Here is a 57,671-nt window from a genome sequence, read left to right on the forward strand (position 1 = left end):
GAGAGAGGTCAGTGTATCCATGAGCTTTGAACACTTGCAGAAGCTTTTCATCGTTCAAGTTCGTTTTTGAGAATAGACCATCCTCAGAAGTTTGAGCTCGCCTTGATGGACAAGACGAGCTGTTTGAAAATGCGTTATCAGATACCACTTGGCAGTGAGAATCCAGAAAAGAAACCGGGAACAAACGGATTCGACTGACCTTGAGTTTTTATGGTCAGCTTCACTTTGCTGTCACCGTAAACAAACTCAACTTGAGTATCTTGAGTGGATGTAAAATTCACGTTTGGCTCAAACAAGCGGAACCAACTCCATGTCCCTTTTACGGTGTTTTGGCCAATTGTAGAATCCTGAGCATTAAGTTGAATGCCTAATTTCTCGATAAACTTCGCGTCACCTTGCCATGATTGTTGACTCCATAGTGTTGGGCCATGACGATAAGTAAAGATAGGCTTATCCGAAATGATCGAAAACTCCGTGATGTTTGGTGTCATATCGACGGCTTTCAGTTGGAAGTTGATTAGAATGTTTGATGGATCAGCTAAGAATAGGGCATTCTTTATGTCAGCGGCCTTATCAATCATTGTCCAAACTTCTGGCGTAATGGATAACCCTGTACCTGGTAGCAATCCCGGTAAGTAGGGTGCTTCGTCATTGTTCTTGATGAATCCATTAAGACGAGTTTGAGAGAATTTATCAACGATGCCATTAGTCACGAAGAAGGCTTTAACATCCGCAACACTCACGTCCGATTTGGATTTTCGGTTGAACGGATAAAACGAAGCTAATCGTTGTTGGTAAGGTTGATAAATTTCGTTCGACCACGCTTTATTCAGGTAATCGTGAGCTAATGACATCACCGTTTCATTGCTATGATGTACTACCTTATTAATCAGCTCTTCAGCGACCGCTAAATGATTGTTGGAAAGGCTTGATAGTGACGCAATCGGATTACCAGCTTGCAACGTCACAGACAGTGTTTCAAAGGCGACCTTTTGTGGCTCTTTGGTCTCGTAAAACTTGTCTCCCCACTTTTTCGCGTTGATGAATGCTGCCAGTAGGTTGTCGATGGGCTTCTTACCTTGGTCATTGGCAGAAACCTGTTTTTTGTATGCTTGGAAACTAAGAGATATCTGACGAGCGGATTCCTTTTTATCAGGATCTTGAATCGGCATGCTTGCAGGATCTTGTTGCTTGTCATCCTTGGCTGGTATTTCTAGTTCTACATAGGTGTACTTGGCGATCGTCGAGTACAAACTGACTAGTGGATTATTACTGGCTTGCGACAGGCTCGTTAACGTGTTTTTTAGTTGTGTCGGGTCGGCTACTTCTTTGACTTCGACATTACGAACTAAATCACGCCAATAGTTAATGTAATCATTCTGATAGGTTTGTTTTAACTCTCTACTGATTCGGTGAAGCTCGAGTGCGCTAGGGTAAGCACCGGCAACGCCTTCATAAGACTGTAAAGCAGATTTAAGAGTCGGGGAATTGACCGATAAATCGAGCTCGTTAAACCCTGTCGGTGTGTAGATATAAGGAACTAAGTAGCCAGCGTAACTTGGCGAGAATTGAAGCACTGAGCCAAAATTATCACCTAACTCTCCACGAATATCGACCCGCTTTGCGTAGGCCGTAGAACTTTGGATATGTTCGTACAACAGCGTTTCAATACCTGTCTGGGTAATCACTTTCTTGGCTAGGCTCTCTAAATCATGGTTTGATTTTATTGGCGTCAAGTTACGTGCAAAGATGTCATTTAACAGTACTTCTAGCTGAGCAATGTTGACGCTATCCGCTTCTCCTTGATCTTGCAGCGTACGAATGTAGTAGTTTTTAAGCTCTTGAACATTGGCTCTGTCTTTGCTGAAAAGTAAACGGTAGTTATTGAGCAGAGACAGCGTTTGAGATTGATCTTCTAGGTTTACGTACACAAACAGGTCTTTCTCGATCGTATTTTCCATCGAAGGGATAAGCACCTGTTGTAGCTCTGTGAAATAGGCCTCTTCCACTTCTTCCTTGATGCTAGGGTTCGGCATAAACGGCAAGCTATACCAAGGCTCAGGCTGATTGTAGAGGTTATAGATTCGCTGTAGTGAAAACAGGTTCGGAATGTTATCTGCCATATTCTCGATGTCATAAGGTGAGGCAGATATCGCTTCTTTATAGCGCTCAAGCATCACATCAGCTCTGGTCTCGCGTTGGTTCTGGAAGTCAAAGTCGAATTTAATTACCAACAACACAGCCGCGAGTAAGCCAACCCAAGAGAGCGTGAATAGTACTTGGTTAACCAACAAAGTGTTCTCTTTGCGCTTGTTTACGCCGACCAACTCGCGTTCAGATAAGATCACGTGTGTCATGAGGTATTGGGCAAACAAGGTCTGATTAACAGGGATTTGCTCATTCTGTTGATAGTGTTCGTGACCTACAGAAAAAGATACTGCACTCGCTAGTAAATCGGATTGCGGAGAGCTTTGGCCATCATGAGTGAAATAGAAGCCTCTGAACTGCAGGGCATCACTGAGTTGTTCACCTCGGTACAATCGATTGAGGAACAGCCAAAGGTTTTGTTTCAATAGTCCAAACTGGAAAGGCGCACTAGCAATAGAGTTTCGATAATCTTGATTCAGCTGGCCAGCCAATGCATTGCTCATGTTAGCGATCAACTCACTGATTAAATGATCGTATTCATCATTATACCAGTTCGCATCGATACCACCGTGTGCAGAGTAAGGGGCTGTGGCACCGAATACTTCATCCCTTTTTGATTCGTCAAAAGCAGAGAAGAACTGACAAAAATCGCTGATGCTGCCCATATTAGAGATGACGTTATAAATCGGTAGGCTGACACCGAATGCTTGATTAAATGTCTTGATAGTCGATTTTATCTCATCAGCTTGCTGCGTTATTTTTTCATTGTTTTCCAGCAGCGACGATACATCAGTGGTGAGTAACAGACCATTTGCAGCTTGTCTCGGGCGCCATTCGGTGAGTGATTGAGTGAGGGTCTTTAGATATTCAGGATGTTGGTCTTCGCCCATACTTACCGACACTAAAATAGAATGCTCGCTAACCCAAAACAGAACAGGGAATTCAATGTCATTGCCGAAGTCATCAAGCTTGTAGGCTTCGTAACCCATTTGAGTGATGATGCTTTTGTCTTTGTTTGGGTTTTGACTCAATAGTAAATAAATCGGTTGATCGTAACGGCTGGTTAAGCGAGTTTTGCGTTTTTGCCCGTTGATCATGCGCTTGAAATGGTTTGCTAATTGCTTTTTTCTTTTCTGGATCAGTTCTTTGTCGAAAGACTCTTGTTGCGATTTTGCGCTGCGCTTGATGAGCACCCAATAGCAAATGAAGCCGAGAAGCGTAGAGATAATGGCGATAGTGGTCAGTGCCCACACCAAATAAGCATTGAGTGGTGTTAGCAGAATAACGCTAGAGGCGACGGTAAAAAAGGCGACAGAGGCTAGGGCAGAAATGCCTACTGTTTTCTTAACGTTGCCTGACTTGTTTGATTTGGCATCCGGCATAATCAGTTAGACTCTTCCTTGTTTAAGTCATGCGCAGAAGTGCGAACAATAATGGCATTTATTTGGTCGTTTTCTACGTACCAAGCTTTGGTTGTTCTCGCTTCTTCTGAGGTGTTAGCTCTTAATATCACTCGATAGTATTTCTTGTAAGGTGAGATTATTGGCTCATAAGCTGACGGAGATAGATTTTTGATGAAAGCTTGGGCATTTTTCTTACTTGAGAACGTCGCGAGTTGAACCAACCAATTGGCTGAGCTTGGCGTGAAGTTAGTCGTTTTTGCTGCTTCTACCGCGTCAGCTTTACTCGCGTGACGAGGAGGATTTTCCAAATCGTTATCTTGGCTGATGAAGACAATGTCTTTGATTTCTCCAGATAGAACGTAGCGTTGGCTAAAGTTCGGCAAAAAGGTGAAATCACGCGATCGCTGTGCGTGGGTTTTGTTGTACCAGAACTCTGTTAAACCAATACTGGTTGCTATCAAACAAAAGAAAAACAAGCTGGTAATGAAGTAACGCTTACGTCTTGTCGGTTTTCTTACGTCAGGTAGCTTTACCTTCGTGCGGCAGTGAACGCCACTGGCGGTACGATATTGACTGATGGTTTGTTCTAATTGATGAACGAACGCCTTTAACTGTTCAGCGCCGCCTTCGCGATATTGGCCTTTGAACCCAATATTGATGAAGAGGTAGATGATCTCCAGAAGATCGATCAGTTTGTGTGGCTGTCTTGCGGCTTTTTCAGCAACAGAAAAGAACAGCTCACCACCATTACGCATGCCAAACAGCTCGCTAAGCAGTGTTTTGTTTTCCCAGCCGCGTTTCTCTCCCCACTCGGTGTAGATGATGAATTCATCGATGACTACGGCATACAAAAAGCAAAGTTTATCGATAACGGCAATAGGGTAGGTAAGCTCAGTGGCTTGAGCTTTTATATCGTTAATGCCCTGAATAAACTGCTCTCGGAAAACGGTTAAATCTTCGGGTTCAGACAGCGTTGATATCTTGAGTGTTTTGGTCAGTAAATCACTACTGATGTTGATCAGTTGATTCTCTGCCTTATCAAAGTGACGCAGAAACTCTTCTTGGGTGCTGGTGGAGTGCACCGCAACTAATTTAGAAAAAGCTTGGTCAGACTCTGTATTTTCAGAGCCTTTTGATGCTTTATCTATGACCAGTGTTTCTTCGTCTAAATAATCCATGGCCATTATCTCAACGCGTATAGAACGACTTCGAGAGCGGGTATGCGAGCATCGACGTGCAGCGCAATCGCATCACGCGTATCGAGCATATCAAGCCAGTTTCTGTCTTTTGTATCGACCTCAAAATAAGCGACACCTTGCATCGGTTTCAGCTCACTTGGTGCAATAGGCAGTGGCGTTAACGAGATACCAGACAGCGAGCTACGAACGAGTTCCACAATCTTATTGTTACTGCTGAGCTTAGCGGAAATAGGGAACAGCTCATTTAGCTCTGTACTGCTGATGTCGGATTTAACACTCAGAACGAAACGGCGGTTATAAACGCTGCTTGGATCTTTGATTAGCGTGCGAAGTAAACGGCGCTTCTCAAACAGTGAAATATCCCACTTGAACTCAATAACCGAATCTTGCTGAACCAGCGTGAGTAAGTTTCTCAGGCTCGAAAATAGCGGGTTAAAATTGTCGTAGAGCTTGTCATATTTTAAAGGCTGGCACTCATCTGGAATCGCCGGTGTCAACGCCATGACTTGAGCTTCAAACTGTTTTAACTTTGAATACAGTTCGTGCGTTGGGTATTTGGTGTTACTGATGGTTAATTCAAACCACGGTAGCCAAGTGTTGAGCGTTTGAAGCCACAGGAAATCTTGCATCATAGACTGAGGACTTTTTTGCCCTTGGCCAGCCTCGATGCGTTTAAGAAGGTTCTGAGCTCGGTTACTGACCAGTGCATGAATCTCTTTGACTCGTTCGCTAAGCAGCGTTGAAGCGCCGTAATGTAAGCAGGCAGGGATAAAGGCTCTATCAAGCATCACTTCATCGGAATCACTGATTTCTAAGATCTTAGCGACGGGAATCAGGGTGAATCCAGACGTGTCTTCTCCAGCAAACTTGAGACCGATATTAAGCTGTGCGACATCAACTTCAACACTGGCATTTTCAGAGGTAGATGTGTCGAAGACGTTGATTGAGCGGGTGATGTAGCGGCTCTGTTCTTGACCGTCTTCACTGTAGTCATTGTTGCCTTGCAAAGAGATTGGCAGAGCAAGGTAAACGATGGTTTCAATGGTGCCTTTAGGTATGTCGACGACGATCTCTTGCTTGAGATTGAATTGGGTTCCATCGGGGAACACGCCAGAACAGCTTGGAATAGACAACTTACCGATCTTCAATAGATCGTGGTTCAGCACTAATTCGGTGATGCCAAAGAAAGGGGCAAAACCAGCTAGTGTTTCGATGTTCTGACGAATGTAGTTTTGCACGTAGCGGTCTTGCTGCTGAAAGTGCTGAGGCGCAATAAACATCCCTTCTTGCCAAACTACTTTTTTGAAAGCGTCCACGTAAAATCCTTTTCTATTATTTTTATATATTGGCTTTTTTATTAAAAGATTTGCCACCAACTGGAGTCAGGCTGTATCACGGCTAACTCTGCTTTCTTCCCTGTAATCGTTAACTCTAAGGTTTGCTCTGGGTCGGAAGGCATCATCAAAACGGTCTTGGTTGTGCCATTTTGGTAATCAGCGAATTCGACCAGTGCTGCAATGTATTGAGTGTTCTTATTGATGTCTAACGTCAGTTTTTGTTCTGAGCTAGGCAGTACAATCGGCAGCACTTGTTTTGAAACTAGGTTGGCCGCCAATAACTGTAGGTCATTGTTGTATAAATCAATAAACGGTAATTGTTTAAACAGTTGTTGATCCGTCAATTGGTAAAGCCTAACCACAACAGGGTTGGCTTGGTCGTCATTGTATTGGTTGACTGTCGCATCCGCTTTAACGGTCAATGAGTATTGAGTGACAACAGGAGCAGGATCTGATGAAGAACATGCTGAGATCAATAAACAAAGCGATAAGAGTATGAGACGTTTCATTCTCTCTCCTCACTTTGCTTTTGCATGTTCTCCATAAACAGCGCTTTGAACTGACGTCTGAAATCTCCGTTGTCTTGGCGGTGTTGGAAGTGTTTTCTATAGATCTTCCAATATTTCTTATCTTTGTTGGTAAAAATACCGCTACTTACGTATTCACTAAACTGGTTCTCAAGCTGCTTTGGTGCAAACTCATTCAAGAACTGATCAACCGTCTGCTCTAATGCGTCGAAAAGCGCTTTTTGTTGTAGCTGTGGGTTTTGTAAGTACTGCTGATTCTTCTCAGTTAACGTAATGAGTTTGTCGATCGACTCTTCAATACGGGTATTGTTCTCAACATTAACGGGTAAGTACTCTAATTCAGTAGAGGAGATAGAGTTGCTATCGCGATGACCGATTTCGTCCACTTCAATGTTGGGCACGACTTTGTCGTCATCTAAGTCTTCAAAAGGATCAGACGAGAAGGGGTCGTCACTCAATACATTCTTCGAAGAGAAGTTTGAGGTTTTCTTAACTGTCGCGACTTGTGGTGCGTCATCTAAAAAGTCTGTGTCGCTGTCATCGAGTTTTAAGTTGAAAGGTTCTATAAAAGTTTCATCCTGTGTGGTGTTATTGGTCGCGCTCATTTTCGGGTCACTCAATAGACTCACCAGGAGTGTGTAGCCACCCAGTTTGATGATGTCACCATCGCTAATGACGTACTCTTTCTCTTTTGCCAGCGGCTTGTCGTTTAACGACACTCCATTGTTACTGATGTCTTTAATCACGTAACCGCGGTCTGTTGGGTAAAGCTGGCAGTGAGTTCTTGAGATCCATTTCGTTTGATCGGGTAGCGCAATATCACATGATGGAGAACGACCTAAGCTTCCGCCACTTTCGGGCAGATACGTCACTCTAGAGGATACAACCTCTTCAGCAGGTACAGAAATCATGTGGACACTGATGGACAATGGCTACTCCTTGCACTTGGATATGGCTGAGTTAAAACTGTCTAAGAAACCTGAATAGGTTTTAAGGAATCGATTCGAGAAGTAGACCCCCATATCCTTGGTATCTAAGTTCGTCGAATTGAAGTAATCGAGTGGTAAAGAGGCTTTATCCAGTTCTCTTTTAAAGACCAACTCATCCTCTAAAACAACATCAATTTCCCTTTGTTTTAAAAGTCTTAGTAATACTTTAGCATCTCGTGGCTGCTTAACGACGTTAAATCCATTACGTTTTAGCCAAAACCATTTGTTTGAGCCAAATTTGGCAGAAAAGTTAAGGTTTAACTTTGACAATTCATCAACCTTCGGCTCCACTCCTGGGCCAAAATACCAATTCAAGGTTTGTTTTGCGATAGGTGCCGACAGCGTTGCGTATTCATCACGTTCTGAGGTTTGGGTTGCCACGAAGAAACCGTGTTGACTGCCACTGTGAACACGCAATTGAGCATCAGACCAAGTGGTCATCGTAAGTTGATAAGGCTGTCCCATCATGCCTAAGGCGCATTTAACTTTGTCTAATGCGATTCCTTGCATTGAGGCGTTTTCATAGGTTTGGTACGGCGGCCAATCTTGTGTGGTAAGCATTAGGCGAGATGGCCCAGTTTTTACCTGAGCAGAAGCACTCATCGACCAAAACGTCGAGATGAGTAGGGTGAGTAACGATAATCTGATGGTTGAGGCTCTAGTTAACATCATTAGAGTGTCCTATCACTTCAGATATTTTCAATATTGACACTGGCGGGTAATAGTCGAGCTTATGAGCGGCTTCGATATTAACAATATAGGAATATTGGCTAAGTGACTCTATAGGAATGTCTGAAGCTTTTTGAGTTCCTTTTAATATGTTCTTCGCTTTGTATCCAGCAAATTGACCAACATTGTAGTAGCGGCTAACAATACCAAATAAGGCCTTATGGTTTCTTATTGGGCTTTCGGTTGCCGAAAATGTGGGGATACCTTTCGAATGTAGCCCTGATACGACTTCCCCTCCTTGGGTGATGATGTATGAATCAGGTGGTAAATAAGCCATATCGACACCATCACGTTTCATATTGTTTATCGTGAGGTTAATTAAGTCGCTGTTTGACTTACTTTTATCAATGTTTAGTGGGTACAACATAACACGCTTGTTATAAATTTCCGATAACTCCATCATTTTATTTGCGGTGATAATCGAATTATTTTCGTCAGCGTTATATATAACCCCAAGGCTTGAAATGTTATTGAGTTTTTCTATCGCTTTAAATTGTATTTCATGGGGTACGATGTGCGATACACCGGTAAAATTTCTATCGTTTGAAGATAAATCAGCAATCAACTTAGAACCCACGGGGTCGGTCACAATACTGAACACAACAGGCGTCGAGTTGTTCATTCTAAATTCGCTGGGTTCTGTATAAGTCCCTAGTAAATTCAAGGTGATAGTCGTACCAAAGGAATAAATGAGATCGGCATCTCTATATTCTAGATCTTGAATGTGTTGTTTGAGCTGTGCTTTATCCCTATTCGCATCGAGAATGGTAAACCGCACATCAACATGCTGCGATAAATAATCCATGAAGCCTTGCTCGGCATCGGTTACCCCTCGCCATAATAAAAGAATGACATGTTTTTCGTCACTTTTAGCGAACGAGAGTGGAGTTATTAAAATAAAGCTAAGGACGAACACTATAAATCTCATGATTGAACCCCTAGCTTCTGTTTATCGGACTTCAAAAATATGGAGAAAAAGACAATTAAGCTAAAGGAACTTGCGAGTAGTGATGCGCCAAATATAAGAATGGTTTGGTCGTAACCGAAGATACTTAAACATACCCCAGCTAGCATTGGCCCTGCGATATTACCAATACGCTCTGTAAGCCTGAAGATACCGATGATTTTGCCTTTCTCGATCCCTTGCCCAGAAAGTAGGTCGATGACTAAAGGTATTTGAGGAGAAACACAGATGCCGTGTGCGATACCAATTATAATAACAATAAGTAGCAACCCTAATGTGCCTTGGAAAAAATAGAAGTTGAGCAAGGCAAGGGACGAAAGTAATCCGCCAATAAAAATAAAGGCCATTTTGTTTTTAAGCTTATCGACTAAAATGGCACTCAATGGTGAAATTAGAATGATCGCGAGGCCATAAGCCATAATCACACGCCCAGAAACAGAGCTACTTTCACCAAGGAATTGCAGATAAACAGGGCAGATGTAGTAAAGGAAACCGGTGAGTACGATCTTCGCAGGTATAGCACTGAATATCGTGATCAAGGCAAAGTACTTGTTACTTAACAGCAGCTTGAAATCTTTTAGTTTGACGGGTTTGCTTGAGTTTCCGGTATTTGATTTTTCAAAAAACACATACACCAGTAACACACTGAGTGTTGCCAATAACCCTGCAAGCATAAACGTTTCTGAGTACCCAAGTTTCTCCGCTAAGATTCCTCCGATAGCGGCTCCACATAAAGAACCTGAAAAGAACGAAGACAAGAAAGTCGCCATGCCTTTAGTGCGATTAGAATCATTGGTGGTATCTGAGACATAGCCTTGCGCCGAAATGAACACGATACCGTAGCCGACAGCCGTGAAAGCGCGCGCTATAAGCAAGAACTCTAAAGATTGAATGAAAGCCGTCGCGACTAAGCCAATACAAGTGATTAGCCCCCCAGTCATTAACGAATGTCTTCTACCTACTTTGTCTGACCAATAACCAGCAAACGGCAGCGAGATGGCCCAGCAAAGCATGAATAGGGAGATGGGTAAGCTAGTGACTAGGTTTTCAGGTATCCAACCGGTTGTGTTTTCTAATGAAGAGACGAATCTAGGGAAAAAGGCCAACGAAGACGCTTCTGAGAACACCAATAAGAATAGGGGTAAGCGAATGAATCGAAAGTCTTGTTTGTCGATATCTTGAGATGGCTGATTTGGGTTTAGCTTAGTAATGGCTTGGTTGGTGAGGTTAAGTAGTTTGCCAATTTCATCGCGCGTAGAGATCTTCGCCAAGTGATTAACGATGTCGCGGTTCACCAACATGAACACTTTCTTTACTTGGTTCCAAGGCGAAATGATCATGAAATTGCACATGAACAGAATGATTTCGGCTACCACAAGACAAGAGGCGACCAAGACAGTAATCATGTCCATGACGCTTTCTTTGAGTAGGTTGATGATCAAATTATTATCTGTGGTGACGTTCAATTGAATCGTATGGCTGTTGTTGAGTGAGAACGTCGATTCTCGGATAGAAGGGTGCACAACTTGTTCTTCAGGGTAGCGATAGGAAGAGCCTGACTGTCCTTCAAAGTTAATCGACAGAATTTCGCTATGGTGATCAACGAAGAAAGCAAATTCATCTTCTAAGCCATGCAGTTTGTCGTCAGGAACGCCTTTGTCGAGTAACCCTTTAATCATCTGATTTAACGAGTCGCCAATCAGGTTGGACTTTTGTTCGAGCTTAACCTCGTAAATCTGTGAAAACTTGTCTAGCGATTGATACGAAACCCCAAGGTTGGCAATGATGGTCAGCAGGATAGCAAGAGAGATGATAAACACCGGAAAGTGCTTATTTTTTAACTTCTCAAACTTAGACAATGAGTTTGGGGATTGCAGCGCCTTGTGAGCTTGGGTAATCGTTGGTAGCAATTCATCCGAATCGGTAGCGGATTCAAATATTGCAGTTGCGCCTTTTACTCGGCCTACAATACCTTTCAATAGGTACTTCAAGGCGATAAAGGCAATCAAGCAAGAGAGTAGTATCCAAATTGCCGAATAGAGAAACTGGAGCTTGAGCAAGAAGGTTTTCTGTTGCTCTAACAGCGTTGTGGAATAGTAGAGCTTTACTTGGCCTTCGACTAAACCAAAGGAGTTAGTGATGTCGAGCGATAGCTGACGGTCATTTTCTTGATTTCCCTCTCCAGTACTAAATAGTCGTTCGCCAGAACTAGAAACGACCACCAAGGCGGTAATACCGTCAACGATTTTTAAACGACGGTCTAGCATACTTTGGATGTTGGATATCGCTGAGAGAGGTAAGCCCAAACTGATGGCTTGGTTGATATCGTTATGTGTTTCTTCCAACACAATCTCATAGATAGAATCTGAGGTTTCAGTGAGTCTTTTCTCGAAATTGAAATAGTTTAACGTAGCATTTAAGGTGATGGAAAACAGCAAAACCGCCATGATGGCCAACATCAATTTAACCCGAAGAGACAGGTTAAGTAATGAAGGTTTGGTCAAGGTTTGGCTGGCTTTGCTGTTCATTAGTTAAGACCTACTTAATCGATAAATCGAAGTCGGCACTATTGTTGGTTGCGCTAACAGTAACTTGAGTTATCGGTTCGCTACGACTTAGACGTCCAATACACTCTTCAGCCAATCTAGGCATCAATGAGCTGTTAATGATTTGTTCAACAGCACGGCCACCTGTCGTTGGGTCGGTATTACGGTCAACCACGAACTGAATGAAATCCGCATCCCAAGTGAACGAAGCCTGATATTGCTCCGCAAGTTTCTTCTTGATTCGATTGAGCGAGATCTCTGTGATCTTCGCGAGCTCTTCGTCATTAAGTGGGTAGTAAGGAACAATAGTGGTTCGGCCTAAGAAAGCTGGCTTAAAGTATTGCTGCAGATCTGGACGAATTGCTTCAAGTAACTCATCGTTGTCGATACGGTCTGTGGTTTTAGCGCATACATCACAGATAGCTTGGTCGGCTGCGTTCGACGTCATAATGATGATGGTGTTTTTGAAATCGACGGTGCGACCTTCACTGTCTTTGATATGGCCTTTATCGAAGATTTGATAGAACAAGTCATGCACGCCAGGGTGTGCTTTCTCCATCTCATCCAATAGAAGCACTGAGTAAGGATTGCGTCGAATAGCTTCCGTTAACACACCTCCTTCACCAAAGCCGACATAACCGGCAGGCGAGCCGAGTAACATAGAGATCTTATGCTCTTCTTTGAACTCGGTCATGTTAATCACGGTAAGGTCGTTACTACCTCCGTACAGTTGCTCCGCAAGCGCCATGGCGGTTTCGGTTTTACCCACACCACTCGGGCCACACATCAAGAACACACCAATAGGTTTACGATTATCGGTTAAACCAGCACGGGAGATGCGAATCGCTTTTGCTAGCTCATTCTTCGCAACATCTTGACCAATGACTCGAGTATTAAGTTCGTCTTCCAAGGTAAGCAGCTTGGCGATTTCATCACTCATCATGTTGCCCACCGGGATACCTGTCCAATTGGCAATGACTTGAGCAATGGTGTTGTCGTCGACCATGGCATAAACAAGAGGTTCTTCCCCTTGAAGATCCGCTAATTCAGTTCTTAGAGTATCGAGTTGCTTCTGTTTGTTAGAATCAACCGCATTTTGCTCTTGTTCTTCGGTTATCTCTTGTTGAACAGATTTGATTTGGTCGACTAACTCAATCTCTTTTTCCCAACGCGTGTAATAAGCAGCCAATGCTTTTTGGTTTTCTTCAATTGATAGAGTGAGTTCTTTGATTAACTCGGCGCTGTTCGAGAATAGGGCGTCTTCTTTCTCAAGCGCCGATTTTTCATTTTCTTGATAGCGAATGGTCTGCTCTAGCGTTTCCAATACTTCAGGTTTCGCACCTTGTGTCAGTGCAATTCGTGCACTGGCGGTATCGAGCAGGCTGATTGCTTTGTCTGGTAGTTGGCGGCTTGGTAGGTAACGGATTGATAGGTTAACCGCTGCTTCTATTGCTGATTCTGCGATAAACGCACCATGGTGAGCTTGCAATGAAGCGGCTACGCCACGCAGCATTTGCATTGCATCTTCAGCGTTAGGCTCTTCAATGGTTACGACTTGGAATCGACGTGTTAGAGCCGGGTCTTTTTCGAAGTACTTCTTGTATTCTGCCCAAGTTGTCGCTGCAATGGTTTTGAACTCACCACGTGCTAGCGCTGGTTTGAGAAGGTTGGCCGCATCGTTTTGTCCAGCAGCGCCGCCTGCACCAATGAGCGTATGAGCTTCATCGATGAAAACAATGATAGGAATTTCAGAGCTTTTCACTTCGTTGATGACGTCTTTTAGGCGGTTTTCAAATTCACCTTTAACGCTTGCACCAGCTTGCAGTAACCCAAGATCTAGCGAGTGAATTTGTACACCTTGTAACGCACTCGGGACTTCATCCGCGGCGATTCTTAGCGCTAAGCCTTCGACAACAGCGGTTTTACCCACACCAGGTTCACCTACCATAATCGGGTTGTTTTGACGTTTACGACATAAGATATCAATCGCTTTTCTTACTTCGGCATTACGGCCAGAAATTGGGTCGATATTCCCATCAATCGCTTGTTGAGTCAGGTTGACCGTGTATTTGCTTAATGCGTCGTTGCCTGCGGGCGTCGTGTCGACAGTTCCACTAGCTGAAGGCGCGGCAGAGTTACGTGCAATAGGGGTTTTCTTGATCAGACCTTGCAGAGATTCTAATGACACACTGCTTAATGTTTCGAGCTGCAGGGTACTCACACCGAGCACGTTTTGTTGCATCAGCGCTTGAATAAGGTGCAAGCTGACAATCTCGCCGTGGCCGTAGTTTACAGATGCAATCATCCAAGCATCTTTGATCAACTCAGTTAAGCTGTGGCTTAATGTTGGCTGTCCTTCATTACCTTTAGGCAACATAGAGATTTTCTTGGTCAGTTCATTAACTAGTGCGTCTAGTGAAAGCTTTTGAGATTCGCACAGCGCCATGAGTTTTGCGTCTTTCTGCGAGATGAGTTGAAGAATCCAGTGTTCTGTTTCTATCGCTCCAACACCTTGGTTCATCGCCGCGCCCGCCGACGCTTCCAGCGCTTGCTTTAGCTCGGGAGATAGCTTTCCTACTAAGTTAGTGAGAGTTACTTGTGTCATAGTCAATTCCTTGTATCTCTATAATCTATACATTCCGTATTACGAACTACAAAAGCAAAATCTTTACGGTTTCATTGGGGTTACGTTCAGGTGCTAGGTAGTCAATCTCACCTAAACGAGCGGCAATAGAAACGTTGCTTGATAAACGGGGTCTGGTTAAATATGAACGCTTAACGTTCAGGTAAATGGCAATGGGCGTACTGTCTTTTAGGTAATGCTGAGTCAAAGACAACACGGCTTTGGCAAATTGATCATCTTGTTGAATTTCTAGAAACTCCTGTCTGTTTTCCGGAGTAACGAAAATATTCAAATTATTAAAGTGGGCTAGGCAGGTTCTTCCAACTAAAAAACCTTGTCCTAAGCGACTGTTGAAATCACGGTCAGTACCGATTCGAGTCAATGAATCTGCAGGTAAAAGACGTCGTTCAAAGGCTTTACATTCAACCTCGATCGAATAAGGGAAAAAGTCATTTAGGATCTTTTTCAAAGTTGTAAGGCTGCGGCTTTGTTGGCTCAGTAGCAAAGAGTATTGCAGGTACTCTTTGTGTTCTTTCCCTAGCGCTGCTAAGTGATTCAATAACGCTGTTTTCTTCGGATTTTGTTCGCTTTCAACGAGCAACCAACGTCGTGCATTGGTTCGATAGGTAATTTCGAAGTGTCTTTGATTGAACACGTCCAGAAAATCTTGCAGAGAATGATCTTCGTTGTGTATCGCCGCTAATAGCTCTTCGTAAATATAATTCGGTATCACGCCTTTAACGCCAGAGAGCGCTTGCTTCGCTAATCTGAGCTTGGCCTTATTTCCCTTTAACGAGAAATATTGAATCTCCTGAGGATTACCCGTCGGCATTGCCTCAGATTTCAATTGAATCTGTAACGGCGTGGTACTTTGGGACTGAAGTTGCTCCAACAACCTCATCGCCTGTGAGAAGTCGTATTTCTCAGGCTGAGTTGCTAAATCTTCGATGAAGTTCTTCATATCATCTCCCTATGACCATCGCTTTGGCTATGTATCGCTGGCGGTATTACCGATATTCGCTGCGTTATAGACACAACTGACTACCGTGAATTTTAGGGTACTTTTTGACGATACCATCTCGTCCGTAGATACGGATCTTGAGTTGAATATATCGGTCAAAGCTACAAAATTGCTGGAAGAAGCGATTCAACACATCGGCAAACGCCAAATAAGGGGAGGTCGCATCGAGTGTCAGTTCAATCTCGGTTCCGGGAGAGAACACGTTCTTGCCCAACACGCGAATAGCGGACACTTGGGAGTTGAACGTAATGGAATGAATCATCTGAATTTCAGCGCTTGATACCTGTTCACGACTACACAAACTTAACATGTGCTTTAGGTCGGCGACTGGGTTGCTCGATTGCACCAATGATGAAAAATTGGTGTTCAGTAAACTAATAAATTCCCAATGGATGTTTTGGTCAACTTCTTTGGGAATGGGTGCTGAAGGTGGATAAATAGGTGAAAACTCACCGGGTAAGTCGATGCTTTCTAGGCATTCTAACGTGCCACTTACACCACAAGCTTGTTTGCCATTAGTACACAGTAAGCGAGTACCGAGTAGCTTACTGAATTCAGTATTTGGCGTGTCAGATAACGAAATCGCAATGCTCATTTCACCGAAGTGATTGTGTTTGCTTTGCCAGTAGTCGTACTGTTGGTTGTGTGAATATTTTTCTTTAAAAAGAGGAACTAAAGGTATCTCACCATTGGGCGTGATTTCGTAAATATTCTGAATTTCAATGATTTCGATATTGTTGTCACTGTGCGCGTCGGCATTGACTGGAACAGAAAGGGTTCTGTGATCGTAAGGGATCGGTTCGCCTGTTTGTTCGAACAAGTTAATCGCGGGCATCACATTGAGCTTGAAGACATCTTTATTGAATAAGCGGATAAACTCAGACGGTAATGATGACATGAATAAGTTAATGACGATTTCAGATTCGTCAAATTGTCTCGCGTATTCGGCAAAATTCTTGAGCCTGAAGAATTGTCGCTTCTCTTTGAAAAAGAAGAATTCGTTAATCAGTTGGTAACCCGTGAATTGATTTCCATGTTCAGGTAGAAACTTAAACTCGAGATCGCTAATTCGGTTCTTAAGCTGGTGGCTATCAACGGTTACGTGTCGAGCGCATTCACTGTCTGAAATCGAAATCGACAAGGTGTTATTGAGAAGAAGTTCGACTAGCGAGTCTGCGTTATTTTCAAACCCTTTGACGAAGAAGTCGAGGTCATTCAGTTCTAAATGGCTGAAATGTACTTCTGGGTCACCAGTGCTCAGTGATATTTGAACAACAGCAGAGCTTTGATAGGCCGATTTGGGTCTGTTGAAGCTAAATGGGGCGCTTAAAGCTTTGATGTTGCCTAGGTTAAACGGGGCAATTTTAAGTTCATCAACGGTTCTAAATAAGCACTCATTTTTTGTGTTTGTGCTCGAAAACAGAGACCCTTTTGGCAAGATGTTGGATTCAACAAGGCCCTCTTCGGTAGTTAATTCAAGATAAGCGACACTAGGCACCGTCTGAATATAAGAAGGATAGAGGACACTTAAAATGCCTTCAATAACTTCAGGTAGTTGCTCTGATAGCTTCTTTTCTACCTTTGCGTTTAATAGTGCTACTCCATCCAAGAGGCGAGCCATGCTCGGGTCTTCGATCTTACCTTGATGAATATTGAGCTTTTCAGCGTGCGTCGGATATTCTTGACCAAACTGTCCTAATGAACGGCGCACAAAGGCCAGTTCCTGTTCGAAGTAACGCATAATAGGTTCAGTCATAGTTATCTTCTTCTAAAGAGGTCGTTAAGTCGTTTAATGCGATTTTGGAATCAAAGATAAGGTCCTGTTCACCATAGCTAGTCTTTACCTTGGCAATGATGTTGAACGACAGTGAGTTATCGCCTTCTTTACGTTCTCCTAACTCAACGGAGATGTCGTGCAATCGTGGTTCAAAGCTCTTAATCCATGTTTCTATACGTAAGGTAAGCTGAGTCTTTTCTAAGGTTGCACTCAATAACTGAATATCTTCGATACCAAACTTCAAGTTGGAACGGTTTACTTCGACCAATCTGTTGTCAATGTCTGTCAGTGATGCCTCAGCTTCTAGGAGTTTGGTGAGATGGAACTTGATGTCTTCAATCTCTGCATCCTTATAAGGCTTCGAATCGCTAATAAAGGTTGTCCAAAAGCTCATTACGCCACCTCATTTAGGTCGGTAGTTAGGACCACTTCGCCACTGAAGTAATCAAACTGGTATTGAGGAACAATGCGCAGAGTACAAGCGAAGCTGCCAGCTTGAGAACTCGATTCCGTCACGCTCACTTTGGCGAAGCTGAGTGGGTATTTGGATAAGGTTTCCTCATTGGCAAATGAAACGTTACTTGAGAACTTCTCTATCCAGTGTGTCAAAAACAACTCACATTCTGTGGCGTTGTTGAAGCTACCTATCATCTCTCTTACTTGAACTTTTAGGTAGTGCGCGATTCGGCAAGACATCAGTGTGGTTTGAATTTGGGTCAGTACTTTGTCGTTGTCACTTTGTCCGCATTGCCAAATCGAATTGTTACCATTGAAGTAAAACTTATCGGTTAAAGGACTCTTCGCTAATGGGATAAAGCCGCTCTGCGCGTAGAAATTCGACAGTTGTCCGAACAAGCTAATGTCCGTTACTGGCTTTTGCAGGTGGCTATCGAAATAGTGATTCGCAGGAAGGTTGATGACAGCGCCTTGAAGCTTATCGTTCCAACGAGATTTCAAAAAACCAAACCAGTTCACACGGTGGAACTCTCGCATGATCGTGGTTGCCAGCACCATGTTGGCTAAACCCCAACAGCCTTTACCTTGCTCGTTATAAATAAATCCTGCTCGTCGGTTTTGGTAAGCCTCACGAAGGCGCACTTGAGGAAGCGCCATGCCGATAAAGCGAGAACTTGGTTTACTGCGTAAATCTTGCCACGCTTTAAAGTCGGGACCAGAAAGGATCTTGTTGATACGTTCTATGTCTGAAAACCAATCTGCGCCGCTTTCACCAAAGAACGTGGATACTGGCGAAAACAACATAGGGCAGAGTGTCGCTTCGCCTAATTTACCTAACAGTTCTACGGTAAACAGATCGTCGTAATCAGCGTCAAAATCGATGTCCATCGAGATAGGGTGACTGAATGTGATGCAACCAAAAGGGTGTCCACCTAAGGTATTCAATTCATTGTTGCCTATCTTGTTATACAAGTCGCTGGATTTGGTGGAATAGGCTTGGTTTACGTCACTGGAGATCTCCGCCCAATTCATATCGAGTAGCTTCACATGAGCTCTTTGATAGCTGACGGGTAGGGAAACAAGTTGTTGAAGGCTTAGCCAGTTACGTTCTAGCTTTTGAAACTCTGGTTCATGTAAGACTTCATCAAGCTGCAAACTGAGCTTAGTATCGATTGTTGATATAAGTGTTGATATCAATGAAATTAGTGAGGATTTAGAGTTTAAGGAGTGTTTGTCTAGCTCAGATAACAGAGATAAAGCCTCTTTCATAAAGGTATTATCTGTGTCATCTAATTGGTTGAATTTGTTTTGCCATTCTGTATTTAACTTCATACAAAATTTTTGGCCGGATTGCTCCGGCCAAATCCATATTAGCCTGGAATCTTCGCAACCATTCGAACTGAGGTAGTCAATTCTTCAAGTTGTAACCAAGGTCTTAAATGAGCGACTGCTGAGTAGGCACCCGGCTTACCAGGTTGCTCGACCACTTCAATGCGAGATTCACAAAGAGGGGTTTTTGCACGTTGCTCATTACCAATTGCACCAGCGTTGGTGTATTGGTCGATCCATAGTTGTAGCTCTCGTTTGATATCCGGAGCTTCAAGATTCGAGCCTAATTTGTCTCGACCCATTACTTTCAAGTAGTGGGCGATACGGCTACTCGCCATGATGTAAGGTAGACGCGCAGAAATTGCAGCGTTTGCTGTTGCATCTGGGTCAGTGAAGGTTTTAGGCTTCTGAGTTGTTTGACCGCCGATAAATACTGCGTAGTTAGAGCTTTTGTAGTGAACTAAAGGAAGGAAACCAAGGTCAGAAAGCTCTTTCTCGCGCTCATCTGTTAGGTTAACTTCTGTTGGACACTGCTGAAGTAGATCGCCAGCTTCAGACTTGTAAGTTAGGTTTGGAAGATTCTCGACCTTACCACCGTTATCAAGTCCACGAATAGAAGTACACCAGCCAGAAGCGGTATACGCTTGAGTCATTTTAAGACCTAGATCATACGCTGCATTTGACCAAACCAACTGGTCATTGCTAGTTGGTTTAGGATTGCCATCCATATCAGTGCCTAGTTCTTCATAAGCAAAGATATCCGTACTTAGGCCTTTGTCACCATAAGGTAGACGAGCCAGAGTGCGAGGCAGCGTTAGCGTTACGTAGCGTGCATCATCACTTTCACGGAATGAATTCCATGCTGCGTAAGCAGGAGAGTCGAAACCAGCAGCTACCGGTTTGCCTTCAGAGAAGGTTTGGAAGTCGTTAAACTCAAACATCTCAGCATTTGCAGCGGCAATGAATGGTGCGTGACACGCTGCAGCAACTTCACCCATGTAGCGAAGTAGGGCAACATCTTCATCTTTCGCGCTAAACTCGTAGTCACCAATGAATGTACCGTAAGGTTCACCACCAGCAGTACCGAATTCACCTTGGTAAACCGCATTGAATAGTGGGCTGCGGTCAATCGCAGGCGCATCTTCGAATTGATCAAGCAGCTCTTCTTGAGTGTAATCGACCATTTTGATCTTCAGATCACGGCCAAGTTCGCTCTCTTTTACGAGCTTTTGTAGACCACGCCAAGAACCTTCAAGCTTTTGTAGGTCTTTCTGTTGCATGACTTCAGATAACTGTTGAGACAGTTTCTTGTCAATCTCAGAGATAGCGTTTTCAATGGTCTTTGTAACGTTCTTATCCCATGTCACCGTGCCAGAAAGAGCTTGCTCTGTTAGTACAGAAAACAGTTCTTTCGTTGTGTCAGCGGGTGTTTGAGTGGTTGCTTCAATCGCACGGTCTAGGAAGCTCAGTGAGCCTTCCGCCGCCTCCGGTTGCGCTTGATTCTCAGTTTCAGTACTCATTACTCAGCTCCTTCTTCTTTAATACCAAGCTCATCAGAAAGAGCATTAATCGTATCTGCACTTTGTAGAACTTCTTTAAGCAGCTTTTCTAGGTCGCGAGAACGATCGGCTTTAGAAAGCAGTACCTTCAGTTGATTACGGGTTTCGACTAGCTTCTTAAGCGGTTCAACCTGTTCGATTATCGCTTCAGGTTCGAAATCTTTCATCGAATTGAACTTAAGACTCGCCGCAAATTGGCTGTCATCACCAGCAAGAACGTTATCGACTTTTAATGATAGTTCTGGACCTACACGCTTCATTACCGTATCGAAGTTGTCTTTATCAACGTTATAGAAGGTACGATCTTCTACTTCTTCTTTATCTTGCTTGTGGCCTGAGTAGTCACCAATAACCCCAACAACAAAAGGGAGCTCTTTGGTTTCTACAGCGCCATTAGTCTCAACGTCATAGGTAATACTTACGCGGTTCTTACTTACGCGTTTATGTTGGGAATTTAGTGCCACGGTAACTCTCCTTGTTTAATTACTTAGCAGTTGAAGTAACTTTAGCTGTAGTAGCATCGAAGCCAACTTCAGGGCCTTTCTCGATCTTACCGCCGTCTGCTTCAATGTAGTAAGCTTTAGAAATTTCTGTGTAGGTTAGGCTGAAAGATTCGCTTGGAAGTGAACCGTCTGTGCCAGACATGTTGTAGCTAGACATACGAGCCATTTTTAGCGTTAGAATCAGGTATGGATCAGCACCAGAACCTTCACGATTTGGTTTTGTCATTACTATTTCAACGGTGCGACCTTCTGGACCCGGCGCATATAAGAAAGTGGTTAGATGCGGTGTTGCACCATCACAGCCACGAGTCATGTTGACTTCACCAAGAGCAACCATACCTTGGTCCGCATTGTTTGCATTACCTACATCGATACCAACACCACGTACTGCACTCCAAGAAACACTATCAAGTGCAAAGAATCCATCTTTGCCCCCGATCTTTTCTACCGTTGCTGCACCTTTTGGTGTCGTACCATCAATTCTCATAAAAATAGAAGCCATTACTTTCTCCTTGCTCAACGCATTAATGTGCTTTACCACTCAAAATCTTGCAGGCTGCTCGATGATGAGTTGGAAGTCGGTTCAGATGTTTGGTTTGTATCTGTCGTACTATTTGAACTATCAGGAACTGGCGATACTGCCGCTGGCTCTTCAATAGTCGAGGTCGCTACCGGAGTTCTCACCGGAGCGGAAGTTGTTACAGGAACCGACTTTCCCGACAAATCGAGTTTGTCTAGGTTGTCCATTCCGGTCATTTGATTGATCTGGGCGATGACATTGTCATTGCCAACCATTTCTTGTAGTAACTCAGGGAAACTCATGTAGCCCCAACGAATAGAACGCTCAAGTAAGAAAGCGATAGGGCTATGAGGCTCTGTTTCTTTAAAGTATTCCGCTATTTTTCTAATCTCTTGAAACGCATGGTCACGATTCACAATGCCGTTGATGCTCGATACATTTTGTACGGCCATTTGAGTTTGAGCGGGTTGATCGTTTGCTGCCTGAGCCGGACTGCCATTAGCAACACTTTCATTACCCTGATTTACTGGGTTAGCTTGGCCTGAACTTTGGTTTGCTTCAGATGCAGAACCTAAGTCGTTCGAGGCTGAATTCGATTGTTGGGATGCCGAATGTATCGAATCACTTTGCTGAGGCTCCTCAGCTGCGTTCTGTAGAACGTGGAAGTCGTTATCCAAAGGCCAAGGCGTGAATTTTTCTCCAACAAGAAAATGTATTGCTTTAATCAGATCACGCACGTTGGTCTTGATGAAGTTGAAACTAATAACGGTTGCGCCAACGGCTTGGCATTTTCCTGCTAGGTTTTTTTCGGCAACTTCTAATTCACTATAAATATTCGCCAATTGAAAAAGTATTTCTGAAACGCTTTGATCAAACGAACCTAATGCTGTTTCTTTCAGCTCTGCAATGTTGCCTTTACGCTCAGCTGTGAGGTAGTCGCCGAATGTGACACCACCGCAAAAATCGAGCATTTGAAAAGGGATGTACACAGAGCTTGAGTCAGCAGACTCTCCAACTAATTGAAGTAGGGGTTTAGTTCTGAATTCAGTGATTTCCTTTGCTTTCCCAGCCTCGTCAGAAGCTTTGAGTTTAGCTTCCGGCAGCATTGGATTGAGCGTGTCCCAAAATTGGTCGATGAAAAGATTCAGAGTAGGGACAGCGTTAGCAAGGTTATAAAACGGCTGTGAAGTGAAAAGTTGACTAGTGATGTACCAACCTAATATTTCGAGGTCTTTAGATTGCTCAGCAAGTGTTTCTTCTGAAACTTTTCTCAATTCAGCCCAATTTTCTGTATTGGCATCAACAATGGCGGGGTCAGACGATGCATCAGGCGTTTCAACCAACTGTCGAAATGAAGATTGAGCGCTATTGTAAACGTTTCTCAAGCTGCGGTAGGCACTTCGATCTAACTTCAAGTAAGAGCCTGATGGCTCTTCATCTGAGATTGGAACAAGTAGGTTAGCGATTTCTGTCATATACATCCTGTAAAAAATCTATTTGTTATCCCGATCGCATTAAGTGTTCATTTCGATACATATTCCTTATGTTTCGTAAACACTTGTTAACATTTATTAATTCTAGAGCTTTTTCTTGAAAAGTCTCATGCAAAATAGATATTTACTTAAAACTTTGAACTTCATCTAAGAAAGTGGACGGATGTCACGATTATTTGAAACCCTATGAAATGTAAGGTGTTTAACCACCAATCATTACGGTTGGCATACCAAGAACAATCGTGCCACCGTGGCTTGTAGTATCGCCCATACGCGCAGCGGGTTTACTCATTATGAGCACAGTGGCACTGCCTTTGATGATGCTATCTGGAGGCCCGACACAAACGCACATGTCCCCAAGCGTCGCGGCTGGCATATTGCCAATGAGAACCGTAGGGACTCCTGGTCCACTGATTGGCCCGCCAACGTGGGGAATGGGTGGAACCGCGGGCGTCTGCATTGGGCATACATGCATGTCAGTTAATCGTGCGGCTAATGTCATCGTTCACTCCTGTCATCCGTAACTTTATGATTTGCTGCCTTTGGCAAGCTCGAGGGCAATACCAATGGATTTCTTATAATACTCGTTGGTTTTATCCCAATTGGGTAAGGCCGCAGAATGGTTGATCGCGCCTGCGACTGCCTTAGAGTAGAGGAACGGGTCGGGCAGGACGCTGGGTAAATCTGGTGCCACGATACTGCCTGTTCCATTCCAGAATACGGCTTGAGCCAACCAAGATGGCCCGCAATTCAATTTAAGCTTGTTGGAAAAAAGCTCGCTCTTTCGTCTCTGTTCTTCTGAAGGCGATTTCACCCAAGCCTTGGCTGTTGAAATACACTGCTTTTGCATTGTAGACCACACATCATTTCTTGCATCGAGTGTATGCGCGCCCCACCAAATGGCTTCTCGAACAGGCAGCCCGTGCGCAAGAAACTGAACCAAGTCGAAATAGAGTTCATTTTCCAACAAAGCTTCAATGGAATCATTAATGTTGAGCTCTTCATCAATCAGTGCTTGCGCTTCGTCAGAGCTCGAGAACCTATCGAGTAATTGTCTGCCAGTCTGATATGGAATTTTCTTATACATATTTTCGTTCTACCTGAATTTTGTCTGTGGTGACTGATGATCTTCCATCGCGATTTGATATTGAGAGGTGACTTTCTTTGAACACATTAATTCACCTTAACAATTGCGCCTTTCAGCTCGCCCATCACTCCACCATCAAAAGTGCCTTTCAAACCAGATTTAAATTCGGCACTTAATGAGCCTTCAGCTGACAGTGTCGTATCCGCTTTAATGGCGACACTGAGTCCTTTGATACTGTTTGAGCTTGTTGCTTCGAGAGTGGTTGTCACACCGGATATCTTATTGGCGGATGTTGCCTTGCTCGTCACATTCAACCCTTCAAGGTTTAGCGCGCTGCTCGCTTTAATATCAATGTTGCTGGCTTCAATACTGATGGAAGATGAAGACATGGTGATCTTACTTGATCCTACCGTCAGCTCTATCTTGTCATCGGCTTCTAGCGAGATGGACTTACCTTTCTCACTGATCGCTTTGTCTGAACTCAGTGTGTAATTATCTTCTGTTGAGACAGTAACTTGCTTGGTTGTTTTCTGTAGCAGTTCGCCTTTGATTGTCTCAGTCAGGTTGTTCTCGACTTCTTTGGTAAAGTCTTTGGTCGCGTGCATATACAAGAGTTCATTGTCTTTCTTATCATCGAAATAGAGCTCATTGGCCAATCCGCTTAACTTAGTACTAATGCCTGTTTTCGTTGAGTTGGCTTCTTTGTAAGGCGGCGGATTTTTACTGTTGTAGACGCTTCCTGTAATAATCGGTTGGTCTGGGTCGCCATCTATGAAGCTGACCAGAACCTCTTGTCCTACTCTCGGGATAAACTGAGCACCATAACCACTGCCTGCCATCATCTGAGCAACCCGCACATAACAACTTGTTTTGTCACCAGAGGCCTCCGTATCCCAATGAAACTGAATACGAACTCTGCCTTGGTCATCCTGATTTATCTCACCCGCGGTGCTTCCTGCGACAATTGCGCTTTGTAGGCCGTGTATTCTGGCCTTATCTCGCGGCGTCGGATAATTAGGAATTGAAGTATCAAGTAGGGTGAGCCGTGTCTCACAGTGATTTTCAGTGTTGTATCGAATGTGGAGTTCCGTGACCAGATAATCGCCGAGTTGAGCTTTGTCTAAGTGGGATGACAGTGAGAACCAAGTACCTAATTCAAATGAATCGTGTTGTGCTTCGGCTTCGACAGTTTGATAGTTTTGTTCTAATTGTTCGATACGTCGTTTAACTAGATTACTGGCGAGATCTTCCATTCCACCCGTGATGCCAAGTTTCGGGTAAAACTGTTTCGTTAACTTGGTGTTGTTAGCGATTGTATGGCTGGATTTCTTCTCTTTACTGCTCACAAGTTTAGTCTGTGAGTAATCATAACTGGTTAATTCGATGCTGGCGCCATGAAACTGGCTTTGTGGCATCCATTTATCAAGTAATGGATTACTGCCTGAAGGAACTTCAATCATGTCGAGTTTGCTAGCATCAGATTTTTGAAAAGGACTCTGCGCATCTTGAAGCATCATTAGATGGTCGGAATCGCTGTGTTGGAAAAAGTAGTGAACGCCTTCCTCAGCCAATAAGCGCGTAACAAAATCAAAGTCGCTTTCATCGTATTGAACGCAATATTCACGTTTCGATGAGGGCATCGTGCCAGCCTTAAAGGAGCCACTGAAACCAGCTTGGGTTAGCACATCTGAAACGATGTCTTTGGTCGATTGGGTTTGATAAACACGGAAAGAGTGGGTGTGTTTCAACAACCAGAACCATGGCCTTAGGGTGACACGGTAACTAGAGTACTGCAGATTACTGTCCATACCCAGCAGTTGAACTTGTGTAACAATGCCGTTGAACACTCGCGTAGCGGTCAAGTTATCGGTGTCATTAACAAAGCGGGTGATAGAGAGTTTTTGGCCCAGTTGGTCATCGATAACGAAGTTCTTTGAAATGACTGTGAGTTCGATTTTAAAAGGCTTCGATAAGTACTCAGAAATAGCAAAATCGCTGACTGCATGCTCGTTGCTTTTAGAATCTTTTGCCACAATCGTACTGGCAGAAGGGGAGAAATTATCCGTCATAGGCTCGCCTGATAATGCTCGAAGGTGTCCTGACATAAGGTTATGTCGATACTAACGAACTGACTTGATGTTAAAACTTTATATCTAAATTTATAGCATAAAGTAAATAATATAATAAGCATCATAACAAAGGCGTGAGGCGTTTCCATTTTATGAAAACAAATACCATTAATTTAGTTGGGGTAATTACTTGCTGTTTTATATTGTTAAGTGTCATTTAAATACGAGGTTATTGCGACGCAGAGGGGGATATAGGGAGATCTTAAATAATATATAGAATAATGTGTTGCTAGAGACAGTATGCCGTAGTAATAATATAAATATTGCTAGCATGTTACATTTCTGGGCTAGTGATTATTCAAGGATAGAATAATGACGAACACAAAAATCTCGTTACGGTTTACCGTTGGAGGGATGTTTTTGCTTGCAACGGTACTGACAGCGATCGTTGCGGTTTCACTTCAATACTACTTCAGTAAAAAAATGGCGACAGAGCATACCTTGTCCAAGTTGACCATGGTATCTCAGGACTTAAGCGACTATATCGGTAACGTCGACTCAGACGCGATAAATACTGCTCGTTTACTCTCTTCAGTACACCGCTCTATTAGCCACCAGATTTCTCGGGAAGAGTCGCGTGGAATTCTCTCAGAAGCGATAAAAGACAATCCGCTATTTTACAGTATTTATATTGGGTCTTCTAACGAGCGTTTCTTTCAGATTATCAACCTGGAATCATCTCCTTTTGTGAGAGATAAAATCGGTGCTGATAGTTCAGATCGATGGGTTGTGATTGAGATCAGTGATAGAGAAGCAGGCCGTATCCGTACGACCAAATACTATGACCTTGAGTTTAATCTCAGGGAGTCAAAGACAGAACCGAGTAATTACTTTCCGACGACAAGACCTTGGTATGAATCCGCTAACACAGAGACGGTTGAAAAAACGCAGCCTTACCTTTTCCAGCATCTCCAGATAACGGGACAAACCTATTCTCTAGCCTTTGAATCAAAAGCTGCTGGCGATACACAACATGTGATAGGCATCGATATCGTCTTGTCATCTTTGGCAAGCAAGTTATCTGCGAGTGCATTGGATCTTGATGAAGACAGTCAGGTTGAATCTTTCTTATACTCCAAATCCGGCAACATTATCGCGTCTAATCGTGATGTTGAAACGACACAAGTACTCCCTCAAGCTAGTGAAATCAATTGGTCTTCTGAGCAACAAGCCATCATAGAAAAAACACCTCCTTTGTTGTTCTCTAATCAAAATGATTGGGGACCGATGGACTTCTCTGTATCTGGAGAACCACACGGTTACGCGATTGATCTCTTAAAAATGATCAGTGAGATGAGCGGGGTTAGGTTTGAATTTGTGAATGGCTTTTCGTGGGCGGAGTTAACCGGCAAGTTTCAAGAGGGAAGCATTGATGGCCTGCATTCAATCCAGAACTATGAAAGCAATGGTGTGAAAGGTTTATACACTGACGCTATCTATGAACTGCCTTTCTCTGTTGTCACTCGAGGTGATGTTCAAACCCTATCAAATTATACTGAGCTTGAAGGTGAAAAAGTCGCGATTCTATCAGGGTGGTCGATTACACCTCAGTTGAGAGCAGACTTCCCAAATATCGAACTTGTTGAGTTTTCCGACATGGAATCGGCATTGGATGCTGTTGAAAATGGAGAATATTTTGCGGTACTCGATGCTAAGCCCGTGCTGTCGTTTTCGTTGGATAAATTTTTCCATGCAAACCTCAAAGTGAATGAAGCGCTATCGGACTTGAAAGCGAGCTATCCAAACCAGTTTCACATTGTGCTGCAGAATAAACATCAACAGCTGTTACCAATCATCAACCAAGCCATAAATGCATTAACGGAAGAACAGAAAGCCGCATTATCGCAAAAGTGGTTTCAACATCCGGCACTAAATACCGGTACAACCATTCCTTATACGGAGCTCTATGAAAGAACTGCGACAGCGACCACCGAGGGCGAAATGGTTAAGATTGTGCTTAATGGTGAAGCTAAGCGCTTATATCTGAAAAAGATTGAGACGGGCGCGCAGTACTCTGAATATTTTGCAGTAGCGATACCAGAAGCGGAAATTTACAGTGCGGTGAACAAGCGAGTGGCAACTTCTATTGGCGTGACCGTGCTTTTGATGAGCCTAACCTTGCCTGTAGCTTGGATCTTTGGTGCGCCTATTGTCCGTCCTATTCGTCAATTAAAAGCAGAGACGAGTAAGATTAAACTGCGTGATTATGACAGCGTGACCGTGCTGGATACTCGAATTAAGGAAATATGGGAGTTGTCGGTTGCAGTCAAAGAGATGTCGACAGAACTCAAGCAACATGAGCAAACTCAAGAGGCGTTTGTTGAGTCGTTTATCAAGCTCATCGCTCAAGCGATCGATGATAAGTCCGCTTATACGGCAGGACATTGTAATCGTGTGCCAGAACTCGGTTTGATGCTGGCTGATGCGGCTGAACAATCACAATCTGAGCACTTCAAAGACTTTAAGTTTGAGAATGATGATGAGCGCCGTGAGTTTAGAATAGCTGCGTGGCTGCATGATTGCGGAAAGATCACCACGCCAGAACATATCGTGGATAAAGGCTCTAAGCTAGAAGCGAACTATAACCGTATTCACGAGGTGAGAACACGATTTGAGGTGCTTTGGCGTGATGCAGAAATTACGGCTTTGCGTAAGCAGCTTGAAGGTGAATTACCAACGGATCAGATAGCCGAAGAGTTAGCTATAACGAAGAAAAAGCTACAAGACGATTTTGCGTTTATCGCAACATCTAATGTGGGTGGTGAATTTATGAGTGATGATAAGGTTGCCCGTATTCATTCTATCGCTGAAACGACTTGGACGCGTAATTTCGACGATCAACTCGGCCTATCGCCAATTGAAGCGATGAATAGGGCATCGAGTTCAAGCTTACCTGCGACAGAGCCACTTCTGAGTGACAAACCTGAACACATAGTGAAAAGAGATAGACCATTAGAATTTGACCCGAAACATCAGATTAAAATGGACGTTCCAGAGCACTTATACAATCTAGGTGAAGTCTATAACCTGAGTATTGCGCGAGGCACCTTAACTGCTGAAGATAGGTTCAAGATAAATGAGCACATGCTTGGTACCATCAAGATGCTTGAAAACCTGCCATTCCCGAAAGAGCTAAGCCGTGTGCCTCGCTATGCGTCGACTCACCATGAAACCCTTAAAGGCACAGGCTACCCAAGGAAGCTAACAGCAGACGACCTTTCAATCCCAGAACGTATTTTGGTTATTTCTGATATTTTTGAGGCGTTAACCGCCGCTGATAGACCTTATAAGAAAGCGAAGCCAATTAGCGTAGCTGTCGACATTATGTACAAAATGGCGCTGGATGAGCATCTAGATATCGAGCTGTTTAGACTGTTCTTGACCAGCGGCACGCATATCCAATATGCAGAAGAGTATCTGAAACCGGAACAGATAGATTTTGTTGATATCAATAAATACCTCGAAGTGACTCGCCAGATTGCTTGACCAAAGGTTGGCTTGTTAGAACGAGTTCTATGAATGAAAGGCGCACATGAGTGCGTCTTTTTTATATCTGTGGTTTGGAGTTAAACGGAGAGGAAGGGTGTTGACACCTATATCTTGGTTGAGATCATTGATGGATGGATCTGCGTTTGAAAAGTTGACTGTCAGTTGTCGACACATTGTTTTCGAGCAGCTTTGGGGCGGTAAGGGTTTTGTTCACTCATTTATGATTTAAGCTTATGAATAATGTGTGTTTATTGTCTTTTATTGCTTCGTTTTACTACTTCTCTTCCGATTAATGAAAATACTACCTTAGTCTAAATTGTCGACAATTATCTTGATTGTCGACAATTTCATCGTGTATTTTATGTTCATGTTATGGAATTGTTGACAATTAAGGCTCAACAATCAGAAGTGAGCAGCGTGAATATGAATACTGCGATAAAAGATCTCACCTTAAGTGCAAACACGAAAACTCGTGTGAGCGATAAAGAAAACACCAAGTCAGAAAACCTGACGGAATACCTCGTTGAGGCAATTGTTAACGGTGAATTACCTCCGGGCAGTAAGATCTCGGAACCTGAACTGGCTAAACGCTTCGAGGTAAGTCGAGGACCATTACGTGAAGCGATAATGCGTATCGAGGGGCTAGGGCTTATTGAGCGAATTCCTCATGTCGGCGCTCGAGTTACTACTTTTTCGGCAGACAAACTGCTAGAGCTTTATGCCGTGCGAGAGGCATTAGAAGGCATGGCTGCTCGATTAGCGGCGAGACACATCACACAAGAAGAGTTGATCGGGCTTAAAGGCTTATTGTCGACACATTCTAAACATATCGATGAAGTCGAAGGCTCTTCTTATTTTCATCAACATGGGGATTTTGATTTCCATTACCGCATTATCAAAGCGAGTCGTAACAGCAAACTCATTTCGCTGTTGTGTGATGAGCTTTATCACCTATTACGCATGTACCGCTACCAATCGCCTAGAGCACAGTCTCGACCAAAAGAGGCGCTTGATGAACATAAATACATTTTACAAGCTATTCGCAACCGTGATGAAGAGCTAGCAGAAATGCTAATGCGAAGACACATCTCGGGTAGCCGATCGCTTATAGAGCAACAAATTCAATCCAAAGATCTTGATTAATTGGCGACTGGTATTTGCTAGCGGTTCTTCGCTGGCGAGAGCTAAACATCAGTAGTTATAAAAGTTAGATAGAAATAAACAATTAACAGGGAGCGTCATTATGAAGTTATCAGCAGGAGCAAAGTTCCGACAAGCTGTGAAAGACAACGATCCATTGCAGATCGTCGGCACTGTGAATCCATATTGCGCGATGATGGCAAAGAACTTGGGTCATCAGGCCATTTATTTGTCTGGTGGAGGCATCGCCAATGCGTCTTATGGCTTGCCTGATTTAGGTATTACGACATTGAACGATGTATTGGTCGATGTTGAACGTATTACCAATGCGTGTGATTTGCCCTTGCTGGTGGATATCGACACGGGTTTCGGTGGCGCGTTCAATATTGCGCGTACGATTCGCGCGATGGAGAAGGCGGGCGCGGCTGCTATTCATATGGAAGACCAAGTCGCTCAGAAACGCTGTGGTCATCGACCAAATAAAGCAATTGTTAGTCAACAAGAGATGGTCGATAGAGTCAAAGCGGCAACCGATGCTAGAACTGATGACAGCTTTGTGATTATGGCGCGTACGGATGCATTGGCGGTTGAAGGAATTGACAGTGCGATTGAACGAGCTATTGCGTGTGTTGAAGCAGGTGCTGACATGATTTTCCCTGAGGCGATGAATCAACTCGATCAATATGTGAAGTTCTCGGCGGCGTTGAAATCAGCAACGGGTAAACACGTGCCTATCTTGGCCAACATCACTGAGTTCGGCCAAACACCACTCTACAACTGTCACGAGTTAGCCCAATCAAGTGTCGACATGGTGCTTTACCCATTGAGTGCGTTCCGTGCGATGAACAAAGCGGCGGAGAATGTTTACAAACACTTGTTAGTTGAAGGCAATCAAGAAGCCCTGTTGGATTCAATGCAAACCCGTAAAGAGCTGTACGAACACCTTAATTACCACGACTACGAGAACAAGCTTGATCAGTTATTTTCAAGCGAAGGGTAAACCAGTTTCAATTAATCAAAAATCAACTTAATCCAATAACGTGAAATGGTTAGTCGCCATATCCAGTACCGATGATAAAGATCATCGGACATATAAACAGGCAGCACCAAAGAGTGCAGGCGGCTAACACAGAAAAGGAGTTCACCATGTCTGTATCTTTGAGTGATAAAGCAGCTGTCGATAAGGCTTCAACAGAAAACCAACAACAAAGCGAAAAATCAACAACCGCACCTGCAATCGGTGGTGCAGGTCTACGTGGCCAGAGTGCGGGAACCACGGCGCTATGTACGGTAGGAAAATCAGGTACCGGCTTAACCTACCGTGGTTATGATATTACCGACCTTGCTAATCATGCTCAGTTCGAAGAAGTCGCGCATCTGCTACTAAGAGGTCATTTACCCAGTGAAAAAGAGCTAGATGATTACAAAACACTGTTGGTTGGTTTGCGCGGCTTACCTCAACCTTTGAAAGTAGCACTAGAGCTTATCCCAGCCGACGCTCATCCGATGGATGTAATGAGAACGGGTTGTTCAATGTTGGGTAATTTAGAGCAAGAGACTGATTTTTCAGAGCAACTGCCCGCGACTGAACGAATGCTCGCGCTTTTCCCCGCGATTATTTGTTATTGGTACCGCTTTAGCCATGATGGCGTGCGAATTGATACCGAAGATCAAAGTGAAGCATGTCTGGGTGGCTACTTCCTGAAGATGCTAACGGATAAAGCGCCTAGTGAACTTCATAAGAAGGTGATGCACTGCTCGCTAACCCTTTACGCGGAGCATGAGTTTAATGCTTCAACCTTTGCAGCTCGTGTGTGTGCATCAACGTTGTCGGATATTCACTCGTGTGTCACAGCAGCGATTGGTACGTTGCGAGGCCCCTTACATGGCGGTGCAAATGAAGCTGCGATGGAAATGATCCAAGATTGGAAAACCGCCGATGAAGCGGAAGCGAACATCATGAATATGCTCGCCAACAAAGATAAAATCATGGGCTTCGGTCATGCTATTTATCGTGAGAGCGATCCACGAAACGCTCTAATCAAGCGTTGGTCAAAAGAGTTAGCTCAAGAGGTGGGTGATGAACAGCTTTATGCCGTTTCAGAACGTGTTGAAGCAGTAATGAAGCGCGAGAAAGGGCTGTTCTGTAATGCTGACTTCTTCCATGCATCGGCCTACCACTTCATGGACATCCCAACCAAATTATTTACTCCGATCTTCGTGATGAGCCGCCTCACAGGTTGGACTGCACACGTGTTCGAACAAAGAGAAAACAATCGCATCATTCGTCCAAGTGCAGACTACACCGGGCCAGAGCACCAAGACTGGCTACCTATCCATTTACGTTAGTCCTCTATATTTAGCCGACTTAAATCTCGAGGTGACTGTTATCTTCATGTGATAAGGCCTCGGGAACCAACGAATAGAATTTAACAGATAATGGTGGATGTATGTCTGATGTAAAACTTGAAAGAAACCAAGAGCTTGATGAAAACAAGTATCGAAAGGTTTTACCGGGAACGGGTTTAGAATATTTCGACGCTTGCGAAGCGGTAGAAGCAATATCCCCGGGCGCTTATAAAACCTTGCCTTATACGTCGAGAGTGTTGGCAGAGCAATTAGTAAGACGCTGTGATCCTGAAACCCTTGAAGACAGATTAAAGCAGATCATTGAACGCAAGAGCGACTTAGATTTTCCTTGGTATCCTGCGCGAGTGGTGTGTCATGACATTCTAGGTCAGACCGCTTTAGTTGATTTAGCTGGCTTACGCGATGCGATTGCCGACCAAGGCGGAGACCCTGCCAAGGTGAACCCAGTGGTCGAAACTCAACTGATTGTTGATCACTCTTTGGCAGTGGAACATGCCGGGTTTGATAACGAAGCATTTGATAAAAACCGCGCGATTGAAGAGCGCAGAAACGAAGACCGTTTTCATTTTATTGAATGGTGTAAAACCGCGTTTAAAAACGTGAGTGTGATCCCTGCGGGTAACGGGATCATGCACCAGATTAACTTGGAGAAAATGTCCCCGGTTATTCAATCTAAAGAAGGCATCGCGTTTCCTGATACTTGTGTCGGTACCGACAGTCATACTCCTCACGTTGATGCTCTGGGGGTTATCGCTATCGGTGTAGGTGGCTTGGAAGCCGAGACTGTGATGCTCGGTCGTCCGTCGATGATGCGTTTGCCAGACATCGTGGGTGTTAAACTTACCGGTCATAGGCAAGAAGGGATAACGGCTACTGATATTGTGCTCGCAATTACAGAGTTTCTTCGCAATGAGAGAGTGGTCTCAAGCTATTTGGAATTCTTCGGTGAAGGTGCTCGTGCACTGACTATTGGCGACCGTGCCACTATATCGAATATGACGCCTGAGTACGGTGCGACTGCGGGGATGTTCTACATCGATGAGCAGACTATTCAATACCTTAAACTCACAGGACGAGAGCCTGAACAAGTTGAACTAGTCGAACGCTATGCCAAGCAAACCGGACTTTGGGCTGATGACTTAGATTCCGCTCAATACGAACGTGTGCTTGAGTTTGATTTGTCAAAAGTTGAGCGAAATCTTGCAGGGCCATCTAATCCCCATCGTCGTTTGCCAACCAGAGAGTTGGTTGAACAAGGTATCAGTCAAGCATCTTGGAAAGAGCAGCATGCTAAGCAGTACAGCGACGAGCAGATGCCCGATGGTGCCGTAATCATTGCGGCAATTACCTCTTGTACTAACACCAGTAATCCAAGAAACGTGGTCGCCGCAGCATTGGTTGCTAAGAAGGCCAATCAACTTGGATTAGTTCGCAAGCCATGGGTAAAAACGTCATTTGCGCCGGGTTCTAAAGTTGCCAAGCTCTATCTTGAGTCGGCAGGTTTGCTTCCCGAACTTGAACAATTAGGCTTCGGTATCGTGGGTTATGCGTGTACTACCTGTAACGGAATGAGTGGGGCGCTGGATCCTAAAATCCAACAAGAGATCATCGATCGCGACCTGTACTCAACCGCAGTGTTATCGGGGAATCGAAACTTTGATGGTCGAATCCATCCATACGCAAAGCAAGCCTTTTTAGCGTCACCGCCATTGGTGGTTGCTTATGCTTTAGCGGGTACGATTCGCTTTGATATCGAAAAAGACAGTTTAGGTCCGGACAACAATGGAAAGCCAATCTACTTAAGTGATTTGTGGCCGAGTGATGCAGAGATAGATGCGGTTGTCGGTGAGCATGTTAAGCCTCAGCAATTCCAACAAATCTACGTGAAAATGTTCCAGCCAGACGAGGAGCAGGTGACTACTGAGCCGCTTTATGACTGGCGACCTCAAAGCACCTATATTCGCAGACCACCTTATTGGGAAGGTGCTCTTGCGGGAGAGCGAAGCCTTTCAGGGATGAGACCTTTAGCGATTCTGGGTGACAACATCACTACGGACCATTTATCTCCTTCAAATGCGATTCTTGCTTCGAGCGCAGCGGGAGAATACCTCACCAAAATGGAAGTGCCGGAAGAGGACTTCAACTCTTATGCTACCCATAGAGGTGATCACTTAACCGCACAACGAGCAACCTTCGCCAACCCGAAATTGTTCAACGAAATGGTGAAGGACGCTGGAGAAGTCGTGCAAGGTTCATTAGCAAGAGTTGAACCCGAAGGTCAAGTTACGCGAATGTGGGAAGCGATAGAAACCTACATGAACCGTAAACAACCCTTGATTGTTGTTGCTGGTGCCGATTATGGACAAGGTTCATCACGTGACTGGGCAGCCAAAGGGGTGCGGTTAGCGGGTGTTGAAGTGATTGTTGCCGAAGGCTTTGAACGAATCCACAGGACCAACTTGGTTGGCATGGGCGTGTTGCCTTTGCAGTTTAAAGCGGGAACCAATCGCAATACCTTACAACTCGATGGCACCGAGCTTTACGACGTATACGGTGACATTGAAGCAGGTTCAGACTTGGCTTTAGTGATCACTCGTAAAAGCGGTGAAAAGCTTGATGTTCCTGTGACCTGCCGATTAGACACCGCAGACGAAGTGAACGTGTATAGCGCTGGTGGCGTGTTGCAACGTTTCGCCAAAGACTTTCTCGCCCAGTAGGAGCTGGTTATGAATATCAAACAGATAAAAGTGCCGGCTACCTATATGCGAGGCGGGACGAGCAAAGGCGTTTTCTTCAACCTAAATGATTTACCTGAATCAGCGCAAGTTGCTGGAGAAGTTAGAGATACATTGTTGTTGAGAGTGATTGGCAGTCCAGATCCGTATGGCAAGCAAACCGATGGTATGGGTGGTGCAACTTCGAGTACCAGTAAAACCGTGATTGTTTCGAAGAGCAGTAAAGCCGATCACGATGTTGATTACCTCTTTGGTCAAGTGGCAATAGACAAGCCTTTCGTTGATTGGAGCGGTAACTGCGGTAATTTGTCTGCTGCAGTGGGCCCATTTGCTATTCATAGTGGATTGGTTGATTCGAATCGTATTCCAGAAAACGGTGTGGTCGAGGTGCGAGTATGGCAAGTGAACATAGAGAAAACCATCATTGTTCACGTGCCCATCGTTAAAGGTGAAGTCCAAGAGTTAGGTGATTTTGAACTCGATGGTGTCACTTTCCCCGCTGCTGAAATCCAAGTTGATTTCCTAGACCCAGCCGATGCGAGTGGTTCAATGTTTCCAACAGGGAATGTTGTCGATTTTTTAGATGTTCCCGAATTGGGCTGCATCAAAGCGACATACATCAACGCAGGAATACCAACCATTTTTGTAGATGCTGAATCGGTTGGTTATCAAGGCACAGAGCTTCAATCGGATATCAACAGCGATTCAAAAGCCTTGGCTCTGTTTGAATCCATCCGAGCACATGGCGCAGTTGCAATGGGGTTGATTGATTCTTTAGAAGAAGCGGAATTACGCCAACACACACCTAAAGTTGCGTTTGTTGCTAAGCCTCAAGCGTACCAAGCATCAAGTTGTAAATCGGTTTCAACTGACGATACCGATCTTTTGGTGCGAGCTTTGTCTATGGGGCAACTGCATCACGCTATGATGGGCACTGCTGCAGTCGCCATTGCTTCAGCGGCGAGTGTTCCGGGTACGTTAGTGAACTTGGCAGCCGGTGAGGGTTCCCGTGATTTTGTGACCTTTGGTCATCCATCAGGAATCTTAAAGGTGGGAGCTAAAGCTTTGCAGACCGAAAGCGGTTGGAAAATTGAAAGGGCGATAATGAGTCGTAGTGCCCGAGTGATCATGGAAGGTGCCATGCGTGTGCCTTTTCCTAAGTAAAGCGATTGTCGTGAACGGCTAAATGTTCACGAACACAACGCTGAGAAAAGAGTGCTATCAAGTGCTACTGCCAAAGGCTAGGCACTTGGATAAATGGATGAATCATGAAGGAGACACTATGTCTGCTACGAATCGAATGAATAGAAAAACAGATTATATCACCGAGTATCAATGGGCGAGGGAAGACCCAAATTCGTTTTGGGAAACACAATCACAAGCGATAGATTGGTTTGAGTCACCAAAAACGATATTACAAACTGACGATAACGGTATTGAGCGCTGGTTTCCTGATGGGGTGATGAACACGTGCTGGTTGGCTTTAGATTATCATTGCGAAAATGGTCGTGGTGATAAAGTGGCACTGATTTACGACTCTCCAGTTACCGGGACTCAATCATCGTACACCTACGACCAACTGCGTAACCAAGTGGCTAAAGTCGCGGGGATGTTAGCTACGCAAGGTGTTACCAAAGGCGATCGTGTGGTGATTTATATGCCAATGATTCCTGAAGCGGCAATGGCAATGCTAGCCTGTGCACGACTAGGCGCGGTTCACTCAGTGGTGTTTGGCGGATTTGCTCCTCATGAGCTTGCCGTTCGAATTGAAGATGCTGAACCTAAAGTATTGATCACGGCATCCTGTGGTATCGAGATCAACAAAGTCTTGCCATATAAGCCGATGGTCGATCGAGCGATTATGGATAGTCGCTGGAAACCTGAGAAAGTGGTGGTATTCCAAAGAGAGCACTCTTTAGCCGAATTGAACAATGAACGCGATGTACTTTGGCAGCAAGCGGTTAACGATGCATTGCCACACAGTTGCATTCCTGTCTTGGCAACCGATCCGTTGTATATCCTTTACACATCAGGCACTACAGGTAAGCCTAAAGGCGTTGTACGTGACAATGGTGGTCATGCGGTCGCGATGAAATACTCAATGAGTACCATCTACGACATGCCGCAAGACGGCGTGTTTTGGGCGGCTTCTGATGTCGGTTGGGTAGTAGGGCACTCCTATATTGTTTATGCACCACTGATTCATGGCTGTACGACCATTTTGTTTGAAGGCAAGCCAGTACGAACGCCAGATCCCGGCGCATTCTGGCGTGTGTGTGAAGAGTACAGCGTCGATGTGTTGTTTTCTGCGCCGACAGCATTTAGAGCAATCAAGAAAGAAGATCCTGAAGGCGAGTTGCTCACCAAGTATGACTTATCATCGCTCAAGTCGATTTTCATGGCGGGAGAGCGCTTAGACCCGCCAACATTGGATTGGGTTGAGTCTCATACCAATAAACCGGTTATCGACCACTGGTGGCAAACGGAGACGGGTTGGGCTATCTCTGCAAATCCTACAGGGCTAGAGTCTTTGCCAGTGAAAGCCGGCTCTTCAACGAAGCCCGTACCGGGTTATCAAGTGGAGATCCTCAATGAGCTCGGTGAAGTCGCCCAGCCTAATCAACAAGGATTTGTGGCTCTTAAACGCCCATTACCACCAGGTTGTCTACCTACGGTTTGGCGCAATCATGATCGATTTGAGTCTGGCTATCTGAGTCAGTTCCCTGGCTACTATGTTTCTGGTGACGGTGGCTATCTCGATGAAGACGGTTATCTGTTTATCATGGGTCGTATTGATGATGTGATTAATGTCGCAGGACATCGATTGTCTACTGGTGAAATGGAAGAGATTGTTGGTGGTCATCCTGCGATTGCTGAATGTGCTGTTGTTGGTATTCACGATGATTTGAAGGGGCAATTGCCGCTGGGTTTAGTTGTGCTAAAAGATGGCGTGAAAGTAGATAGCATTGAACTGCAAGCTGAGCTAGTGGGTAAGGTTCGTAACGAGATTGGTGCGGTTGCATGTTTTAAGCAAGCCTTGGTGGTTGAGAGGTTGCCTAAGACGCGTTCAGGTAAGATCTTGCGTAGAACTATCCGACAGATAGCCGAAGGTGAGCAATATGTGGTGCCTTCTACTATTGATGATCCTGCGAGTCTAGAAGAGATCTCAGAGGCATTACAAAAGTAGCTTTGTAACAATTCTAAAGGCTAAATTGAGGCATCCTAATCGGATGCCTTTTTTGCTTTCGTTGATTCTAAATAATATGATTTTAACCATATATAGTTGTATTACAAATTAATAAACAATCACTTAGATGGCCTATTTAGAGTTATAACTACCAGCTATAGCTTTAGGTTATATTAGGTATAGCTTGAGTGTGTATGGCCACATATTGCAGTATTCCCCACCCAAAAGTGAATGGTTGGTCTAGACTTTATGAGTTAGCTAACGATGTCACTAGTGGAAAATATCCAGATTGAAGATGTTTAAGGGACAGAGATACGGACAACCTGATAACACCAATAATTGTTTTCATTCTATTCTGCTGACGAAAGTGGCACTAACGAGGTGCTAACCTAGTAAATGAGGATGCCAAATGAACGACTATGGGCTATACAAGATTAATCGCCAAATATATGGTCTCGGAAAAACATCAATTCGAATAAAGGCCAAAACACTAATAATCCTGTCATTTATCTTTATTAGCTCAGGAATCGGGCTAGCCGTAATTATTTAGGTTTATTCTAATCGGGTACGGATACGGAGACCGGCGTCACCTATGTTCCTGATATATAGCCAAACGTGATGGTTTACCTAAACTCTACTTTATTCTTCCGGTTATCCATTGCGCTTATTATGACCTCATTATGAATCCCACATATTGAGGTCTTTTTATGCGAGCCTACTTTTTAATCATAATTTTACTTGTTAGTGGTGCTGCTAATGCCGCCACTTCACAGCATGATATCAGCAGAACGTTGTTAGAACCTTTGAGTCATCCCAAGGTATTTAGATGCGTATCTAAGACTGGTGTCGATTTGTATCAAGCGGTTTTTGATATTGGTGTCGGGTATGAAGCAGATCCTATAAACTCGAAGATGATTGTTAATTCAAGGAAAGGCCGCTATGAATACCAAATTTTGGGCGCGGTAAGATCTGAAAGAGCCGGTGAAATAGTCGTGTTGACCCGTCATGTTGGTGATGGTGTGAAAGTCGCAGCGATGATTAATGATGAAAATGGTAAAATACTGGGAATAGGTGATAAAAATCATTATCGAGATTGTGGCGTAAGACCACCTCCAAGTGCTGCGGATATGCAGAACTTTTGGTCTAAAGACTAAACCTGAACGGCAATCATTCTTGAGGCGACCTTGTTGGTCGCCTTTTTTGTGTCTGATGAATTAGGTACACCAATGCGATACGTCATCAATCGGTTATGTGTTAACTGCGAAATACATAGCTAAGTATGATGTATCGTCTAAAGGTGGCTTTATTTATCTGGTTAACGGATCTGCTTAAGATAGCTTCATTCCAAACGAAGAACTAAGCGAGACACTCATGACATTCACTAAACCTTTATTGCTAGCAACATTAATTGTGACTCTTTCTGGTTGCGCATCACCAGCGACAGACAACGAAAATGAAAACGCTGCGCGTAATCGCGGTGCTATAGGTGGTGCATTGCTAGGTGCTACGGCTGGTGCATTGACTGGAGATGCAAGTTTGGCCGTTAAGGGTGCAGCTCTGGGTGGCGTGACTGGCGGTGTTGCTGGTTCGATGAAAGATACTGACGACGCTCGAAATGCTCAAAGAACCCAAGTTACAGCAGATGGTTTGGCACAGGATAACCGTACTGATGCAGAAAAGCGTGTCGCTGAAGTAGAAGCGGAAATTAAGCTTATTGAACTGGAACAACAGCTTGCTGAACTCAATGAAGAGAAAGAAGACAGCGGCGCATAAAGCGAGAGCTTCGATACACGTTCTATCAGTTTTATCCAAATCAAAACAAATGGTCACTCTATGTGGCCATTTTTGCATCTAAAACACGCAGTTCAAACAACGAATTAATTCAATAACTTGTATAGATACTCACTGCAAGTAAACTAGACTCAGTTTAATTATCAATTGGGTTTGAGAAGCGTACTTGTCATGAATGTCACCTTAAGGGCTGCAAAGCATACCGATCTAGAGCAACTGAATGAGTTGATGTTTGATCTTCACCACCATCATCATATTGCATGTCCTGAACATTTTAAAACGGCCGAAGAGATAGAGCAGGAAAAGAGTATTGCACGATACTTAGACGATCCTGAGTGTCTGGTATATGTGGCATTAAAAGGAGAGCTGATTGTTGGCTTTATCTCGGGGCATTTCTGTGAGCTTATTTCTACCGTGAGTAAACCGGTTCAGATGGGCAGTGTCGATGAGCTTTTTGTGTTGCCGGAATATCGAAAAGCGGATGTGGCTCAAATGTTGTTTAATCGCGTTGAATCTACTTTTGAAGACTATGGTGTCGCACAGGTTTTTGTAGAGGTTTGGGACTTTAATTCACCTGCCAAGGACTTCTATCAAAAAATGGGGTTCACACCTCACATTCAATGGATGAGAAAGGCTTTGAACAAAACATAGACAGCGATTTCGTTTGGGTTTGATTACAATACGATGCATTAGCAGTCTTTCATTTTTTCTCTTATTTTTAGGTAAATTCGTTGGTTACTCGATATCTATTAGTTTTTATTCTGTCCCTTTTGAGTGCTACCTCCGCTTGGGCTAACAATACCTTGCCTGATCACATCGCGGGCGCTTTGTGTGTAGTACGTGCTGATAACCAAATCGTGTTGGTTGATGAATTGATCACCGGTCATTTATCTCTGCCGGGTGGTACCGTTGTTTCTGGTGAGCCGCCAGCTATTGCAGCGCAACGTGAAACTTGGGAAGAGGCCGGCTTGTCTGTTACAGTCGGTGATGTGTTGGGTTATACCGACAGTGCCGTTGTGTATGATTGTATTTCTGATTCTGAAGTGATCAGCTACCAAGCTCGAAATGAGTTAGGTGGCTTTGAGCTACCAATTTGGTTCTCTCCTCATTATGGAGTGGAAGTGAGTCGAGCGATGTTATTGCCGCCAACTGAATTGGAAGCAAACCAATACCGCTATCCTGAACAATGGTCTGAGATTAACGAATTCTTTCTATCCGCGAAAAATCAACCAGTGACTTACGTGACTGAGCTGGTGGGCGCAGCTCCTAAAGTTCATCAAGCTGAATTGAACGGGATTGCTTCACTTCAAAACACGTTCGATAACCTGCCGAATGTTTTTGCTAATACGGTACTTTTGACAGACTTCTTAGCAAAGCCGTGGATCTTTATCGTGATCTTGCCGCTAGTTGCTTGGCATTTTGGTCGTAATTTCGCATTGAAATTTGGTTTCGCGCTGATATCAGTGACTCTGCTTACCTTAATTGCGCATCAGGGTTTTGGTTTTCCTCGCCCACATGCTTATCTCCCAACGTTAAAGCTAGTGACGAGTAGTGGGTATAGCTTTCCGAGCTTGTTGGCGGCTTTATGGGTTAGTTTAACCTTATTAGTTTGTTGGAAACTCAAACGCTTAACAGATCAGAAATCGCTGTTGATAGTTACAGTTGGACTATTGTGGATCATGTTATTCAAAACTTATTCAGGCAGCGCGTTCTTTAGTGATGTGTTGATGGGCGGCGTCTTAGGTGCCTTAACTACGTGGCATATAGTGAGATTAGACAGTAAGCCTGATATCGACATCAGTGTATTGTTAAGCTCAAAAAGCGTGTGGTGGGGCTTATGCTTACTCTCAATCGTCTTAACCGTAATTTGGCCATTGCCGACCTTCACGTTTTGGGTTGCGATTTTAATGACGATTGCATGTTTGGTGACGTTAACAGATTCAAAACCGCTAACGGGTCAGTTCTCGTTTAATATTGTGATTGGCGTGATTGTGATGTTGCTAGCGGGAAATTTATTGATAAGTTGGGCAGGTAGTTTCGTGTCTTTCAGTGGTCTCGCTTCGTTTGTTATTGAAACTTTACGTTTCCCGCTGTTGATCTTGTTCGGTGTCGTGGCATTTCGTTTGCCTTGGAAAAGACAGTAAGCGAACTTAGTCACTTATAATGAAAGAAGGCTGTGTATTGCACAGCCTTTGTCGTTTTTGTAATAGAGTATTAATGTCTCTTTAGCGATTATGAGTTGAAGATAAACTTCTCGATAGCTAATGCGACACCATGGTCATCGTTGCTTGCTGTAATGTAGTCAGCTAGCTTCTTGGTTTCTTCCATTGCGTTTGCCATCGCAATACCCATGCCCGCGTATTCAAGCATATGGTGATCGTTTTCAGCATCGCCCATGCAGATCACTTCTTCCGCAGTAATCCCCAAATGTTTAGCGATAGCTTCAATACCCACACCCTTGTTTGAATTTGGGTTTAAGAACTCTAGGAAGAATGGTGCACTTTGCACGATAGTAAACTGAGTCTTAAGCTCTTGTGGCAACTTGCCGATGATTTCAGTCAGCTTGCTTGGCTCAGCGACAATCATTGTTTTGATTATTTCGTGGTCGTCTTCTAGTTGCAAAAAGTCGAACTCGGTAATCTCTAAGCCGTTAATACGCGCTTCAATCGCTGTGTACTCATTGTTCTCGGGTGTGATTAAGCCATGAACCTTGCTGAAGGCATGCACATAACCACCTAGCTCTTGTGCTAATGCTGCAATCTGTTTCGCGGATCTACCATTGCTGATCTCGCTGTGAATGATCTCTTTTGTCGATACATTCTGAACCATAGAGCCGTTGTAGAAGAGCACAAAGTCATCTTCGCCGTTGATTGAAAGCTCGTCTAGCTTACTCTGCATGCCTTCTAAAGGGCGACCAGAAGCCAGAACCACTTTCACACCTGCAGCGCGAGCTTTAGCAATCGCGTCTTTGTTCTCTTGAGAAATCACTTTTTCACTGTTAAGTAGTGTGCCATCCATATCAAGAGCAATCAGTTTGTACATGTTTTTCCTTACCAAAATTAAAAGCTAACAAAATCTAATGGGCAAAAGGATAAGGGAACTTGAAAGCTCAGGCTAGGGCTTTGATCAACTCATTTATCAGTACTCATTTGTTTGACCAAAAGGGGTAAGTGCTTTAAGGTCTGCGGTTGATTAATTTCATCAAATGATTGAGCTGAGGGTAAGTTGTACAAGATTAATGAAATGTTTGAAACCATCCAGGGCGAGGGCGTATTTACCGGCGTTCCTGCTGTTTTTGTTCGTCTACAAATTTGCCCTGTAGGCTGTTCTTGGTGTGACACCAAACAGACGTGGGAAGCATTACCTGAAGATGAAACTAGCCTTGGCGATATTATGGTTAAGACAGAGGATTCACCCACTTGGTCAGCAATTGATGCTCAAGGAATCGTGAATGAATACATCAAACAAGGTTACACAGCTAAGCACATTGTGATCACAGGTGGCGAGCCGTGCATTTATGACCTTGTCCCTCTTACTGAAGCATTTGAGCAACACGGTTGTCGCTGTCAGATTGAGACCAGCGGAACATCAGAAGTAAAAGCCACATCGGATACTTGGGTTACGGTGTCACCAAAGGTCGCAATGAAAGCCAAGTTGGACATCCTTGATAGCGCACTCGTTCGTGCGAATGAAATCAAGCACCCTGTTGGCACAGGTAAAGATATCGATCAGCTTGATGCTCTTCTTGCTAGAGCCGATGTTCCTGAAAAGACAGTCATTGCACTTCAGCCTATTAGCCAAAAAGAACGTGCAACACAGCTGTGTATCGACACTTGTATTGAACGTAACTGGCGTTTATCTATTCAAACCCACAAATATTTGAGCATCGCATAGATCGTATTTGTTTACTGGCCTAGATAAGTCGTTAGTAAAAGATTTTCGTAAGGATTTAAGATGAAAAAAGCAGTTGTAGTATTCAGTGGTGGTCAAGACTCTACCACTTGTCTTGTTCAAGCTTTGAAAGAGTATGATGAAGTTCATGCGATCACGTTTGATTATGGTCAGCGCCATAAGCTAGAGATTGAAGTGGCAGAGTCATTGTCAAAAGAGCTTGGTGTGAAAGCACACAAAGTGATGGATGTGACCCTGTTGAATGAACTAGCGATTAGCTCTCTAACGCGTGACGATATTCCTGTATCACATGAGCTACAAGAGAATGGATTGCCAAACTCGTTCGTTCCTGGTCGTAATATTCTTTTCTTAACACTGGCCGGTATTTACGCGTACCAAATCGGTGCTGAAACTGTGATTACTGGTGTGTGTGAAACCGATTTCTCGGGCTATCCTGATTGCCGCAATGATTTTGTAAAAGCGATGAATTCTGCGCTTGTACAAGGCATGGACAAGAAGCTCGATATCAAAACACCATTGATGTGGCTGAACAAAGCTGAAACATGGGCGATGGCAGACCAATATTCAGCACTTGAGCTTGTTCGCAATAAAACTCTGACTTGTTACAACGGCGTCATCGGCGACGGTTGTGGTGATTGTCCTGCATGTGAACTAAGAAAAGTTGGCCTTAACGATTACCTAGATGATCGCGAAGGCATTATGGCTGAGTTGGTTCGTAAACAGGCTGAGAATAAATAACATCAGGTAAGTCTATTGGGTCGTTATAAGCATCGATGATGCAATTTCGGCCATTACTCTTCGCTTGATAAAGTGCTTGGTCAAGAACCGAGTACAAGTCATCAAAGTCACTTAATGCGTTTGAGGTTGCTAGATAAGCAAAACTCGCGGTTACATTAAGTGGCTTTTTGCTTTCTGATAAGAAGACAGTGCTTGATATCGCGTAGTGCAACTCTTCAACACGCTCCCGGACTTCTGAAGGTTTAGTGTCGGTCAGCATGATAAGAAACTCTTCACCGCCTAAGCGACCAAACAATTCATCAGTCATCAAGTGCTTTCTTATTTGTTTACTAATATGGACGAGTGCTCGGTCACCAGTAGGGTGGCCATGTTCGTCATTTATCTTCTTGAACTTATCTAGGTCTAGCAAAACCAGAACGTGTTGCCTGTTCGCGCCTTTACAGCGTTTCACTCGTTTGATTCGTCGTATTATTTCGGTTCGACTATAAGCCTTAGTCATCCTATCAATAGCCGCTCTCGCGCGAATACTCCGGTTGGTAAACACAGTAAAGCTCGCAGCACATATTAAAAGTACGACAATGATGTTGTACATCAATCGCTGGTGTTCCATTTTCTCGATATGAAGACGGTCGAGTCTAGTTTGATTCGTTAAAAAAGAGTTTTCTAACTCTTGTTCGTATTTGGCGTGCGTAAGATCAAGCGCCTCAAAAGCAAGTCGGTTGTCGATGTCTCGTGCCTCCATCTGAATGGATGAGTATCGTTGATAGAAATAGAAAGCTTGCTTGTAGTCTTCGAGTTTCTGATGGATTGTTGAAAGTTGAAGAAGTGCTTGAGCGATGTATTTATGCCTCGTAACAAGTTCTGCTAACTCTAACGCTTGTTGAGCATAATTGAGTGCTTCTGCTGTTAACTTACGCTCCTCAAACATATCGCTGATGGCCAAATAGGCGTTGATACGAATGACATCATTGTTCAGTTCATTCGAAGCCGACAGAGATTCGATTAAGTAATCTCTCGCTAAATCATATTGTCGTGTTTGTGTATAGGCTTTGCCTAACCCTAAATTTGTCAGTGCGATTCCGTAGCTATGAGAAGACGTACTTAGTAATACCTTAGCCTTGAGGAAGTGTTCAATCGCGCGTTCATTGTTGGATTGAGTTAAATATAAATCAGCAAGGCTATGGTGTACTTGAGCTTTCATTAAATCAGAGGCATCGTCCCTTAGTACCAGAGCTTCTTCCAAGTATTGTGCTGATTTTTTGTATTGTTTGAGTTCTTTGAGTAAATTGCCGACATCGTTGTAGATCCCGGAGATATCGTGACCTTGTGGAAAGACATTGATCAGTGACAGGTAAGTACTGAGAGCCGCTTGATAGTCACTACGAAAATGTTGATTGTTGGCAATCACTCGATAAGTTGCAAACTTTGGTAAGACTGGATCAGCAATGCCATTTAAGTCAGCTTGAAGCGCAGAACAGTAGTAGTTAGCTTGATGATATTTGGCCTGCTCGTTAAGAGAGCGACAAAGTTGATATTTTAACAACGCACGTCCCGTCAAATCGTTACGTGATTGCATTTTGGTCAATAGTGTTAAAAAGCCTTGCTGAGCCTCTTGATATCGGCCTTGTCCATCCATCACTAGCGCTGAAATAAAAGACTCTTCTATGGATTGGTACTCGTCGTCTATTGCGGCAATACCATAGAAGGGCTGATCTCTGTGGCTCATGTAGTGATATAGGAGAGATGATATATAGAGTTTGTCTCCAAAAGAATTCAAACTTGTATAGCGGGTTTGCAACATATTCAATGCACGAGAAGGTGAGCGTTCTAGCGTAGAAAGGTAGAGGGCATTCCAGTCAGCGTTGGGGGTTGCAATAGCCCCGAGAATAGAAGTATGTTCTGAGGAATCTCGATCTGATGGTGATTCTTGGCTAGCAGTAAAAAAGCTAATGAAAATCAGGAAGGTAACTAAAACGGAACGAATCACAACAGACTATTATTCAGATAAAGAACGATATTCTATGTTTAGTTTGATCTTGCTTCAAATTTTGAATGGTTTTGGTATGAAGTTATGCGGGTGAAGTCTCTAATTTATGATATCTCTCAGACAGATAGCATAAACTAGAGAGATATCGGCCATGCGCGTTTACACGGCCGATACTGGAAACTAGATGTATAGTTTCGCCAGATCAGAAGGCTCAAGTTCTTTGCCTTCTAATGTTGCATTCCAGTTAGTACCAACAAGAACGCCGTCTTCAGCAAGAGTCAGTAACCAATCTTCTACAAAGATATCTAGTGGAATTTCTAGTACTTCGAAATCAGCCCATTCTTCAACGTTATGAGTTTGAGCATCTTCTTTTGAAGACCAGAACGGCATCACTTCGCTGTTTTCGAATTCACTTGAATCACATGCTAGCCAACCTTCATCATTGCGAAGGCCCCACACCAGTTTAGTTTCTTGTGTTTCAGAAACGAAAAGTTCTAGATTTGCTTGAATATCAGCAGTTAGTTTGCTCATGGATTAATTCTCTATGTTGATAACGACGCAAGATTAACATTATAGACGGCTTAGGTATATGCTATTCAAGGAATTATAAGAATACTGAAACGTTAGCTTAAGATAACGTTTCAGTATGAGTGGAGTGAGGTAGAAGCTACTTTTTGATTTTGGTGAAGATATGCCATTCTTCTTTGATATTGCCTTTAAAGCCAGCAACAGAAGCGACAACTTTTCGATGCAACGCGTGATTGATTTGGGTGTCATCGCTGCTGAATTCAGAATCACCATGGCCAACGATGTTGACTCGGGATGGTTGAATTCCATTGCTGATGAGTGCACGTCTTACATGCGATGCTCGTTCTTTCGAAAGCTTTAGGTTGTGTGCCGCGTTACCTACTTTGCTGGCATAACCTTGTAACTCAATCGATGTACCCTCGTAACGCTTCAAAAACGCAGCCATCTGGCGTATCTGGCCAAGAAAGACTGGATTAATTTCTGTAGAGTTATTAGCAAAGAGTATGTGAAGCTCTTTTTTCTCTGATGACTCGAAATATGAACCACAACCGTCGTTATCGATTTCTGCACCAATCTGGGTATCGATACACAGATCTCGCGCGTTGATTACACCGTCATTGTCATCATCTTGAAGGTCGTAAATTTGAGTAACAGGCGGAAGAGCGCGATATTCAAATTCGTCCTCGTTGTTTTCAGCTAAAGCATTGGCAGATACAACCATGAAGCAAAGCGATAATACTGTGTTGGTAAGCTTCATTAATATTCCACCTTTTCATTCCATTCTTTTGGGATCTCAACTCGTAAACCGATGAGTAGGTTACCAGTTGCGTTCATTACGCGATATTTTGCGTATTGCTCGTCATACTTAGCGTCTAAATAGCCTTTACGAGCTTCGAATAATTCATTCTCGGTGTTCAGTAAATCGAGAAGGGTACGCTTACCGATGCGGTATTGTTTCTCATACGAGATAACTGTGTCTGATGCCGAGTCTACGTGGTCAGATAGGAACTCTTTTTGTTGTACGGTTAAATCAAGCGCACTCCATGATAAACGTAAGCTTTCTTCAACATTACGGTAAGTACTCTCGCGGAGGTCTTTGGCTTTGTTGAGTTGATAGGCAGCACTTTCAGCACGATCTTGGTCGGACCCACCGTTGTACAAGTTATATCTCAGACGGACCATAGCAGAGAATTCATCGCTGCTACCTTCTGTACCGCCGGCATCATCGCGCCAGGTTTGAGCGGCTTCAAAAGAAACAGTCGGGTAGTTGGTACTCTTAGACTGCTTGTATTGATACTTTGCTGAGTCAACATCGGCTTGAGCGATCTTAATTACTGGGTGCTGGTTAAATGCTTTTGCCAATGCACCGTCAACAGTGTAAGGAATAGCGCCCGCGTCTGCACGAGGGAAAGTTAGTCCAAGTGGAGATTGGCCAACAAGCCTCTTAAATTGAGTGTGGGTATCAAAAAGATTGTTTTGAGCCGCAAGTAAATTACCGTGTGCTTTCGCAATACGCGCCTCTACTTGTGACATATCTGCTGTTGAACCAATACCGGACTCAACACGCTTACGAATATCGCTGTATATCTCTTTGTGTGTCGCTAGATTGTTTTCAGAAAGTGACAGCACTTCATAGGCTTTTACGGCGTCAAGGTACACCTTAGTCACCTCTAATGCGATATCTTGAGCATTTGATAGCAATTGATAGCGAACTGATTCAGCGTCTGCGGCAGTTCGATCGATATCATTAGAGGTGTTTGCACCGTCCCATATCAGTTGGGTAAGCGTAATCGTTGCTTCTTTTCGTGTCAGGTCGGTTGTGTCCTGATTGGTAGCAAGGTCGGTATGTTCATATCCGATCCCGCCATCTAGGTCTATACTTGGACGGTAAGCACCACCAGAAGCGTCATTAAGATATCGCTTACTAACATATTCGTTATAAGCACTTTTGATTTCAGGATTACTTTCTAAAGTGAACGCAACGGCTTGCTCTAGGGTTTGTGCTGTCGTCGGCAAGCTCATACTGATAGCTAACCCTAATGTTGTCCTTTGAAGCCTATTCAATGTGCATCTCCCTAAAGTTAGCTCTCATCTAAGTCTTGAATTCGTGATGTTATATACGAAATTTAGATGAACCGCCAAAAAAATCACGATCGCTAAGCTGGCGTTCGCAAATGGTTGTCAAAATGTTAACCGATCAGCGTGCGTTTTATGGTGTTTTTAGACACGTCAATCTTACGTTTTTAAATCTATTATTTTCCGCAAACACAATAACTTATATTACTGGTGTGAGCACTAAGATTGTTATGCGATGTGATCACCGTCATTAGCTTGTCACTCAAGTTGTTAAATACTAGATTCATAACTAGGAATTATATGACTTTAAGTGTTATATTTTAACTAATATTATAAATATAATGTCACTATTTTGACGTTAATGACAAGAAATGCTTTTTTAGGGGTTTATATGGACATGACAACATTGAATTTGGGTGGTGCATTAGCACTTGGCCAGCGCATTGTTATCTCGGTAGATGGTACGATTAAAGTCTTAGAAGAAGGCCAACCACTACAAGCAGGGGATGTCGTTCTTGAATCTCAGAACGGATCCAATGAACCTCAGGTATCAGTAAAGCGTTTTTCACCAGAAGAAGGTGGGGAAGTTGAACTTGACCAAGACATAGCGAATATTTTTGCTGCATTAGAAGAAGGTCAAGACCCAACAGAGTTAGGTGAAGAGTTCGCTACCGCTGCTGGTCAGAATGGTTCTAGTTTAAGTGCGAGCGGAACTATCGAGCGAGATGGCGAAGAAACTATCCCCGGTACCGATTTTGTAACAACGGGTTTTGAAGCTCTGGGCATGTCCCGCACTCAGAGCTTGAGTCTTCTAGATGCCTTTCGCTCGTTTGAGCAACCTAACAACGATCCCACTTTTGTTGATAACAACAATTCACCTATCGGTGACACTGTCTCTTTTACCACAAATGAAGATACGCCAGTAAACGGAACCTTGTCGGCTTCAGACGAAGATGGCGATTCTCTGTCTTTCACTATATCTACAGATCCATCAAACGGTACTGTTGTCGTAGATGAAAACGGCGACTGGACTTATACACCCAATGAAAACTACAACGGTGATGATAGCTTTACCGTTGTTGTTGATGATGGCCAAGGTGGTACAGATACTATCACCGTGAATGTGACGGTCGGCTCTGTAGATGACGCGAATAACGACGTGATCACGACCGATGAAGACACAGCGGGCAGCATCAACGTCCTGGATAATGACACCTTCGGTGAAAACGCGAGTGTGACTGGCGTGACTCAAGGTACGAACGGCACCGTGACCTTCAATGCAGATGGCACCGTGACCTACACACCAAATGAGGACTACCACGGCAGCGACAGCTTCACTTACACAGTGACGACGGCGGCGGGCAATGTTGAAACGGCGACCGTGAATGTGACGGTCGGCTCTGTAGATGACGCGACAGAAGCCGATGACTTCACTGAAACAACCGTCGACTGTGTAACCTCGGTTGACTTTGCTCCCCATACTAGTGATGAGGAAGATGATGCTGCAGGCGTTGAGACTTCGGTTATTGTCGAAAGCGATCCTATTTTCGGTACTTTATATGAAGTTGCAGATGACGGAACTAAGACAGAAGTCGTTATCGGGCAAGAGTACGGTGATGCTGACAATTTTGAATATGTTGTCGATTCAAATATTGCCGAGCAGCTTAGTTTTAGTGCGTCAGATCTTTCATCACTAATTGATACTTCGAATGGAAGTACATCAATCGGTTACTTCAACGACCTAGTTTCTATTTCAGCTGGAACTTATACTGGTAATTCCCCAGTAGGTAATGACGTAGTGAGTAATCCAGGGGTTTACCTTAATTACGATGGCTATAGAGTAGAAGATGGCTTTGGCGTCTCAACCAGTAAGAGCGGTCAAAGTGAGTTAGACGTTACATCAAAAGAATTTATTTCTGTTGATTTTGGAAATAGTGGCGCCGAAATTTTGTCTGCTAATTTAGAATTTGGAAGCGTTTTTGGTAACTACAATGCTAACAGTAGTGCAGATGGTGAAATTAATGTCGTTGCACTAGACGCATCTGGCAATGTCGTTGGGGCATTTAACTTTAATACTGAAAACACTTCAAATTCTGGTAATGAATATACGCTTTCTATAGACGGTAATGGCAACTCTATAGTTAATGTATCTATCCCAGATGGCAACGGCGGATTTGTACCATTTACAGAGTTAAGAGTTTTTACTACCCAAGATGGCTCCGCTAATCCAAATAGAAATTCAAATATTACTTTTAAAGGCGTAGACGTAGTGGACGCCAAAGTAACCGAGACTATTGATTATAAAGCGGAAGACTCTACTGATTTAGAGAGTGCGTCAGCACAGGTAACGATCGTTACGGATTCAATAGTAAAACCGTCACCAGAGGTTACGAGTGTTTCTCGAGATGTTTCTGAAGATTTTGATTCAGTACAAACTGTTTCTGGCAATATAGAGGTTTTATACGCGGATAGTATAGTTTTAGAAGAGCCTTCGGAGAGTTATACATCAGCGGGACAAAATATCACTTGGTCTTCATCAAACGGTGGCCAAACCTTAATTGGTAGTGCGAATGGTCTAGCAGTGATTACTGCCATTATCGATGATGTTGGGAATTACTCTGTGACTCTCAATGGGCCGGTCGATCATTTAGACGCCAATGTTCCATTAGACGAAATGTCCATTGATATTGGGATCGTTGCAAGTAACGAAGCTGGTACTCAAACCGGATCTATTTCTCTAACTATCGATGATGATGTTCCTGTCGCTCAGCCGATTATTAATGACTTACAACCCTCAGCAAAAGCTGGTGCAAACGTGCAGCTTATCTTGGATGTATCCGGCTCTATGGCGTGGGATTCAGTTACGGGTCAAAGCACTATTACGAACGAGTCTAGATTGTCGATTATGCAAGACGCGGCGAAACAGCTGCTTGCTGAATACCAAAGCTTAGGTGTTACACAGGTTCAAATAGTCACGTTTTCAGGCAGTTCAAATGCCCAAGATGGCGCAAGTGGTACAAGCTGGATGTCTGTTACCGAAGCCTTAGATCTTATTAATAATTTGACGGCAGATGGCGCAACTTATTACGACAGTGCTATTGATGCGGCGATGGACCACTGGACTGACGTAGGTAAGGTTGACGGTAACCCATCTAACATTACTTACTTTTTATCTGATGGTGCGCCAAATTCTGGCGGTGCCTTAACAGACTCGGAAAAATCTAGCTGGGAAAGCTTCGTAGAATCTAACGATATTACGGCATTGGCTTACGGAATGGGCGAAGCCGTACCAATAAGCTACCTTGAAGACATTGCTTATAACGGCGCAACAGACAGTGAAATAGGAGCCGTTGTTGTTCCTGATATTACTCAGCTTCCACCAATCATTCTTCAATCGGTTGTTGATCCTATTTCAGGTGAGGTTGTGAACGACGGCAGCAACGGTTCTATTAGCGGTTTTGGAGCTGATGGCGGTTACGTCTCTGAAGTGAAATACGGTGGAACAACAGTTTCTTATGATGGTAGTACAGTATCTGTTTCAGGTTTGGAATCAGGTGTTAGTACTGCGATAGACGGTAGCGAAATATCGATTTTTATCGACAATAGTCATACGTTAGTTTTAGACATGGCTACAGGGTCTTACCAATTCTTCGCTGCTGTTGTTGATAACGATATTTCGTTAGATTTTGATTATGAACTATCCGACTTAGATGGCGATACGAGCAATAGCAGTATGACTTTTAATATCCAAGCTCCAGTGCTCGATGCTAACGATGACGTGACATCAACTATTGAGTTGGTTCCTGTTTTGATTGATGTGCTAGCGAATGATTACAACCCACACGCATTGACATCAGCTTTGATTTTATCCAGTGTGGCTTTGGTCAATCCAGCTTTAGGTCAAGTATCAATTGTCGATGGTAAAGTTTTGTTTGTGCCGAACGATAGCGCTAGTGCTGGTGACATAGTGGAAATTTCGTACACAGCTACCGATAAGAATGGTAATAGTGATACAGCTACTATGTCAGTTACGATGACAGGGCACAGCGGAAACATCATATCTGATGGAGTAGGTATCAATGCGGTTTATATGCCTCAAGGGACCGTTTCAAGTAACCATGGCGATGATTGGCAAAATCAGCCAGAACCATCTATAACCGTTAACGGTATTAAAGTAGAACGCGGCCAGCAAAACCCTTCACTGACTGATGCTGCGGATTTGATTGTTACCGGTGGTGATAATGACCATGTAGAAGGTGGTGATTTTGATGACATTATCCATCTTGGCGATAGTGGCAGCAATGCGGCATTCGATTTGCAGGATGCTACAGAGTTCGTTGAACTGGATGTTGACAATATTTACCAAGGGAACAATGAAGACGGTACTCTTGAATCTCCGTACGTGGCGCCAAGTTGGGCTGATGTAGGTCAAGGTGGTGCTGGAAATGATGTGATTTTAGGTGAGTCTGGCATAGATTTGATTTCTGGCGGTTCTGGGAATGACTATCTAGATGGTGGCTCAGAAAATGATTACATTCGTGCCGGTAGCGGTAATGATATTGTTATTGGAGGCTCAGGAGATGATCATTTGAGAGGTGAGGATGGTAATGACATCCTTATTGGTGGCCTTGGAGATGACATTTTAACCGGGGATGACGGTGATGACTTGTTCCAATGGGTTGACCAACCATTCCAAGGCGATGTTGATACCATTACCGACTTTGCTTTGGGTGAAGATCATTTGGATATTTCTCAACTGCTGCCGACTGAGAATAATATGTCAGATCTTTTAGAACACATCGCTATTGAAAAAGTGGATAACGGCGGTGGTGATAAAGATTTGGTGATCACTATCTCTGAAGGTGCCAATAACAGTGGTCAGACACAAACGATTGTACTCGATAATACGGGGAATCAGTTTGACTCTGTGAACGCTCAAGGTGATGGCAGTGTGATAAGCAGTGATTTGAGTAACTTGGTGAATCAACTATTTGTGAACTTACCAGACCAATAACAAAAAAGGGCCGAAAGGCCCTTTTTTAATATATCTGCTTTGCTATAAAAACTAGATTCTAAAGCTCTGAAATTAAAGCACCTTACAAGCAAAACCTTTCAAGTAGAAACCTTCAGGGTAAGCTGTATCGATCAAGTGATCGGCAGCTTGCTCGAAGCGTTCAACAAATTTCACTGTTCTGCCTGCATCTAGAGCGGCATCAGCGATGATCTTTTGGAATAGGTCAGCACCCATCAAACCTGAGCAAGAGTAGGTGAGTAGTGTTCCACCTGGCTTCAGGATCTGCATCGCTAGCATGTTAACGTCTTTGTAGCCGTTAGCGCCTGAAGTTAGGTTGTTCTTGCTTGAAACAAATTTTGGTGGATCCATGATCACTACGTCAAACTTAGTGCCTTGGTCACGGTATTCGCGAAGCAGCTTGAATACGTCTGCGTTTAGGAATACAGCACGCTTTTTCGAGATGTCGAATTCATTCAGTTCAGCGTTGAACTTAGCTGTATCGAGAGCCAGCTGAGATACGTCTGCGTTGATTACACGCTTAGCATCGCCTTTTAGGGCGTACAGACCAAAACCACCAGTGTATGAGAAGCAGTTAAGAACATCTTTGCCTTTAACGTACTTCATTGACTCTTTACGGCTGTCACGCTGATCCATGTAGAAGCCCGTTTTATGGCCTTCCATTATGTTCACGCTGATCTTCACACCGTTTTCTTCAATGATCACTGACTTAGGTGGCTCTTCACCATGCAGTACACCGACAGTTTGCTCTAAGCCTTCTTTTTTACGAACCGCTACGTCAGAGCGTTCGTAAATATTGCAATCAGGGAAGCACTCGACTAACGCTTCAACGATAATGCTCTTGTTGAACTCTGCGCCAGCGCTCAGTAGTTGGCAAACTAAGAAGTCTTGGTATTTGTCGATAGTAATGCCTGGCAGGCCGTCAGATTCAGCTGCCGTTAAGCGGTATCCTGTCAAACCATCGCGTTCGATAATATCTTCACGCAGTGATTGTGCGTCTTTAAATCTTTTGATGAAAAACGCTTTATTGATTTCTTCCTTTTCAAATGTCCAAACACGAGCACGAATTTGAGATGCAGGGGAGTAAGCTGCTTTTGCAAGCCACTGACCATTTTGAGCATATACGTCTACAGTTTCACCTTGTTGTGGCTCGCCTTCAACCTTATCGATACCGCGTGAAAATACCCATGGGTGTTTACGACGTAACGATTTGTCTCGGGCTTTAGCTAGATGAATAGAAGGAGTCATGATTTACTCTGTTGGTTGAAATTTGAAGGAGACGTATTGTCGGGGAAGTCAAATCGAAAAGCAAATAAGAAAGGGCTGCAGAAGCAGCCCAAGTATCGATATTTTATGTTCAGATCTTAATGATTAAGCTTTCAGACCTGTCAGTAAGCCTTCCATGGTGTCGCTTTGCTTGCGCAGCTGATCGACATTGGAATTACTCTTACTGATCATTTCGCAAATGCTGTCTGATTGGTGACGAATTTCTGCAACGCTCTGTGCAATATTATCAGCAACCACACCTTGCTCTTCAGAGGCGGTCGCGATTTGGGTACTGCTGTCAGATATTGATTGATTCTTCTCAGCTAATGAGCCGATCTCAACGTTCACTTCTGACATCAACGTTTGACCTTCATTCGCGTTGTTAACCGTCACTTCCATCAGTTTGGTAAGCGATTGGCTGTTACGTTGTAATGATTCAATCATGCTTTGAATTTCGACGGTAGCTTGTTGAGTACGTCCTGCAAGAGCGCGAACCTCATCAGCAACAACAGCAAAACCACGACCTTGTTCACCAGCTCGAGCAGCTTCGATAGCCGCGTTGAGTGCTAATAGGTTGGTCTGTTCTGAAATCCCATTAATGGTCGCGACCACTTCATCGATTTGTGCAGCGTTGGCATCAAGTTCTTCTACTGCTTGTGAAGCCGACTGGATCTCTTGAGATAGGTTAGAGATGGATTCTAAAGTATTAGAAACCTTCAATTGGCCACTCTGTGCAACACCGCGGGCATCCATGGTTTGAGAGCTAGACTCATGAGCAAGCGTTGCGACTTCACGGATCGTCGCAGCCATTTGTTCCGTTGCACTTGCCAAGCTATTCAGGTGTTCTTGTTGATTACCTGAGATGTCTGAGCTTTGTTGCGTCGATTGGTTTAAGTCAGAACTGATTTGCTGCATGAGTGCGACAGACTCTTGAATCGATAACACCATGTTTTGTTCACGTTCGGCTACTTTATCAATAGTAATTGCGATCTCACTGAATTCATCACGAACGAGGAAGTAGTTCATACGACAGGTGAGATCGCCATTCGCTAACGTGCTTAATGCTTTGTTCATAGAGAAC

General features: G+C 43.8%; 42 protein-coding genes (2 of these 42 cut by a window edge). 14 read left to right on the forward strand and 28 right to left on the reverse strand.

Features of this window, described 5'->3' with window-relative positions; all coding sequences use genetic code 11:
- The 21 genes from OW495_RS13705 to tssI form a co-directional block, all read right to left on the reverse strand.
- Positions 1–148, reverse strand: partial view of an AarF/UbiB family protein gene (locus tag OW495_RS13705; RefSeq protein ID WP_102513384.1) — the 5' portion only. 620 nt of this gene lie to the left of the window's left edge; the window shows 148 of its 768 coding nt (coding positions 1–148); it begins with the start codon at positions 146–148; its stop codon lies off the left edge, out of view.
- The gene (gene tssM / locus OW495_RS13710) at positions 138–3,530 is read right to left on the reverse strand and encodes a type VI secretion system membrane subunit TssM (protein WP_102513383.1); all 3,393 of its coding nucleotides are present in this window, start codon (positions 3,528–3,530) and stop codon (positions 138–140) included. The genes OW495_RS13705 and tssM overlap by 11 nt, the downstream gene beginning before the upstream one ends.
- A 2-nt stretch (positions 3,531–3,532) precedes the next feature.
- Entirely contained in the window at positions 3,533–4,729 is a 1,197-nt protein-coding gene (gene icmH / locus OW495_RS13715; protein ID WP_102513394.1) for a type IVB secretion system protein IcmH/DotU, read from the reverse strand.
- A gap of 5 nt (positions 4,730–4,734) precedes the next feature.
- The gene (gene tssK / locus OW495_RS13720; protein WP_099165518.1) at positions 4,735–6,066 is read right to left on the reverse strand and encodes a type VI secretion system baseplate subunit TssK; all 1,332 of its coding nucleotides are present in this window, start codon (positions 6,064–6,066) and stop codon (positions 4,735–4,737) included.
- 41 nt (positions 6,067–6,107) lie between these two features.
- The gene (gene tssJ, locus OW495_RS13725) at positions 6,108–6,596 is read right to left on the reverse strand and encodes a type VI secretion system lipoprotein TssJ (protein WP_102513382.1); all 489 of its coding nucleotides are present in this window, start codon (positions 6,594–6,596) and stop codon (positions 6,108–6,110) included.
- Positions 6,593–7,543 carry an FHA domain-containing protein gene (locus OW495_RS13730; protein ID WP_102513381.1) on the reverse strand — a complete coding sequence of 317 codons (951 nt, stop codon included), beginning with the start codon at positions 7,541–7,543 and terminating at the stop codon, positions 6,593–6,595. Before OW495_RS13730 ends, tssJ begins: the two co-directional genes overlap by 4 nt.
- Positions 7,544–7,546: 3 nt before the next feature.
- On the reverse strand, positions 7,547–8,275 hold the full coding sequence (locus tag OW495_RS13735) for a transporter substrate-binding domain-containing protein (protein WP_102513380.1): 729 nt from the start codon (positions 8,273–8,275) through the stop codon (positions 7,547–7,549).
- Positions 8,262–9,260, reverse strand: a complete 999-nt coding sequence (locus OW495_RS13740; protein WP_102513379.1) for an ABC transporter substrate-binding protein — start codon at positions 9,258–9,260, stop codon at positions 8,262–8,264. The genes OW495_RS13735 and OW495_RS13740 overlap by 14 nt, the downstream gene beginning before the upstream one ends.
- Positions 9,257–11,824, reverse strand: a complete 2,568-nt coding sequence (locus OW495_RS13745) for an MFS transporter (RefSeq protein ID WP_102513378.1) — start codon at positions 11,822–11,824, stop codon at positions 9,257–9,259. Before OW495_RS13745 ends, OW495_RS13740 begins: the two co-directional genes overlap by 4 nt.
- 10 nt (positions 11,825–11,834) lie before the next feature.
- Positions 11,835–14,447 carry a type VI secretion system ATPase TssH gene (gene tssH / locus OW495_RS13750; protein ID WP_102513377.1) on the reverse strand — a complete coding sequence of 871 codons (2,613 nt, stop codon included), beginning with the start codon at positions 14,445–14,447 and terminating at the stop codon, positions 11,835–11,837.
- A 46-nt stretch (positions 14,448–14,493) separates the two neighbouring features.
- Positions 14,494–15,426, reverse strand: a complete 933-nt coding sequence (locus OW495_RS13755; protein WP_102291127.1) for a type VI secretion system baseplate subunit TssG — start codon at positions 15,424–15,426, stop codon at positions 14,494–14,496.
- 64 nt (positions 15,427–15,490) lie between these two features.
- Positions 15,491–17,242 (reverse strand): type VI secretion system baseplate subunit TssF, encoded by a 1,752-nt coding sequence (tssF, locus tag OW495_RS13760; protein ID WP_289887048.1) that lies wholly within the window; start codon positions 17,240–17,242, stop codon positions 15,491–15,493.
- A complete protein-coding gene (locus OW495_RS13765; RefSeq protein ID WP_102513337.1) occupies positions 17,235–17,657 on the reverse strand; it encodes a GPW/gp25 family protein in 423 nt (140 codons plus the stop codon). Before OW495_RS13765 ends, tssF begins: the two co-directional genes overlap by 8 nt.
- Positions 17,657–19,051 carry a type VI secretion system contractile sheath large subunit gene (locus OW495_RS13770; RefSeq protein WP_102513336.1) on the reverse strand — a complete coding sequence of 465 codons (1,395 nt, stop codon included), beginning with the start codon at positions 19,049–19,051 and terminating at the stop codon, positions 17,657–17,659. Before OW495_RS13770 ends, OW495_RS13765 begins: the two co-directional genes overlap by 1 nt.
- A 38-nt stretch (positions 19,052–19,089) precedes the next feature.
- Complete coding sequence (gene tssC, locus OW495_RS13775; RefSeq protein WP_050621114.1) at positions 19,090–20,568, reverse strand: type VI secretion system contractile sheath large subunit; 1,479 nt, start codon at positions 20,566–20,568, stop codon at positions 19,090–19,092.
- Complete coding sequence (gene tssB / locus OW495_RS13780; RefSeq protein ID WP_017110737.1) at positions 20,568–21,071, reverse strand: type VI secretion system contractile sheath small subunit; 504 nt, start codon at positions 21,069–21,071, stop codon at positions 20,568–20,570. The genes tssC and tssB overlap by 1 nt, the downstream gene beginning before the upstream one ends.
- Before the next feature lie 19 nt (positions 21,072–21,090).
- The gene (locus OW495_RS13785) at positions 21,091–21,612 is read right to left on the reverse strand and encodes a type VI secretion system tube protein Hcp (RefSeq protein ID WP_017110736.1); all 522 of its coding nucleotides are present in this window, start codon (positions 21,610–21,612) and stop codon (positions 21,091–21,093) included.
- A gap of 32 nt (positions 21,613–21,644) precedes the next feature.
- Positions 21,645–23,105, reverse strand: a complete 1,461-nt coding sequence (locus OW495_RS13790; protein ID WP_102513335.1) for a type VI secretion system ImpA family N-terminal domain-containing protein — start codon at positions 23,103–23,105, stop codon at positions 21,645–21,647.
- Positions 23,106–23,325: 220 nt separating this feature from the next.
- Entirely contained in the window at positions 23,326–23,625 is a 300-nt protein-coding gene (locus OW495_RS13795) for a PAAR domain-containing protein (RefSeq protein WP_017110734.1), read from the reverse strand.
- A 24-nt stretch (positions 23,626–23,649) separates the two neighbouring features.
- The gene (locus tag OW495_RS13800) at positions 23,650–24,210 is read right to left on the reverse strand and encodes a hypothetical protein (protein ID WP_102513334.1); all 561 of its coding nucleotides are present in this window, start codon (positions 24,208–24,210) and stop codon (positions 23,650–23,652) included.
- An 86-nt stretch (positions 24,211–24,296) separates the two neighbouring features.
- Complete coding sequence (gene tssI / locus OW495_RS13805; protein WP_102513333.1) at positions 24,297–26,279, reverse strand: type VI secretion system tip protein TssI/VgrG; 1,983 nt, start codon at positions 26,277–26,279, stop codon at positions 24,297–24,299.
- Positions 26,280–26,651: 372 nt separating this feature from the next.
- Here tssI and OW495_RS13810 point away from each other — a divergent pair, with 372 nt between their 5' ends.
- From OW495_RS13810 to OW495_RS13860, 11 genes are all read left to right on the forward strand, one after another.
- On the forward strand, positions 26,652–29,825 hold the full coding sequence (locus OW495_RS13810) for an HD domain-containing phosphohydrolase (protein ID WP_102513332.1): 3,174 nt from the start codon (positions 26,652–26,654) through the stop codon (positions 29,823–29,825).
- Positions 29,826–30,251: 426 nt separating this feature from the next.
- Positions 30,252–30,971: a GntR family transcriptional regulator gene (locus OW495_RS13815; protein WP_102513338.1), complete on the forward strand. Its 720-nt coding sequence runs from the start codon at positions 30,252–30,254 to the stop codon at positions 30,969–30,971.
- A gap of 100 nt (positions 30,972–31,071) precedes the next feature.
- Positions 31,072–31,968: a methylisocitrate lyase gene (prpB, locus tag OW495_RS13820; RefSeq protein ID WP_102344103.1), complete on the forward strand. Its 897-nt coding sequence runs from the start codon at positions 31,072–31,074 to the stop codon at positions 31,966–31,968.
- Positions 31,969–32,114: 146 nt separating this feature from the next.
- On the forward strand, positions 32,115–33,317 hold the full coding sequence (gene prpC, locus OW495_RS13825) for a 2-methylcitrate synthase (RefSeq protein WP_102513331.1): 1,203 nt from the start codon (positions 32,115–32,117) through the stop codon (positions 33,315–33,317).
- Positions 33,318–33,418: 101 nt separating this feature from the next.
- Positions 33,419–36,055, forward strand: a complete 2,637-nt coding sequence (gene acnD / locus OW495_RS13830) for a Fe/S-dependent 2-methylisocitrate dehydratase AcnD (RefSeq protein WP_102513330.1) — start codon at positions 33,419–33,421, stop codon at positions 36,053–36,055.
- Between the two features lie 9 nt (positions 36,056–36,064).
- Positions 36,065–37,237 (forward strand): 2-methylaconitate cis-trans isomerase PrpF, encoded by a 1,173-nt coding sequence (gene prpF / locus OW495_RS13835; RefSeq protein ID WP_102513329.1) that lies wholly within the window; start codon positions 36,065–36,067, stop codon positions 37,235–37,237.
- Positions 37,238–37,355: 118 nt separating this feature from the next.
- Positions 37,356–39,260, forward strand: a complete 1,905-nt coding sequence (locus OW495_RS13840; protein ID WP_102513328.1) for a propionyl-CoA synthetase — start codon at positions 37,356–37,358, stop codon at positions 39,258–39,260.
- Between the two features lie 707 nt (positions 39,261–39,967).
- Entirely contained in the window at positions 39,968–40,414 is a 447-nt protein-coding gene (locus OW495_RS13845; RefSeq protein ID WP_102513327.1) for a hypothetical protein, read from the forward strand.
- Between the two features lie 217 nt (positions 40,415–40,631).
- Entirely contained in the window at positions 40,632–41,033 is a 402-nt protein-coding gene (locus tag OW495_RS13850; RefSeq protein ID WP_102513326.1) for a glycine zipper domain-containing protein, read from the forward strand.
- Positions 41,034–41,222: 189 nt separating this feature from the next.
- The gene (locus OW495_RS13855; protein ID WP_076669369.1) at positions 41,223–41,702 is read left to right on the forward strand and encodes a GNAT family N-acetyltransferase; all 480 of its coding nucleotides are present in this window, start codon (positions 41,223–41,225) and stop codon (positions 41,700–41,702) included.
- Between the two features lie 80 nt (positions 41,703–41,782).
- Positions 41,783–43,195, forward strand: a complete 1,413-nt coding sequence (locus OW495_RS13860) for a phosphatase PAP2 family protein (RefSeq protein ID WP_102513325.1) — start codon at positions 41,783–41,785, stop codon at positions 43,193–43,195.
- 88 nt (positions 43,196–43,283) lie between these two features.
- Here OW495_RS13860 and OW495_RS13865 read toward each other — a convergent pair whose 3' ends face one another.
- Positions 43,284–44,093 (reverse strand): Cof-type HAD-IIB family hydrolase, encoded by an 810-nt coding sequence (locus OW495_RS13865; RefSeq protein WP_102513324.1) that lies wholly within the window; start codon positions 44,091–44,093, stop codon positions 43,284–43,286.
- A 183-nt stretch (positions 44,094–44,276) separates the two neighbouring features.
- Here OW495_RS13865 and queE point away from each other — a divergent pair, with 183 nt between their 5' ends.
- Together queE and queC are read left to right on the forward strand one after the other, a co-directional pair.
- Positions 44,277–44,945 (forward strand): 7-carboxy-7-deazaguanine synthase QueE, encoded by a 669-nt coding sequence (gene queE / locus OW495_RS13870; protein ID WP_338141692.1) that lies wholly within the window; start codon positions 44,277–44,279, stop codon positions 44,943–44,945.
- A 60-nt stretch (positions 44,946–45,005) separates the two neighbouring features.
- A complete protein-coding gene (gene queC, locus OW495_RS13875) occupies positions 45,006–45,701 on the forward strand; it encodes a 7-cyano-7-deazaguanine synthase QueC (protein ID WP_102513322.1) in 696 nt (231 codons plus the stop codon).
- Here the strand turns inward: queC and OW495_RS13880 are convergent.
- The 4 genes from OW495_RS13880 to OW495_RS13895 form a co-directional block, all read right to left on the reverse strand.
- Positions 45,661–47,688 (reverse strand): tetratricopeptide repeat-containing diguanylate cyclase, encoded by a 2,028-nt coding sequence (locus tag OW495_RS13880; protein WP_102513321.1) that lies wholly within the window; start codon positions 47,686–47,688, stop codon positions 45,661–45,663. The two genes, queC and OW495_RS13880, sit on opposite strands and share 41 nt — an antisense overlap.
- Positions 47,689–47,868: 180 nt before the next feature.
- Positions 47,869–48,219 carry a DUF2750 domain-containing protein gene (locus tag OW495_RS13885; RefSeq protein WP_017106730.1) on the reverse strand — a complete coding sequence of 117 codons (351 nt, stop codon included), beginning with the start codon at positions 48,217–48,219 and terminating at the stop codon, positions 47,869–47,871.
- Between the two features lie 136 nt (positions 48,220–48,355).
- A complete protein-coding gene (locus tag OW495_RS13890; protein WP_102315329.1) occupies positions 48,356–48,973 on the reverse strand; it encodes an OmpA family protein in 618 nt (205 codons plus the stop codon).
- Positions 48,973–50,238, reverse strand: coding sequence for a TolC family outer membrane protein (locus OW495_RS13895; protein WP_102513320.1), 1,266 nt, complete (start codon positions 50,236–50,238; stop codon positions 48,973–48,975). Before OW495_RS13895 ends, OW495_RS13890 begins: the two co-directional genes overlap by 1 nt.
- Before the next feature lie 445 nt (positions 50,239–50,683).
- On the opposite strand from OW495_RS13895, the gene OW495_RS13900 reads away from it, so the two are divergent.
- Positions 50,684–55,306 (forward strand): tandem-95 repeat protein, encoded by a 4,623-nt coding sequence (locus tag OW495_RS13900; protein WP_289887094.1) that lies wholly within the window; start codon positions 50,684–50,686, stop codon positions 55,304–55,306.
- A gap of 72 nt (positions 55,307–55,378) precedes the next feature.
- Here the strand turns inward: OW495_RS13900 and OW495_RS13905 are convergent, their stop codons facing one another.
- Both OW495_RS13905 and OW495_RS13910 read right to left on the reverse strand, forming a co-directional pair.
- Positions 55,379–56,572, reverse strand: a complete 1,194-nt coding sequence (locus OW495_RS13905; RefSeq protein ID WP_017110716.1) for a class I SAM-dependent methyltransferase — start codon at positions 56,570–56,572, stop codon at positions 55,379–55,381.
- A 123-nt stretch (positions 56,573–56,695) separates the two neighbouring features.
- On the reverse strand, positions 56,696–57,671 hold the 3' portion of the coding sequence (locus OW495_RS13910; RefSeq protein WP_017110715.1) for a methyl-accepting chemotaxis protein. The gene runs 428 nt beyond the window's last position; 976 of the gene's 1,404 nt are visible here — the last part of the coding sequence; its start codon lies beyond the right edge, outside the window — the gene reads right to left on this strand; it ends in the stop codon at positions 56,696–56,698.

Origin of the sequence: Vibrio sp. 14N.309.X.WAT.E.F5 (assembly GCF_030397615.1) — a bacterium.
Taxonomy (GTDB): Bacteria; Pseudomonadota; Gammaproteobacteria; order Enterobacterales; family Vibrionaceae; genus Vibrio; species Vibrio lentus.

What these genes read in the sequence shown, in the direction of transcription:
- prpF (WP_102513329.1), top strand. Translation starts at nt 36,065, where the DNA reads ATGAATATCAAACAGATAAAAGTGCCGGCTACCTATATGCGAGGCGGG.
- prpB (WP_102344103.1), top strand. Translation starts at nt 31,072, where the DNA reads ATGAAGTTATCAGCAGGAGCAAAGTTCCGACAAGCTGTGAAAGACAAC.
- OW495_RS13895 (WP_102513320.1), bottom strand. Translation starts at nt 50,238, where the DNA reads ATGAGCTTGCCGACGACAGCACAAACCCTAGAGCAAGCCGTTGCGTTC.
- OW495_RS13790 (WP_102513335.1), bottom strand. Translation starts at nt 23,105, where the DNA reads ATGACAGAAATCGCTAACCTACTTGTTCCAATCTCAGATGAAGAGCCA.
- OW495_RS13850 (WP_102513326.1), top strand. Translation starts at nt 40,632, where the DNA reads ATGACATTCACTAAACCTTTATTGCTAGCAACATTAATTGTGACTCTT.
- OW495_RS13810 (WP_102513332.1), top strand. Translation starts at nt 26,652, where the DNA reads ATGACGAACACAAAAATCTCGTTACGGTTTACCGTTGGAGGGATGTTT.
- OW495_RS13865 (WP_102513324.1), bottom strand. Translation starts at nt 44,093, where the DNA reads ATGTACAAACTGATTGCTCTTGATATGGATGGCACACTACTTAACAGT.
- icmH (WP_102513394.1), bottom strand. Translation starts at nt 4,729, where the DNA reads ATGGATTATTTAGACGAAGAAACACTGGTCATAGATAAAGCATCAAAA.
- acnD (WP_102513330.1), top strand. Translation starts at nt 33,419, where the DNA reads ATGTCTGATGTAAAACTTGAAAGAAACCAAGAGCTTGATGAAAACAAG.
- tssJ (WP_102513382.1), bottom strand. Translation starts at nt 6,596, where the DNA reads ATGAAACGTCTCATACTCTTATCGCTTTGTTTATTGATCTCAGCATGT.
- tssM (WP_102513383.1), bottom strand. Translation starts at nt 3,530, where the DNA reads ATGCCGGATGCCAAATCAAACAAGTCAGGCAACGTTAAGAAAACAGTA.
- OW495_RS13770 (WP_102513336.1), bottom strand. Translation starts at nt 19,051, where the DNA reads ATGAAGTTAAATACAGAATGGCAAAACAAATTCAACCAATTAGATGAC.
- prpC (WP_102513331.1), top strand. Translation starts at nt 32,115, where the DNA reads ATGTCTGTATCTTTGAGTGATAAAGCAGCTGTCGATAAGGCTTCAACA.
- tssI (WP_102513333.1), bottom strand. Translation starts at nt 26,279, where the DNA reads ATGACGGATAATTTCTCCCCTTCTGCCAGTACGATTGTGGCAAAAGAT.
- OW495_RS13840 (WP_102513328.1), top strand. Translation starts at nt 37,356, where the DNA reads ATGTCTGCTACGAATCGAATGAATAGAAAAACAGATTATATCACCGAG.
- OW495_RS13755 (WP_102291127.1), bottom strand. Translation starts at nt 15,426, where the DNA reads ATGAAGAACTTCATCGAAGATTTAGCAACTCAGCCTGAGAAATACGAC.
- OW495_RS13890 (WP_102315329.1), bottom strand. Translation starts at nt 48,973, where the DNA reads ATGAAGCTTACCAACACAGTATTATCGCTTTGCTTCATGGTTGTATCT.
- OW495_RS13885 (WP_017106730.1), bottom strand. Translation starts at nt 48,219, where the DNA reads ATGAGCAAACTAACTGCTGATATTCAAGCAAATCTAGAACTTTTCGTT.
- OW495_RS13815 (WP_102513338.1), top strand. Translation starts at nt 30,252, where the DNA reads ATGAATACTGCGATAAAAGATCTCACCTTAAGTGCAAACACGAAAACT.
- tssH (WP_102513377.1), bottom strand. Translation starts at nt 14,447, where the DNA reads ATGACACAAGTAACTCTCACTAACTTAGTAGGAAAGCTATCTCCCGAG.
- OW495_RS13740 (WP_102513379.1), bottom strand. Translation starts at nt 9,260, where the DNA reads ATGAGATTTATAGTGTTCGTCCTTAGCTTTATTTTAATAACTCCACTC.
- OW495_RS13745 (WP_102513378.1), bottom strand. Translation starts at nt 11,824, where the DNA reads ATGAACAGCAAAGCCAGCCAAACCTTGACCAAACCTTCATTACTTAAC.
- tssF (WP_289887048.1), bottom strand. Translation starts at nt 17,242, where the DNA reads ATGACTGAACCTATTATGCGTTACTTCGAACAGGAACTGGCCTTTGTG.
- tssC (WP_050621114.1), bottom strand. Translation starts at nt 20,568, where the DNA reads ATGAGTACTGAAACTGAGAATCAAGCGCAACCGGAGGCGGCGGAAGGC.
- OW495_RS13795 (WP_017110734.1), bottom strand. Translation starts at nt 23,625, where the DNA reads ATGACATTAGCCGCACGATTAACTGACATGCATGTATGCCCAATGCAG.
- OW495_RS13800 (WP_102513334.1), bottom strand. Translation starts at nt 24,210, where the DNA reads ATGTATAAGAAAATTCCATATCAGACTGGCAGACAATTACTCGATAGG.
- OW495_RS13735 (WP_102513380.1), bottom strand. Translation starts at nt 8,275, where the DNA reads ATGATGTTAACTAGAGCCTCAACCATCAGATTATCGTTACTCACCCTA.
- OW495_RS13905 (WP_017110716.1), bottom strand. Translation starts at nt 56,572, where the DNA reads ATGACTCCTTCTATTCATCTAGCTAAAGCCCGAGACAAATCGTTACGT.
- OW495_RS13855 (WP_076669369.1), top strand. Translation starts at nt 41,223, where the DNA reads ATGAATGTCACCTTAAGGGCTGCAAAGCATACCGATCTAGAGCAACTG.
- queC (WP_102513322.1), top strand. Translation starts at nt 45,006, where the DNA reads ATGAAAAAAGCAGTTGTAGTATTCAGTGGTGGTCAAGACTCTACCACT.
- OW495_RS13785 (WP_017110736.1), bottom strand. Translation starts at nt 21,612, where the DNA reads ATGGCTTCTATTTTTATGAGAATTGATGGTACGACACCAAAAGGTGCA.
- OW495_RS13765 (WP_102513337.1), bottom strand. Translation starts at nt 17,657, where the DNA reads ATGAGCTTTTGGACAACCTTTATTAGCGATTCGAAGCCTTATAAGGAT.
- OW495_RS13845 (WP_102513327.1), top strand. Translation starts at nt 39,968, where the DNA reads ATGCGAGCCTACTTTTTAATCATAATTTTACTTGTTAGTGGTGCTGCT.
- OW495_RS13900 (WP_289887094.1), top strand. Translation starts at nt 50,684, where the DNA reads ATGGACATGACAACATTGAATTTGGGTGGTGCATTAGCACTTGGCCAG.